At 35.6% G+C, this 57,671-nt stretch carries 45 protein-coding genes, 1 other RNA gene and 1 pseudogene (1 of these 47 running past the window's edge); 19 read left to right on the forward strand and 28 right to left on the reverse strand.

Annotated features, from left to right (window positions below):
* Positions 1-810: 810 nt before the first annotated feature.
* Positions 811-1,833, reverse strand: a complete 1,023-nt coding sequence (galE, locus tag F0460_RS13485; RefSeq protein ID WP_150014119.1) for a UDP-glucose 4-epimerase GalE — start codon at positions 1,831-1,833, stop codon at positions 811-813.
* 544 nt (positions 1,834-2,377) lie between these two features.
* On the opposite strand from galE (F0460_RS13485), the gene F0460_RS13490 reads away from it, so the two are divergent.
* From F0460_RS13490 to F0460_RS13500, 3 genes are all read left to right on the forward strand, one after another.
* Positions 2,378-7,654, forward strand: a complete 5,277-nt coding sequence (locus F0460_RS13490; protein ID WP_150014121.1) for a glycine-rich protein — start codon at positions 2,378-2,380, stop codon at positions 7,652-7,654.
* A 482-nt stretch (positions 7,655-8,136) separates the two neighbouring features.
* Positions 8,137-8,391: a DUF6364 family protein gene (locus F0460_RS13495; protein WP_150014123.1), complete on the forward strand. Its 255-nt coding sequence runs from the start codon at positions 8,137-8,139 to the stop codon at positions 8,389-8,391.
* Position 8,392: 1 nt separating this feature from the next.
* The gene (locus F0460_RS13500) at positions 8,393-8,812 is read left to right on the forward strand and encodes a type II toxin-antitoxin system VapC family toxin (RefSeq protein WP_150014125.1); all 420 of its coding nucleotides are present in this window, start codon (positions 8,393-8,395) and stop codon (positions 8,810-8,812) included.
* Between the two features lie 1,057 nt (positions 8,813-9,869).
* Here F0460_RS13500 and rfbD read toward each other — a convergent pair.
* The 4 genes from rfbD to rfbB all read right to left on the reverse strand — a co-directional run bounded on the left by rfbD (position 9,870) and on the right by rfbB (position 12,939).
* Positions 9,870-10,718 (reverse strand): dTDP-4-dehydrorhamnose reductase, encoded by an 849-nt coding sequence (gene rfbD, locus F0460_RS13505; RefSeq protein ID WP_150014127.1) that lies wholly within the window; start codon positions 10,716-10,718, stop codon positions 9,870-9,872.
* 65 nt (positions 10,719-10,783) lie between these two features.
* Positions 10,784-11,188, reverse strand: a complete 405-nt coding sequence (locus F0460_RS13510; RefSeq protein ID WP_150014129.1) for a four helix bundle protein — start codon at positions 11,186-11,188, stop codon at positions 10,784-10,786.
* A 122-nt stretch (positions 11,189-11,310) separates the two neighbouring features.
* Positions 11,311-11,865, reverse strand: coding sequence for a dTDP-4-dehydrorhamnose 3,5-epimerase (rfbC, locus tag F0460_RS13515; protein WP_150014131.1), 555 nt, complete (start codon positions 11,863-11,865; stop codon positions 11,311-11,313).
* Complete coding sequence (rfbB, locus tag F0460_RS13520; RefSeq protein WP_150014133.1) at positions 11,866-12,939, reverse strand: dTDP-glucose 4,6-dehydratase; 1,074 nt, start codon at positions 12,937-12,939, stop codon at positions 11,866-11,868. It abuts the gene before it with no gap.
* 585 nt (positions 12,940-13,524) lie between these two features.
* On the opposite strand from rfbB, the gene F0460_RS16225 reads away from it, so the two are divergent.
* The gene (locus F0460_RS16225; protein ID WP_190304159.1) at positions 13,525-13,680 is read left to right on the forward strand and encodes a hypothetical protein; all 156 of its coding nucleotides are present in this window, start codon (positions 13,525-13,527) and stop codon (positions 13,678-13,680) included.
* A gap of 435 nt (positions 13,681-14,115) precedes the next feature.
* On the opposite strand, the pseudogene galE (F0460_RS13525) reads toward F0460_RS16225, so the two are convergent.
* The 3 genes and pseudogenes from galE (F0460_RS13525) to F0460_RS13535 all read right to left on the reverse strand — a co-directional run bounded on the left by galE (F0460_RS13525) (position 14,116) and on the right by F0460_RS13535 (position 18,273).
* Positions 14,116-15,122 (reverse strand): annotated as a pseudogene (galE, locus tag F0460_RS13525) (UDP-glucose 4-epimerase GalE).
* A gap of 33 nt (positions 15,123-15,155) precedes the next feature.
* Complete coding sequence (locus F0460_RS13530) at positions 15,156-15,584, reverse strand: adenylyltransferase/cytidyltransferase family protein (protein WP_150014135.1); 429 nt, start codon at positions 15,582-15,584, stop codon at positions 15,156-15,158.
* 319 nt (positions 15,585-15,903) lie between these two features.
* Complete coding sequence (locus F0460_RS13535; protein ID WP_150014137.1) at positions 15,904-18,273, reverse strand: heavy metal translocating P-type ATPase; 2,370 nt, start codon at positions 18,271-18,273, stop codon at positions 15,904-15,906.
* A 97-nt stretch (positions 18,274-18,370) separates the two neighbouring features.
* Between F0460_RS13535 and F0460_RS13540 the strand changes: the two genes are divergently transcribed.
* The 7 genes from F0460_RS13540 (at position 18,371) to F0460_RS16325 (ending at position 25,834) form a co-directional block, all read left to right on the forward strand.
* Entirely contained in the window at positions 18,371-19,051 is a 681-nt protein-coding gene (locus F0460_RS13540; protein ID WP_150014139.1) for a Crp/Fnr family transcriptional regulator, read from the forward strand.
* Positions 19,052-19,099: 48 nt separating this feature from the next.
* Positions 19,100-20,113 carry a DHH family phosphoesterase gene (locus tag F0460_RS13545; RefSeq protein WP_150014245.1) on the forward strand — a complete coding sequence of 338 codons (1,014 nt, stop codon included), beginning with the start codon at positions 19,100-19,102 and terminating at the stop codon, positions 20,111-20,113.
* Position 20,114: 1 nt separating this feature from the next.
* Complete coding sequence (gene gldI / locus F0460_RS13550; protein WP_091522984.1) at positions 20,115-20,651, forward strand: gliding motility-associated peptidyl-prolyl isomerase GldI; 537 nt, start codon at positions 20,115-20,117, stop codon at positions 20,649-20,651.
* A 3-nt stretch (positions 20,652-20,654) separates the two neighbouring features.
* Entirely contained in the window at positions 20,655-21,716 is a 1,062-nt protein-coding gene (locus tag F0460_RS13555) for a peptidylprolyl isomerase (RefSeq protein WP_150014141.1), read from the forward strand.
* Between the two features lie 10 nt (positions 21,717-21,726).
* Entirely contained in the window at positions 21,727-22,806 is a 1,080-nt protein-coding gene (locus F0460_RS13560; RefSeq protein WP_150014143.1) for a peptidylprolyl isomerase, read from the forward strand.
* 62 nt (positions 22,807-22,868) lie between these two features.
* Complete coding sequence (locus F0460_RS13565) at positions 22,869-24,422, forward strand: M28 family peptidase (RefSeq protein ID WP_150014145.1); 1,554 nt, start codon at positions 22,869-22,871, stop codon at positions 24,420-24,422.
* A 95-nt stretch (positions 24,423-24,517) separates the two neighbouring features.
* Positions 24,518-25,834, forward strand: coding sequence for a T9SS type A sorting domain-containing protein (locus tag F0460_RS16325; RefSeq protein ID WP_223810822.1), 1,317 nt, complete (start codon positions 24,518-24,520; stop codon positions 25,832-25,834).
* A gap of 31 nt (positions 25,835-25,865) precedes the next feature.
* Here the strand turns inward: F0460_RS16325 and bshA are convergent, their stop codons facing one another.
* The gene (bshA, locus tag F0460_RS13575; protein WP_150014147.1) at positions 25,866-26,993 is read right to left on the reverse strand and encodes an N-acetyl-alpha-D-glucosaminyl L-malate synthase BshA; all 1,128 of its coding nucleotides are present in this window, start codon (positions 26,991-26,993) and stop codon (positions 25,866-25,868) included.
* Positions 26,994-27,012: 19 nt separating this feature from the next.
* Positions 27,013-29,895 carry a glycoside hydrolase family 3 N-terminal domain-containing protein gene (locus F0460_RS13580; RefSeq protein WP_150014149.1) on the reverse strand — a complete coding sequence of 961 codons (2,883 nt, stop codon included), beginning with the start codon at positions 29,893-29,895 and terminating at the stop codon, positions 27,013-27,015.
* A gap of 107 nt (positions 29,896-30,002) precedes the next feature.
* Here F0460_RS13580 and F0460_RS13585 point away from each other — a divergent pair, with 107 nt between their 5' ends.
* Together F0460_RS13585 and F0460_RS13590 are read left to right on the forward strand one after the other, a co-directional pair.
* Complete coding sequence (locus F0460_RS13585; protein ID WP_150014151.1) at positions 30,003-30,503, forward strand: MepB family protein; 501 nt, start codon at positions 30,003-30,005, stop codon at positions 30,501-30,503.
* A gap of 126 nt (positions 30,504-30,629) precedes the next feature.
* Entirely contained in the window at positions 30,630-32,219 is a 1,590-nt protein-coding gene (locus F0460_RS13590) for an ABC-F family ATP-binding cassette domain-containing protein (RefSeq protein WP_150014153.1), read from the forward strand.
* Positions 32,220-32,286: 67 nt separating this feature from the next.
* On the opposite strand, the gene F0460_RS13595 is transcribed toward F0460_RS13590, so the two are convergent.
* The 7 genes from F0460_RS13595 to F0460_RS13625 form a co-directional block, all read right to left on the reverse strand.
* Positions 32,287-32,769, reverse strand: a complete 483-nt coding sequence (locus tag F0460_RS13595) for an ABC transporter ATPase (protein WP_150014155.1) — start codon at positions 32,767-32,769, stop codon at positions 32,287-32,289.
* Between the two features lies 1 nt (position 32,770).
* Positions 32,771-33,562, reverse strand: coding sequence for a (Fe-S)-binding protein (locus F0460_RS13600; RefSeq protein WP_150014157.1), 792 nt, complete (start codon positions 33,560-33,562; stop codon positions 32,771-32,773).
* A gap of 34 nt (positions 33,563-33,596) precedes the next feature.
* On the reverse strand, positions 33,597-34,937 hold the full coding sequence (locus F0460_RS13605; RefSeq protein WP_150014159.1) for a (Fe-S)-binding protein: 1,341 nt from the start codon (positions 34,935-34,937) through the stop codon (positions 33,597-33,599).
* A 49-nt stretch (positions 34,938-34,986) separates the two neighbouring features.
* On the reverse strand, positions 34,987-35,943 hold the full coding sequence (locus F0460_RS13610; RefSeq protein WP_150014161.1) for an MlaD family protein: 957 nt from the start codon (positions 35,941-35,943) through the stop codon (positions 34,987-34,989).
* 17 nt (positions 35,944-35,960) lie between these two features.
* The gene (locus F0460_RS13615) at positions 35,961-37,127 is read right to left on the reverse strand and encodes an N-acetylmuramoyl-L-alanine amidase family protein (RefSeq protein WP_150014163.1); all 1,167 of its coding nucleotides are present in this window, start codon (positions 37,125-37,127) and stop codon (positions 35,961-35,963) included.
* A 217-nt stretch (positions 37,128-37,344) separates the two neighbouring features.
* Complete coding sequence (locus F0460_RS13620) at positions 37,345-37,752, reverse strand: N-acetylmuramoyl-L-alanine amidase family protein (protein WP_150014165.1); 408 nt, start codon at positions 37,750-37,752, stop codon at positions 37,345-37,347.
* Complete coding sequence (locus tag F0460_RS13625; protein ID WP_150014167.1) at positions 37,739-38,104, reverse strand: N-acetylmuramoyl-L-alanine amidase family protein; 366 nt, start codon at positions 38,102-38,104, stop codon at positions 37,739-37,741. Before F0460_RS13625 ends, F0460_RS13620 begins: the two co-directional genes overlap by 14 nt.
* A gap of 113 nt (positions 38,105-38,217) precedes the next feature.
* Between F0460_RS13625 and F0460_RS13630 the strand changes: the two genes are divergently transcribed.
* On the forward strand, positions 38,218-40,911 hold the full coding sequence (locus F0460_RS13630; RefSeq protein WP_190304160.1) for a putative LPS assembly protein LptD: 2,694 nt from the start codon (positions 38,218-38,220) through the stop codon (positions 40,909-40,911).
* 50 nt (positions 40,912-40,961) lie between these two features.
* The gene (locus F0460_RS13635; protein WP_150014168.1) at positions 40,962-41,342 is read left to right on the forward strand and encodes a Rid family detoxifying hydrolase; all 381 of its coding nucleotides are present in this window, start codon (positions 40,962-40,964) and stop codon (positions 41,340-41,342) included.
* A gap of 30 nt (positions 41,343-41,372) precedes the next feature.
* Here the strand turns inward: F0460_RS13635 and kdsB are convergent, their stop codons facing one another.
* Together kdsB and F0460_RS13645 are read right to left on the reverse strand one after the other, a co-directional pair.
* Positions 41,373-42,110: a 3-deoxy-manno-octulosonate cytidylyltransferase gene (gene kdsB / locus F0460_RS13640; protein WP_150014170.1), complete on the reverse strand. Its 738-nt coding sequence runs from the start codon at positions 42,108-42,110 to the stop codon at positions 41,373-41,375.
* Positions 42,103-43,527, reverse strand: coding sequence for an ATP-dependent DNA helicase (locus tag F0460_RS13645; protein ID WP_150014172.1), 1,425 nt, complete (start codon positions 43,525-43,527; stop codon positions 42,103-42,105). Before F0460_RS13645 ends, kdsB begins: the two co-directional genes overlap by 8 nt.
* Before the next feature lie 56 nt (positions 43,528-43,583).
* Between F0460_RS13645 and F0460_RS13650 the strand changes: the two genes are divergently transcribed.
* The 3 genes from F0460_RS13650 to F0460_RS13660 are packed head-to-tail and all read left to right on the forward strand — an operon-like array spanning position 43,584 to position 45,605.
* The gene (locus F0460_RS13650) at positions 43,584-44,399 is read left to right on the forward strand and encodes a DUF3822 family protein (protein WP_150014174.1); all 816 of its coding nucleotides are present in this window, start codon (positions 43,584-43,586) and stop codon (positions 44,397-44,399) included.
* Positions 44,396-44,998 carry a 16S rRNA (guanine(966)-N(2))-methyltransferase RsmD gene (gene rsmD / locus F0460_RS13655; RefSeq protein ID WP_150014176.1) on the forward strand — a complete coding sequence of 201 codons (603 nt, stop codon included), beginning with the start codon at positions 44,396-44,398 and terminating at the stop codon, positions 44,996-44,998. The genes F0460_RS13650 and rsmD overlap by 4 nt, the downstream gene beginning before the upstream one ends.
* 43 nt (positions 44,999-45,041) lie before the next feature.
* The gene (locus F0460_RS13660) at positions 45,042-45,605 is read left to right on the forward strand and encodes a hypothetical protein (RefSeq protein WP_150014178.1); all 564 of its coding nucleotides are present in this window, start codon (positions 45,042-45,044) and stop codon (positions 45,603-45,605) included.
* A 40-nt stretch (positions 45,606-45,645) separates the two neighbouring features.
* On the opposite strand, the gene acs is transcribed toward F0460_RS13660, so the two are convergent.
* The 8 genes from acs to F0460_RS13705 form a co-directional block, all read right to left on the reverse strand.
* Positions 45,646-47,553, reverse strand: coding sequence for an acetate--CoA ligase (gene acs / locus F0460_RS13665; protein ID WP_150014180.1), 1,908 nt, complete (start codon positions 47,551-47,553; stop codon positions 45,646-45,648).
* A 26-nt stretch (positions 47,554-47,579) separates the two neighbouring features.
* On the reverse strand, positions 47,580-49,463 hold the full coding sequence (locus tag F0460_RS13670; protein ID WP_150014182.1) for an acetate--CoA ligase: 1,884 nt from the start codon (positions 49,461-49,463) through the stop codon (positions 47,580-47,582).
* 150 nt (positions 49,464-49,613) lie between these two features.
* Positions 49,614-49,976, reverse strand: coding sequence for a response regulator transcription factor (locus tag F0460_RS13675; protein ID WP_150014183.1), 363 nt, complete (start codon positions 49,974-49,976; stop codon positions 49,614-49,616).
* The gene (locus F0460_RS13680; protein WP_150014185.1) at positions 49,973-52,657 is read right to left on the reverse strand and encodes an ATP-binding protein; all 2,685 of its coding nucleotides are present in this window, start codon (positions 52,655-52,657) and stop codon (positions 49,973-49,975) included. The genes F0460_RS13675 and F0460_RS13680 overlap by 4 nt, the downstream gene beginning before the upstream one ends.
* Before the next feature lie 311 nt (positions 52,658-52,968).
* Positions 52,969-53,193, reverse strand: a complete 225-nt coding sequence (locus F0460_RS13690; protein WP_150014189.1) for a DUF6814 family protein — start codon at positions 53,191-53,193, stop codon at positions 52,969-52,971.
* Positions 53,194-53,199: 6 nt separating this feature from the next.
* Complete coding sequence (locus tag F0460_RS13695; protein WP_150014191.1) at positions 53,200-54,744, reverse strand: MFS transporter; 1,545 nt, start codon at positions 54,742-54,744, stop codon at positions 53,200-53,202.
* Positions 54,745-54,771: 27 nt separating this feature from the next.
* Entirely contained in the window at positions 54,772-55,989 is a 1,218-nt protein-coding gene (locus F0460_RS13700; protein ID WP_150014193.1) for a hypothetical protein, read from the reverse strand.
* Between the two features lie 105 nt (positions 55,990-56,094).
* Positions 56,095-56,514, reverse strand: a complete 420-nt coding sequence (locus tag F0460_RS13705; protein ID WP_150014195.1) for a transposase-like zinc-binding domain-containing protein — start codon at positions 56,512-56,514, stop codon at positions 56,095-56,097.
* Positions 56,515-56,839: 325 nt separating this feature from the next.
* Between F0460_RS13705 and F0460_RS13710 the strand changes: the two genes are divergently transcribed.
* Entirely contained in the window at positions 56,840-57,526 is a 687-nt protein-coding gene (locus F0460_RS13710) for a dienelactone hydrolase family protein (RefSeq protein WP_223810823.1), read from the forward strand.
* Here F0460_RS13710 and rnpB read toward each other — a convergent pair.
* Positions 57,525-57,671, reverse strand: an RNA gene (rnpB, locus tag F0460_RS13715) — RNase P RNA component class A; it runs 157 nt beyond the window's last position. The two genes, F0460_RS13710 and rnpB, sit on opposite strands and share 2 nt — an antisense overlap.

A 57,671-nucleotide genomic window follows, 5' to 3' on the forward strand; every position in this document is an offset into this window, starting at 1 on the left:
TTTCACCGTCGTATAATGCAACTCCGGCACTGTCGTATCCTCTGTATTCTAAACGCTTTAATCCTTTAATAATGATAGGATAAGCTTCTCTTGGTCCAATATAACCTACAATTCCACACATAAGTTTTTATTTTTGCCAAATATAGTTATTAAAACTATAACTCATAATTTGGAAGGTTAAATTGCTATTATGATTTTAGAAAATTCGAAACTCCTATAAAAGCTGATTCAGTTTCTGATGTCTCATTAACACTTAATTTTGTATGCTTATTTTTTTAAAATTTGCTGATTCTCCTATTCGCTTATCTGCTATATGCGAATTTGCATATGTGCTTATTCGGTGATCCCGATAGCAATTAGGAGAAGTTATGATGTTTAACTTGGGAAAAAGAGAAATGAAAAAAAAGAGATGGAATGGTGATAAGGTGACGAAACAACTCCCTATTTTCTTACCACAGATTCACAGATTATAAAGAATTTATTAAATTTTTTTATTAGTAGGATGTATAAAATTACACGGACGCTGAATGTGGTACATTCAGTGGTTTTGATTGGAAAGATACACGACTTTAGTTTATGATGACATCTCGAAAAACAGCGAAGCTTACACTTCTCCTCTTAATCTCAAATGCTCGAGGTGACAACAAATGCTCGGTATGACAGCTGGTTATTTAGATTTTCAGATTTAATTGACTGGTTTATTTATAATAGTTGCACTTTATTTGTTATAAAATTAAAACCCTGACTACGCATAGGATTATTCGCATGCTTAGTCAGGGTTTGATTTAGTTGTAAAATTTCAAAGATATATTATTCCTTTACCTCTCCTAACTGTTGTTGAAATTTCCAAGCAGTCTGCATAGATGCTTGTAAGGGTGTGGTTGGTTGCCAGCCTAATTCGTTTTTTGCAAAGGAATAATCGGCATAAGCCTGTACGATATCCCCTGCCCTACGTGGTTTTATTTCGTAATTGATCTTTAAATTGTTTGCCTCTTCAAAAGCCGTTACAATTTCCAATACTGTTGAACCGTTACCTGAACCTAGGTTAAAAAACTCCAGATTAGATTTGTTCTTCCCTTCCAATAAACGCTGCATTGCCTTTACGTGCGCATCTGCCAAATCGTTCACATCGATATAATCGCGTACTGCTGTACCGTCTCTGGTTTCGTAATCATTACCAAACACACCCAAACTCTCTCTGATTCCCATAGCAGTTTGTGTAACATATGGAATAAGGTTGTTTGGTATTCCGTTTGGAACTTCCCCAATTGTAGCCGAATTATGCGCACCGACCGGATTAAAATATCGTAACGCAATGGCATTTTTACCCGTAGCGTTTACAAAATCTTCAATGATTTCCTCGCCCATTTTCTTTGTATTGCCATACGGAGATTCCGGACGCTTTAATGGAGTAGATTCGTTGATAGGCATAGCATCTGCCTGACCATACACGGTACATGAAGAGGAAAATATAAAATTATCTACCTTATTTTCTTCCATCGCTTCCAGCACATTCATCAACCCCATTAAATTATTACGGTAATACATTAATGGTTTTTCTACTGATTCGCCCACCGCTTTGTACGCAGCAAAATGGATGATTCCATCTATTTTATGGGATTGGAAAAAGACACTAACTGCATTAAGATCTTTCAGATCGATGTTGTAATACACAGGCTGGATTTTTGTTATAGCTGTTATTTTTTCCCAAACTTCCAATTGTGAATTCGAAAGATCGTCGATTATATATACACTAAAACCTGCTTGTTGTAACGCTACCACTGTATGGGATCCAATATAACCAAGACCGCCTGTTACCAATATATTTTTCATTGCTTTATTTGCTTGTGTTCTTTTTATTGCTCTTGAAACTGCGGTGAAATTTACTACTTTTTTTGGAATTAAAAGATTGTATGCTGCAAAAACTGCCGGATGTCAGGTGCCAGGTGTGTGGTGCCGGATGTTTGGTGTTTTTTACTGTTATATTAGTTAAACAGGTAAATGGTTATACGGGTTAATTAGTGGGAATCATTTAATCTGTGGTTAATATCGATAATTTGGGACAACGTTCATTTAAAGTTGAATTAGCTTCGCTCCCCACATACTCTGCTCCATGTATTCGCAGACTTTGGACTCCGTCCTCGGGTGTTGAATAAATGATCGCGAGGCTATAGAGACAAGTTCTTTTTAGTTGTTGATATGAAGATTTACCTATTCGCTGATCTGCATTTGCGGGCGTCTTAATAATTAGGAATTTTAATACTTCTACCATTAATTTTATTAAATATTTTTCAAAAAGAAATAAAAACTAAACAAAAAAAAACATTTTTTTATTAATTTTTTTTTAAATTTATCTTAAACTAACAATATAATTATTATGAAAAAAACTACACAATCAGCAAGTATTAAAGTAAGATGGTTAGGCTGCCGATCTATAATTCTTTTATTACTTTTCGCCTACCTGCCTTTTTTAAATTTAAATGCGCAAACCTTTAGTTACACAGGAGCTGTACAAACCGTAACACTACCGGCAGGTTCTTATGAAATTGAAATGTGGGGAGCTGACGGAGGTAAAGGTTTTCACACCTCTCAGATAATTAATGAAGGTAAAGGTGGATATTCTAAAGGAATTCTAACGGTAACTTCACCTACTACATATTATATTTATGTTGGAGGCAAAGGAGCCGATGCTGCGGGTAGTGCGGTTGGCGATATTCATTTAGGGGGATGGAATGGCGGAGGCGATTCTGGTCAGAACAATTATTCAACAGCAACTCAATATCGTGCAGGCGGTGGAGGGGGCGGAACCGACATTAGAACAGCACAGAATTCTACTTACGCTAACAGATTAATTGTTGCCGGCGGCGGCGGCGGCGGCGTGTATCTTGCTACTTATCCGGGTGGACATGGTGGTGGAATTACAGGCGGAAATGGAGGTAACACTTACAACGGAAATGGAGGTACACAAACCGCAGGCGGAACAGCAAATGGAAGTACCGGTAATATAGCAGGAACAGCAGGTGCTTTGGGAACAGGCGGAGCTGGAGGTACAGCAAGCACAAAATCTGCAGGCGGAGGCGGAGGCGGAGGCTATTATGGCGGAGGCGGAGGCGCTACTGGTAATACTTCATCATCGCAAGGCGGAGGCGGAGGCGGTTCCTCATATATTGGAGGAATAACTACAGGTGTAACTATAATGTATGGTACAGCGGGCTTTGTTCCTAATCTTGATATTGTTGGAAATGGTAGAGTTATCATTACATCACTGGCACCGTGTACGGGTACGCCAACCTCAGGTATAGCATCAGCTACCACTCGAAATTGCGCCAGTCAACCGTTCACTTTGTCTGTTACCGGTGCAACCAAGGCAGGTGGTATTACTTACCAATGGCAGCGTTCTAACGCAGGAGCTAATACGTTTACCAATATTACAGGTGCAACAAGCGCCTCTTACAATGTAAGCAATCAAACTTCAGATAGTGATTATCGTTTTGTGGTAACATGTGCAAACGGAAACGGTACAAGCACGTCTAATGTAGTTACCGTTACACAGATCCCAACTGGAAATATATCTGAGAATTTTGATACAACGGCTGTTGGCACAACAGCTGTTCCATCGCTCCCTACGTGTTGGAGTTTTATAGATAATGTTGCTACAACTGGATATTTATATACATACGATTTAGCGTCAAGCGCACCTTATTCCGGAGCTAATTACGTTAGATTGTATAGAACAAATTCTACCACTAATGCTTCGCAGGAATTAGTGCTTGTTTCACCTGAAACAGTCAACTTAGGTAACGGAACCAAACAATTACGGTTTTATGTAAAAACATACGGGACAACTGCCGGTACATACGATAATAAACTAGAAGTCTTGTCAATGTCTAATACCACATCTACTTCCGGTGCCACTGTCTTAGCAACTTTTACACCGAATCATGTAGGGTATCAGGAATACATTGTTCCTTTACCGGCAGGTACAAATGATTTTTTTGGTTTTAGATTAGCATATAATGGAACAACAACTGCATCAAGTGTTTCAATAGACGATATTTATTATGAAAATAGAGAAGCCTGCTTTTTCGCAACCAATTTAGCAGTTCCTACATTTGCACAAACCACTGCTACTCTTTCATGGACAACTTCAGTTGATACAACTGTTACCGGTTATGAATATGAAGTACGCTCTAGCGGTGCGCCAGGATCGGGTGCAACAGGCTTAGCAGCATCGGGAACGGTTACCGGTGTAACAACCACTACAGCTAATGTAACAGGTTTAAATCCGTCAACCAGATATTTCGTATATATTAGAAGTATTTGTGGAACAGCAACAGGAAGATGGAATCCTAACTTTGCAGAATTCACTACTTTGTGTGCCGTAAGTAATGGTTTTTATGAAAATTTTGATACTACGGCTGTAGGATCAACTACAACGCCTTCCCTGCCTATATGTTGGAGTTTTATTGATGATGTAGTCACTTCAGGTTACCTTTATACATACGATTTAGCATCCAGTGCACCACAGTCAGGAGCAAATTATATACGTATGTACAGAACTAATTCTACTACAAATGCTGCGCAAGAATTAGTGATGATTTCCCCAGAGACCAATAATTTAGGAAATGGTGCAAAGCAAATACGTTTTTCTGTAAAAACTTATGGAACAAGTGCCACTACCTATGTGAATAAGTTAGAAGTGCTTTCTATGTCAAGTGCAACTTCCACTACTGGTGCAACTGTTTTAGCAACATTTACACCTAATCAAGTTGCTTATCAAGAATACGTAGTGCAATTACCGGCAGGGACTAATGATTATTTTGGTTTTAGGTTAGCGTATAATGGTGTAACCACTGCTTCGTCTGTTTCTATTGACGATGTTTATTACGAAGATATACCGGCACCTACACTAACAACCACCCAAACCAATAATTTATGTTTTGGCGAAGCCAACGGTATGGGATCGGTTGTGGTAAAAGATGGGGTTATGCCATTAACATATTCATGGAGCCCTTCTGGAGGAACAAGTGCCGTAGCAACAGGATTGGCAGCAGGTACGTATACCGTAACAGTAACCGATGCATTAAGTCGTACAGCAACAGCAACCGTTACAATAACAGAACCTGCACAGATATTATCTAATTCGATAATTACCCAAATAAGTTGCAACGGATCAAACAACGGTAGTATTACCATTGCACCAACAGGAGGAACCTTACCATATACTTATTTATGGAGTACAGGCGCTACAACAGGCACCTCATTATCAAACCTTACTCCTGGATCTTATTCTGTAACGATTACCGATGTAAATGGATGTACAGCAACAGAAAACATTACCATAACAGAGCCGGCTGTATTAACAACAACAAACAGCGCACAAACCAATGTTAGCTGGTATGGTGGTAATGACGGATCAGCAACTGTATCGGCAACAGGCGGAACAGCACCATATACTTATTCTTGGAGTAATGGAGCAACGGCAGCAACAGCATCCAATTTAATTGCAGGTACTTATACCGTAATTGTAACCGACGCGAATGGTTGTACAAGCTCGTTAGATTTTATAATAACGCAGCCAATTCCTTTAATGGTTCAGTCGGTATCGCAAACCAACGTAAGTTGTAATGCAGGCACTAACGGTACCGCAGCGATTGTTGCCATGGGCGGTAACGCACCTTATACTTATTTATGGAGTAATGGAGCAACAAGTTCAGCTGTAGCAAACTTAACAGCAGGTACTTATACGGTAACGGTAACCGATTCAACAGGAAATACCATTACCCAAAGCTTTACCATTACAGAGCCTGCAGCTTTAGCAAGCACCATGGTTAAAACCGATATTACCTGTAATTTTGCAAGTAACGGAACAGCAACAGTAAGTGTAACAGGCGGTACGGCACCATACACCTATTTCTGGTCTAACGGAATGACAACTGCAACAGCAAATAATTTAAACGTTGGAAACTACACAGTAGACGTTACCGATGCCAACGGCTGTAAAGCAACTGCAACGGTGTCAATTACCCAGCCTACGGCATTAGTTGCAGCTCTAACCAGCAATAACATATCATGTTACGGACAAGTAGATGGTACAGCGAGTGTAACCGTAAGTGGCGGAACAGCACCTTATACGTATTCATGGTCAAACGGACAAACAGGGACATCGCTTAGCAGTTTAGCAAAAGGTTCTTATACTTTAACGGTAACCGATGCTAACAACTGTACGGTAACCCAAAGTTTCACTATAACCGAACCTGCGTTTGTACACCCACCGGTTGCAGTAAACCAAAGTTTCTGTATAGGTCAGAATGCAACCTTGGCAAATATGGTAATAACAGGAAGCAGTATTAAATGGTACAATGCAGCAAGTGCCGGTACCTTATTACCTGCAACTACGGTATTAACCAATGGAACTACCTATTACGCATCGCAAACAGTAGGCACATGCGAAAGTGCTACCAGAACAGCGGTGCAGGTTACATTAAACCAAGGAATACCATTGACTACCACACAGTTAAATGTTTGTAGCAATACCAGAGTTCAAAACATGACAATTGACGGTTTTAACTTTACTCAGTTAAGATGGTACAGCAGCGCAACAAGTACGGTTGTTTTACCTTCAAGCCAGTTGTTAGCTACAACAACTTATTATGTAAGTTCTGTAGTAGGAACATGTGAATCAACAAGACAAGCAATCCAAGTAACAGTAGCAGCTACAGTACCAACACCAACGGCAACCTCACAGGTAGCCTGCGGTAACAGTACGTTGAATGATTTGGTTGTAACCAAAGATTCATCGGCAACATTACAGTGGTACTCATCTATGCAATCTATGATACCTTTAGTAGGAACAACACAGGTTTCAACAGGAACATATTATGTACAACAAGTTATTGGTACGTGCGAATCGGTACGTATAGCAGTACCTGTACAGGTAATAAATGTAAGCACACCTTCAATGACCTCTATAGCTACATGTGATGGCAATACTATTGCAGATCTACATCCAAGTACAGGAACTTATGTTTGGTATGTAAATAACACCACAACCACAGCTTTACCTGATACTTTTGTAGTAAAATCGGGTACATACTATATTGCACATGAGGTATCGGGATGTATATCACCAAGAACAAATGTATCTGTTAATGTAAATGCACGACCAGGGAATGCAACAGGACAGTCGAATCAATTGTTTGGATTTGCAGCGAAAGTGTCTGATTTACAAATGAACGAACCAAATGTAAGCTGGTTTGCAAGTTTTAGTGATGCCGTTAAGCAAGTCAACCAATTACCAGCAAGTCAACCATTGCAAGATCAAACAACATATTATGGAATATTGACAGGTTCTAATAATTGTGGAAGTGCTATACCTGCAGCAGTAACGGTAACGTTAAATTTAAGCAATGCAGAGTTAGATCTTACCCAATTGAAATACTATCCAAACCCGGTGGATTCTGAATTAAACATCAGCTATATTGAAGAAATCAAGAAAGTTGAAGTATTCACCATAACAGGACAAAGAGTATTTGGTAACGATTACCAAGGCAACGAAGTAAAAGTTGATTTAAGCAGATTAAGTGCAGGAACTTATCTTGTTAAAATAGAAACAGCAAAAGCTTCACAGTTTGTGAAAATCGTTAAGAAATAATGTAATTAAATAAAACAAAAAAGCCGTTCATAATGAACGGCTTTTTTTTATGTGGTATTCACAGATCCCTATAGCTATCGGGACAGGTTGTTTGGTGCGGGGTGTCAAATTGTGTTAGAAGATTAATTCGTGTGGAATCCTTCTAATCTGTATTGCACCAGTTGAAAGTTTAATGTTTAACGTTGGGTGCTGGGTGTTTTTTACTGTTATATTAGTTAAACAGGTAAATGGTTATACGGGTTAATTAGTGGGAATCATTTAATCTGTGGTTAATATCGATAATTTGGGACAACGTTCGTTTAAGGTTGAATTAGATTCGCCCCACATACCCTGCTCCATGTATTCGCAGACTTTGGACTCCGTCCTCGGATGTAGAAGCGTTTAACTGTTTAAAGATAATGAAATGTAGCTGCCTACTTAAAAACAAATTTTGAAAAAAAACGTATAAAAAAACTATATTTGTACGTATAAAATTATAAATTATGGATTCTAAATTAACATTAAAGCTAGATGAAAATGTTATTGAGCGTGCAAAAAAATATGCTGCGGCAAAAAAATTAAGTTTATCGCGATTAATTGAGAATTATCTTGATGCACTAACTAATGATGAACTTAATAATTTGGAAATTTCGCCATTTGTTAAAAGTATAGCTACCGGCAAACAATTGCCTAATGAAATAGACAAGGATAGGTTAAAGGACGATTGCATTGATTATTTATATAGAAAATACAGATAAAATGAAAAATGTTTTTTTAGATACAAACATCATTCTCGATTTTCTCGGCGAGAGAGCCGGCTTTTACGAACCTGCTGCCAGAATTTTAACGCTGGCGGATCTTAAAAAAATCAAAATATATACTTCTGCGGTTTCTATAGCGAATACATATCATCTTTTAACCAAATATGAAAATCATGAAAGTGCCATTGAAAAAATACGGAAATTTAACGTTTTATGTACCATTGCAACTATAGATGATGAAGTACTTGATAAAGCAATAAATTCGAACTTCAAAGATTTTGGAGATTCTATACAATCTTTTAGTGCTATCGCTTCTGGTTGTAACCTTATTATAACAAGAAATGAAAAAGATTTTAAACATGCATTGATACCTGTTATGAATCCGATTGGTTTTTTACAAAGCTTTAAGAATAGTTGATGAATGCTGGGTGAGGGATAATGGTGTTTGGTGATAGGTGTTTTTCTTTTTGAATTGGTGAAGTGATGAATTGCTGTATCCAGTACAGATTAAAATGCATCACACGAATTAATAATACTTGCACTATCATAAATCATCCTAACATCAAAATCTGGACCTCTGTGGTAAAAAAAATTAATCAAAAACCTCTACAAACTGTCACTCTGAACTTGATTCAGAGTCTCCTTCATGAAAAGAGGGATATATCTATTACCTATCACTCGTTTCTTAGGCACTATGCAACCATTTTATTTCCCTTTAAACCATATAACTTTTTAACAAACAAACAACTAACAGATCTTTTCTCAATAACTACCGCAACCGATAACTCGGTCAAGTTTTTGAATTCTAGTTGCAAAACCAACGCAATTCTTTAAAATTTTTAGCTTTTGAAGAAATTAAATAACTTTTACTTTATTTTTACTAAAAATAAACACCAAAAAATAATCAATCGCTACAGCATTTGTAAAAGTAATATTTTAGTTTTTTTGATTAAATTGCCATTTCAAATGAATGGTATCCCTTCTGAAAGATAAAATAGTTTCCCTTCTGCATAGCAAGAAAATTATACATACACTACTAATAGGTTAATCTTTCTTGTGCATCATTAATGCAATATACAACAATATCAATCTAACAATGTATCTTATCAATGCCGCATTAGTGTCGCATCAGTAACGCATGAATGCCGTACTTAAAGCATATAAAGGCTAAGGATCATATATGATTAATCCTTCCAAAGTCGTCATTTGAAGAAGCGGATAAAGTAAGATTAAGGCGTTATTTAGATATAGGCCTATTCTATACAATTTAAAATAGACGTACATTATTGTGAATTCTTTTAATCTTGGTTGAGTGATTTAAAGTATCACATTGGAGGCTAATGCATCAGTTCGGAAACTTGCGTCTGAATCAAGTTCAGAGTGAAAGTTATACCGATTACCGTAAGAATACAATAGAAAACGCTTAACAATCTTTTGAGACCCTGAAACAAGTTCAGGGTGACATTCTGATATAGTTATAATTCACCAAGCATTTCCTGCAGGCTGGTTTTCCAATCCGGAACAGATACTTTGTATACTTCTTTTATTTTTGATTTATCTAACAATGAGAAATTCGGGCGTTTTGCAGGGGTCGGGAATGCATTACTGCCTATGGCATTTATTTTGGTATTAAAACCTTTGATTTCTTTTACCGCGGTTGCAAATTCGTGCCAGCTGATTTTACCTTCGTTGCTGTAATGATAAACTCCCTGTAAAAACTCCGGTGCTTCTATTATCTGCATGATTGCTTTTGCCAGATCGCGTGCGTAGGTTGGCGTACCAATCTGGTCTGCCACTACGCCTATTTCCTCACGCTCGCTCATTAAACGGATCATTGTTTTTACAAAGTTGGCTCCGTAAACCGAATAAACCCAAGCGGTACGTATGATGACATGATTAGCACTTGAAGCACGCAAAGCTTGTTCGCCGTGTAATTTTGTTAAGCCATAAACGTTAATAGGATCGGGAGTATCAGTTTCCTTTAACGGTGTTTCACTGGTACCATCGAACACATAATCGGTTGAGATATGGATTACATTGGCATTATTGTCTGCCGCCCACGCACCTATTGTTTTTACGGCGATATGGTTTACGGCATCGCATAATTCCTGATCGCTTTCGGCTTTATCAACTGCGGTATAAGCACCTGCACTAACAATAATGTTAGGTTTTTGGGTATTTAAAACTTCGATAATCTGATCCGGATTGCTTAAATCCATTTCCTCACGGTCAACAAAAACCATCTGGTATTTTGGATACGCTTCTTTTAAATCGTGTAATTCTGATCCTAACTGACCATGACGGCCGGTGATTAGTATTTTCATGATGTGTGATGATATGTTGAACTGATGAACTGATTATGTATAAATCTGTTGATCTGATTACTTTACTATTTATTTTTTGATTGATCTTTAAGATTCGTTTTTCGATTAATCTGATATTTATACAAACCGTTTAACTTGTTTAAAATCTCATCTATAGACAATCTTAATTTACCGTACTCATCTTCTGCTATATAATTTAACTGAAAGAACAAATTTAAATGATTAATTACTTCAAGACCTGATGCATAAGCCATATTTGTAAAATGAGCTTGATCTAAATTCGAAGATCTGCCTGATCCTTCTGCTAAATTAGAACTAATAGAATCTGTTGCTCTCTTTATTTGTCTTGTCAAATCAAACTGTTCTTCCTTTGGGAAAGATTTAACCAATGTACGAATTTCAATACTTAATGATAAAGCAAGCTGATAAACATCTAACTTTTCAAATGCATAAATATGATACTTTTCCATTAGCTTATCTTTTATGTTGAATTTATGAACTGATGAATCAGTGAACCAATGATTTGGTCAACTGATGAGTAATTTTTTAAATAATCAATTAAACAATTCTTCAAATAATCAATTAAACAATTCTACAATTCAACCTTAAACAATTCATTGAACGTTGGCAAGATGATATCTTTTTCTGAAACGATCTCTGCTCCAGCTTCTATTCCCCAATCGATATTCAATTCGGGGGAATTATATAAGATCCCTTGTTCTGATTCTTTATTATAGAAATTGTCGCATTTATAGAAAAATACGGCTTCTTCACTCAACACCGAAAAACCATGCAAAAATCCGCGTGGTACAAACAACTGTCTGTTGTTTTCTGCTGACAAATGTACTGCCACATGCTGACCGAAGGTTGGGGAATCGGGACGAGCATCAACAGCAACATCGATTACTTCGCCTCTTAACACACGAACCAACTTTGCTTGTGCGTGCGAACCTGCCTGTGCATGTAATCCGCGTATTACTCCTCTTTTGGAATAACTTTGATTATCTTGAACAAAATGAGTGTTTGTCCTAGTTAAATTGTTAAACATTTTTTCATTAAAGCTTTCAAAAAAGTATCCACGCTCGTCTTCGAACTTGCGTGGTTGCAATATAAAGCAGCCTTTTAATTTTGTTTCTGTAGCGTTCATTTACTCTTGATATTGTGTATCGTAATACTTTTGATAATCACCCGATGTTACATTGTTCAACCATTCTTGATTGTCCATAAACCAGTCGATTGTTTTTGCCAACCCTTGTTCAAAGGTTACACTTGGATACCAGCCCAATTCTTTATTAATTTTATTAGCATCAATAGCATAACGCAGATCATGTCCCGGACGGTCTTTTACAAAGGTAATTAATTGTGCCGATGTTCCCGGTTCGCGACCTAATTTAGTATCCAGCTGTTGGCATAATTCTTTAACCAGATCAATGTTCTGCCATTCGTTGAAACCACCTACATTGTAACAATCTCCGTTTTTTCCTTGGTGGAACACCAAGTCGATTGCTTTTGCATGATCGATTACAAACAACCAGTCACGGGTATATTTTCCATCACCATAAATAGGCAGTGGCTTGTTATTGATGATGTTGTGGATACACAACGGAATTAGTTTTTCAGGAAAATGATTGGGACCGTAATTGTTTGAACAATTTGTTAACACCATAGGCATGCCATAGGTATCATGGTACGCACGTACAAAATGATCTGAAGCTGCTTTTGAAGCCGAATAAGGCGAATGCGGATCGTATTTGGTATCTTCGGTAAAAAAGCCCTCGCTACCCAATGCACCAAAAACCTCATCGGTTGATACATGGTGAAAACGCTTACCTTCGTAACCTTTTGCTGAGCCTGTCGAAGCATCATTCCATATTTCTCGAGCAGCATTCAATAGGTTTACCGTACCGATAACGTTGGTCATTACAAATGCCGAAGGATCTGCAATGGAACGATCTACATGCGATTCTGCCGCTAAATGTATTACACCTGTTGGCTGGTGTTTTTTGAACACTTCCAATACCGCCTGTGCGTCACAAATATCTATCTTTTCGAACTTATAGTTTGGTAAATGATCTACATCTTTCAGGTTTTCCAGATTTCCGGCGTAGGTTAACGCATCTAGGTTAACGATGGTATAGTCTGGATATTTTGTTGCGAATTCACGTACCACATGGGATCCGATAAATCCCGCACCTCCGGTAATAATGATAGTCTGCTTCATATTATGTTATGGTTAGCTAATTTTGTTCAAAGATAAATTTTTTTTATTAAGATGAATAGTGAAAATTTTAGATGTTAGGTGTGGGGTGCTGGATGATTTTTACTGTATAATGTATTGATGTATACTGTAGTGTTGGAGGATTTAATCCCGATGGTCGGGACAGGATGTTTAATGTTATTATGAACTTGTTGAACTGTTGAGTTGTTAAATTGTTGAATCGTTTAGTTATTGGATGTTTGGAAATGGTGATAAATTAGTTTCAAATTACCATCATTTCAGTTTTTTCTTAAATTTTTACATTATATTTACATACACTTATGCACAATAAAATTAGCTATTGACATAGTCATTATTTTAATTATGCAGAAAAATGAAACTACCCTTTTTTAATACGAACACCAATGCCTCTGAATTTTCAGAAACGTATAAAAACAATTTGCAAGATCAAGTTTCTGAGCGTTTACAACACCAGGTTCAAACATCATCCAGTGAGATAATTATTAATTTCATATTCACCAGTGATCATGGTAGAAATGGAGATAGATTTTCTGCAATACTGAAGATGGTTGCTTTGTAAATTATTTTATGAATACCGAAAAAAAATACCAGATTACAGGTAAAACACACGAATTAAAACTTAACAAAGAAGAAATAAAAGATTGGCTTTTATCTATAGCTGAAAAAGGAATTAAATTTAACTGTATTTTAAGCGAATGGAATATTGTTTCTATTACTGATTAAAAACGCACAGGTCGGAATTGGAAAAAAGTGGCGGGGAAATTTGGAGAATGGGGAAATATTTTTTTGTGTTTGGTGCTGGGTGTTGGCTGACAGAGTAAGTAGATTAAATTCGTGAAAACATTCCATCTTTGGTGAATTATCATATTTCAGTACAAGTTTGATTGAATCTTTAAAACGTGGAAATAATACATAAATTCGTGTAAATTATAGAATCTGTGGTTAATCCGGTAGCCGGGACAAGATCTGTTTAGTGGTTTTATCTATTAAAAAGTTATATGTTAAAGGGTACTGATATGTTGACAAGGTTTTGATTAATTACATTTAATAATGCAGAAAATAATTTTGATGTTTTATAATTGAAACCCTGAATCATATTGCTGATTATTCACTGCCAATAAATTCAGGATTTCATTTGAATTATATTTCTAAAAAGTATTAATCTGCTGATGATCCCAACTGCTGCTGGAATTTCCATGCCGTTTGAATTGATATCTGCAACGGAGTTATAGTATTCCAGTCTAATTCTATTTTTGCCAACGAATAATCGGCATAAGCTCCCACTATACCACCAGCCCTACGGGGTTTTATTTCGTAATTAATCTTTATATTATTTGCTTTTTCAAAAGAATTAACAATTTCCAAAACGGTTGATCCTTTGCTTGAGCCTAAATTAAAGAATTCCAGCTTAGATTTGTTCTTTTCTTCCAAAAGCCGTTGCATCGCTTTTACATGGGCATCTGCCAGATCGTTTACATTTATATAATCGCGTACTGCGGTACTGTCACGGGTTTAGTAATCGTTACCAAAAACACCTAAATGTTCCCTAATGCCCATTGCTGTCTGTGTAATATAGAGAATACCATTTGGCACTTCACCAATTGCAGAAGAATTATGGGCATCCAACTGGATTAAAATATCTTAAAAGAATAGCGTTTTTACCAGTTGCGTTAACATAATCTTCAATGATTTCCTCTCCCATTTTTTTGGTATTTCCGTAAGGTGACTGAGGCTTTTTCAAAGGAGTAGCCTCATTGATTGGCATTTTTTCTGCCTGACCATATACTTTGCAACAAGAGGAAAAAAAAGAAATTATCAACCTGATTTTCTTCCATTGCTTGTAGTACATTTATTAGTACTATTAAATTATTGTGGTAATACATCAATGGTTTTGCTACTGATTCGCCCACCGCTTTATAAGCTGAAAATGAATAACACCATCTATTGCATGCGATTGAAAAAAATACTTACCGCACTAAAATCTTTTAAGTCAATATTATAATAAACTGGCTTAATGCCAGTTATTGCTGTTATCTTTTCCCAAACATACAATTGTGAATTGGAAAGATCATCAATAATGAATACGTTATAATCTGCTTGCTGCAATGCTACTACGGTATGTGAGCCACATATATCCCAACGCCGGTTACCAACATATTTTTCATCCTTTTTATTGCTAATGTGCAGATTTGCTGATATTATTTTGCAAGCTTTATTATTTCTTTTTCAGATACTGTTTTGCGCAGACCTGAACTTGAAAAACGATGATCGCGCTGGTTATAGTATAATTCTATGCCTTTTTCTTCGCAATAAGTTCTACCTGTAAAATTCTTGTCTTTATACTCTTCGCCTAAAATACGCACATCGATCTTGAACGAACGTAAAATATCTTCCAAATCCTGTTCTGTGGCATAAGGTACTATTTCATCTACGTGCACACATCCCTTTAACTGTATGTAACGCTCTACCACGCTTTGAACTGGACGGTTTTTTTCCGGACGATCCAACGTAGGATCGGTTTGTAAACCGCAAATAAGGTAATCGCACTGCCGCTTCGCATCTTCCAGCATTTTTATATGTCCTGCGTGCAATAAATCGAATGCACTGAATGTTATTCCTATCTTCATTCTTTTTTGGTTTATCTTAATTGACCCACATCTGTCCTAATATCTTTATTAAAATCGTGGGAAATTTACTGTTTTTTTTTTGATTTCGAAAATTAGCGATAGAAAATAATGATTTGGTTATGATTAATTTACTCAATAAGCTGGTGATTATATTAACATACTTTTATTTGAATTCATAAAGATATCTTATTGTTACTAAAACTTTAAGTAGAAAGTAAAAAAATTAATACTTTCATTCATTTTTTTTTAAATTTAGTAATTATTTTTTTTGAAATCTTTCAGTTAAGTTGCTTCAAAAAAATCTATAATTTACTAAAAATCAGCTTTTCCTAGCAAAATAATTACTCATAATTGTTACAAAACTTATAATTGTTGCAGTACTTACAGGCATAATAATCGCAGCGACCAAGGGCGATAAATTGTTTGATAATGCAAAGCTTAATCCCACAATATTATAAGTAATTGCCAAGCAATAACTCATTTTAATGGTTTTCATGGCATTTTTAGCAAAATTTAAAAAGTAAGGTAATTTAGTAAAAACCGATGCATCAATAATAGCGTCGCTGGCTGGTGTAAAAACGTTTACATTTTCAGAAATCGATATACCAATATCACTTTGAGCCAACGCACCGGCGTCGTTCAAGCCGTCGCCAATCATTAAAACATTATGGTTTGTAAGCTGTAAATTTTTAATAAAATTCAATTTATCATCAGGTTTTTGGTTAAAAATCAATCGGGTATTTTCAGGAACCAATCGTTCCAGCATACGCTGTTCGCCATTGTTATCCCCCGAAAGCACGTATAAGTTGTAATTTCTGTTTTTCAGAGTATCAAACAATTCCTTAATACCATCGCGGTATTCGTTTTCGAACACATAAAAACCTTTGACTTTATTATTTATACTGATATAAACTTTGGTTTGATTGATTTCTGAAGCATCGGTCGCTCCTACCCAACTTGCCGAACCAATTTTTAAAGTTTGATTCTTAAACGATCCTTGGATACCTTTTCCGGCAACTTCCTGATAACGCATCGGTTTTTCGATAGATGTTTCGGGCAAAATCAGATACAATCGTCGGCTTAACGGATGGTTTGATCCACGCACGATATTTTTCACAGCTTTTAAATCATCTTTTGAAAGCGGATCGCCCACGTATTTAATCTGCTGATTGGTGTTTGATGTCAGCGTACCCGTTTTATCAAAAACAACCGTGTCAACCTTTGAAAGCTGTTCAATTACGGCGGTATTCTTCAAATAAAACTTTCGTTTACCCATTAATCTAATCACATTTCCCCAAGTATAAGGCGCGGTTAACGCCAATGCACACGGACATGCAACAATTAAAACGGCAGTTAAAATATTAAAAGCATCGTTAAAACTTGTAAAACTCCATGCAATAAATCCAACAATAGCAATGGTTAACAAAGCCGGCGTAAAAATATGGCTGGCTTTATCGGTAATAGTTTGTATTTTTTGAGAAACTTTTTTCTGAAAAACCTCGTTGCTCCACAACTGCGTCAGGTAACTTTGCGAAACCGTATTTATGGCCTCAACAGTCACGGCGTTACCTACCTGTTTTCCGCCTGCATAAATTTTATCACCCGATTTTTTCTCAACCGGAACAGCCTCTCCCGTCACAAAACTATAATCGATAAAAGCAGTATCAGATAGTAGAATGGCATCAACAGGAATTAATTCTTCATTGCGGATCAATAATTGATTTCCTTTTTCGATCTCATAAACCTGAATGGGAACTTCTTTCTGCTGATTTATTTTTGTTACTGCAATTGGGAAATACGATTTATAATCTCGTTCAAACGATAAAAAATTATAGGTTGTCTGCTGGATTAATTTTCCCGAAAGCATAAAAAAGACCAATCCGCACATACTGTCTAAAAATCCGGCTCCGTCTTGAAAAAAGATATCGACCAAACTGCGTACAAACATGACGATTATTCCCAACGCCATAGGAATATCAATATTATACGCCTTGGTTTTTATGCTGTGATACGCCGATTTATAGTAGGGTGTTGCCGAATAAAGAAAAACGGGCAATGCCAAAAGTATGTTGAAATATCTGAAAAAATCTCGGTATTGGTGCATCCAAACATCTTCCACATTAAAATATTCGGGAAATGAAAGCAACATAATGTTTCCAAAACCAAAAAACGCTACACCTATTTTATACAGCAAACTACGATCGATTAACTTTGGTTTTGCATCGTATTGTTCCAAGCTAATGTAAGGTTCGTAACCGATTGACGCCAAAAGTAACACCAAATTTTTTAATGAAATATTTTCACTGTTGTAGGTAATGCTCACTTTTTTTTGCGAAAACACAACCTGCGAATGAGTTACGGCAGCGTTTAAAGTGTTCAGATTTTCTAAAATCCATATACATGAACTGCAATGAATATGCGGAATGTACAAACGGACAATCTGCGTAGATCCTTCTTTAAAATCGAGCAGTTTGTCTGCAATATCTGCATTATCCAGATAATTATATTTGGAAGCAACATCTTTTGGTGCGGCTCCCGGATTTTTTTCAAAATCGTAATATGTGCCTAAACCGTTTTCCGAAAATAAATCGTAAACCGTTTGGCAGCCCTTGCAGCAGAAATCCTTATCGTTAAAAACAATCACCTCATTTTTAACAATATTATTTCCGCAATGATAACAATTCAACATTTCTTTTTGCTTTATACCTTGTACAAAATTCCGAAGCACGAGCGGTAAATAAAATGATAATTGTCATAATAATCGTATATTTGTAAAAACTAATTTAATGGGCAAGTGTGAGCAGTGCATCGTTAGAGAATTGAGTTCGTTAAAGGCTTTGTCTAAAGACGAATTGATTCATTTAGCGAAGTGTAAAGACAGTTTTCTTATAAAAAAGGGCGACGTTATTTTTAGCGAAGGCGATGTAATGAACGGCGTTTACTGCATTAAACAAGGCACATGCAAATTGGTTAAAATGAATTCTAGCGGAAAAGATACTATTCTGAAACTGATTACGAAAGGTGATTTGTTAGGACAAACATCGATCTTAACCGAAGGAAAAGCTACTTTAAGTGCAGTTGCAGTTGAAGACATGCAGGTTTGTTTTATTCCGAAAAATGAAGTCTTGGGTTTTATTGGCAACAACAAAAATTTTTCGTTTGAAGTTACAAAAGACGTTTGCCAAAACCTTAACTACGCAACCGATTTTGCCATAAATCACACTCATAAAACCGTAAAAGAACGTTTAGCTCTTGCTTTGCTCGATGTTTTAGATTCTGCCGGAACTGATGCCGAAGGTTTTTTAAGTCTGCAATTAAGCAGAGAGGAAATTGCAAGTATGGTTGGAACTGCCACAGAAAGTTGCATAAGACTGCTTGCTGAATTAAAAAAACTGGGAATTATAGATTTAAAAGCAAAAAGAATAAAAATTTTAAAGCTGAACGAATTAAAAAGTTTAGCACAATAATTTTATAAAGCCTTTTAAAGTAAATGCTAATTTGTGTATTTTCGCATTATGATGAATACAAACGATACAGCATTTTTAACCGATTTTTTAAAAACGCCCAAACAAATAACAATTGTTCCGCACCGCAACCCCGATGGTGATGCATTAGGTTCGTGTTTAGGCCTTTACCACGTTTTAATACAGCTTAACCATACCGTAAAAGTAATTTCACCTAACGAATTTCCCGAGTTTATTTCGTGGCTTCCTGCTTCTGAAGAAGTTTTGGTTTTCGAAAAAAACTTCGATGCCTGCAAAACTTTTTTACAAGGAAGTGATCTGGTTTTTACTTTAGATTTTAATGCGTTGCACCGTGCAGGCGATCAAATGGGATCGTATTTGGAGAAACTGCGCAAACCGTTTGTAATGATCGATCATCACCAAATGCCCGATGCGTATGCAAAAATCACAGTTTCCGATACTTCTTTTGGATCAACCTGCGAATTATTGTATCGTTTTCTGGAAGAATTAAACCTTACACAATATATCAATAAAGATGCGGCAACTTGTATTTACACGGGAATTGTAACCGATTCTGGTTCGTTCAAATTTGTAAAAACAACGGGCGATACACACCGCGTAGTTGCAGATTTGATTGATTTAGGTGTTGATAATCCAAAAGTTCACAATTCGCTTTTCAGCACGGCATCGTTCAATCAGTTGCAATTATTGGGCAGAGCGTTACAGCATTTAAAGGTAATGCCCGAAAAAAGCACGGCTTACACGTTTCTTTCTCAAGACGATTTAAACGAATTCGATTATCAAAAAGGAGATACCGAAGGAATTGTAAATTACGGATTATCATTAAAAGGAATTAATCTGGCAGCAATATTCATCGAAAATAAAGAAGAAGGAATGATTAAGATTTCTTTTAGATCTGAAGGCGATTTTGATGTAAATGAATTTGCTCGAAGTTATTTCAATGGTGGCGGACACATTAATGCAGCCGGCGGAAAATCGTTCGATACCTTGGAACAAACCGTTCTAAACTTTGAAACCATTTTAAACAATATTAACAAACAGTAATATGAAAAAAATAATTGCATGTTTTGCCTTAACCGGCTTATTGTTTGCATGTAAACAGCCCGAGCCTCGCAAACCGGTGAGTTACAGTTCAGGAACTTTTATAAAGGAATCTGTTCAGCGAAACAAAAATATTGTTCAAGACGAAGAAAAGCTGATCCAAAACGTCATTAAAAAAGATTCGGCTCATCATTATTATCAATCTACTTTAGGATTTTGGTACAAGTACGATGTTGCTGTAACAACTGATAGTTTGCTACCTAAAAAAGGTGATATCGTTAAACTGGATTTTGAAATTTACGACATCAACAGCAATTTAATTTATACAAAAGCCGAAACAACGCCAAAAGTTTATGCTGTAGACAAGCAGGAAATTATGGTTGGTTTGCGCCACGCCGTGAAATTAATGCACAAAGGCGAAACTGTTTCGTTTATATTTCCATCGCACATGGCATACGGCTATTTGGGCGATAAAGAAAAAATTGGAACCAACGTTCCGCTAATCTGTAAAGTAACCCTTAACGATATTAAACCAGAATAAAAAATGAAAAAACTATTATTTGTTTTTGCGTTAATTAGCACGCAGGCTTTTGCACAAACCAAGTTAGCCGACGGCATGTACGCAAATTTTGTTACCAAAAAAGGTACCATTACTACTCAATTATATTACAATGAAACGCCGTTAACCGTAGCAAATTTTGTTGCTTTGGCAGAAGGAACGCATCCGCAGGTTAAATCAGAATACAAAGGAAAACCTTTCTATAACGGATTGAAATTTCACCGCGTTATTGCCAATTTTATGATTCAGGGAGGCGATCCTAAAGGCGATGGCTCTGGAGAACCAGGTTACTTATTTGGAGATGAAATTGTTCCGACGTTAAAACATGATGGTCCTGGAGTTTTATCTATGGCAAATCGCGGACCGGCAACAAACGGATCGCAATTTTTTATTACACACGTTGCTACGCCTCATTTAGATGGTCGTCACACTGTTTTCGGAAAAGTAGTTACCGGTCTTGATATCGTTAACGCTATTGAACAAAACGATGTTATTGAAAAAGTAGAAATCGTTCGTGTAGGTAAAGATGCTAAAAAATTCAATGCTATAAAAACGTTTACTGAAACTTTAGAAAAAGCTAAAAAAGAAGAAGAACTTAAAAAGAAACAGGCAGAGAGTTTAAAAATCGAATCAAAAAAAATGTTCGATGATTATCTAACAAAAGCAACGGCATATCCATCAGGAATTAAAATGTATGTTGTTGAAAAAGGTGCAGGTATCAAACCAGCCGAAGGCGAAGACATTCATTTTGATTATGCAGGATATTTAGCAGACGGAACTTTGTTTGATACAGGTATTGAAGCTTTGGCAGAAAAACACGGAATTTTAAATCCGCAAAGAAAAAATGCAAACGCTTATAAACCATTAGATTACACTTTTGGAAACAAAGGCGGATTTATCGAAGGAATGACAGAAGGTTTATTACAATTGAACAAAGGCGATAAAGCATACATCTTTATTCCATCGAATTTAGGATATGGCGAACGCGCTATGGGACCAATTCCGGCAAATTCAAACCTAGTTTTTTACGTAGACATCAAACCTTAATTACTATAAAATGAAGAAAATTTTAGCATTAGCTGTATTAACGGCAACCTTATTTACAGCGTGTAAAAAAGAAGAAGAAAGCAATTTACCAGAAGGCTTATACGCCGAAATTACCACTAACAAAGGTACTATCACTGCTCAATTAGAGTATGAAAAAGCTCCGTTAACTGTAGCTAACTTTGTAAGTTTGGCAGAAGGTAAAAACCCGTTTGTAGAAGCAAAGTTTAAAGACAAGCCTTTTTATGATGGCTTGACTTTTCACCGCGTTATTGCAGATTTCATGATTCAGGGTGGTGACCCAACAGGAACAGGTGAAGGTGGACCAGGTTATGTTTTTGCCGATGAATTTCACCCAGATTTAAAACATGACAAACCGGGCGTTTTATCTATGGCAAATGCCGGACCAACAACTAACGGTTCGCAATTTTTCATTACACACGTTCCTACTCCACATTTAGACGGTATGCACAGTGTTTTTGGTCATGTTATTGAAGGACAAGAAATTGTAAACACTATTGCACAAGGCGATAAAATAGAAAATATAAAAATTATTCGTTCGGGCGATAAAGCAAAAGCTTTTGATGCTGCAAAAGTTTTCAAAGAAAAACAAGACGAAAACCAGAAGAAAGAACAAGAAGCAAACAAAGCTATTGAAAGTACTTTAAACGAAATGAAAACTACGTTTGCCGATGCTAAATCAAAAGCAACTACAACTGCAAGCGGTTTATCTTACTTTGTTTTTGAAAAAGGAAACGGTGGCAAACCAAAACAAGGCGATAAAATTAATGTAGCTTATGCTGGATATTTTGAAGATGCTCGTTTGTTTGATACAAGTTTAGAAAACGTTGCAGCGAAATACAACAAATTAGATGAACAACGTAAGGCAGCAAATCAATACATTCCAATTCCGTTTGAATATGGTCAGAAAACAGGTATGATTCCAGGTTTTATCGAAGGTATCGAACAATTGAATATCGGTGACAAAGCGTACATCTTTATTCCATCGCATTTGGGTTATGGTGAACAAGGTTATCCTGGTGCTATCCCACCAAACACTAATTTAATTTTTGAATTGCATATTTCAAAATAATATAAAAAGAGGCTTTTGCCTCTTTTGCTTTTAAATTCCTAATCTATCCTTATAAATCAACAATGAACAAAAACTATTTAAAATCATCCTTTTTACTTTCGTTTTCTGTGTTAGGTCTGGCAGTTTCTGCTCAAAATAACTTTCAGCAAAACAAACAATCTATTTATAACGAAATCATCAACGAAGTTGAAAACAAAAGTCAGTTAGAACATTTGGCATTTGAACTTTTAGATGAAATTGGTCCGCGTTTGGTTGGATCTCCCGAAATGCAACAGGCTCATAGTTGGGTTGTTGACACATACAAAAAATGGAATATTTCGGCTGAAAATGTCGCGTACGGCGAATGGAAATCGTGGCAGCGAGGAACAACACAAATTGAAATGACGCATCCGAGAATTAAATCAATCGACGGAATGCAGCTTGCTTGGAATGCCAATACTAAAAAAGCAATTGAAGCAGAAGTTGTTGCAATGCCGATTTTTCAATCGAAAGCTGAATTTGAAACATGGACTAATTCGGTTAAAGGAAAAATCGTTTTAATATCTCAATATCAAAAATCAGGTCGACCAGAAAATCAGTGGAAAGAGCACGCAACCGAAGAAGATTTTACATCGTTCAAAAAAGAAAAAAGCGATGATTTATCAGCTTGGAACAACAGCATTAAAGCTACCGGAAAAACCACACGCGAAATTGTAGAATATTTAGAAACCAAAGGTGCTGTTGGTTTTGTACAATCGTTTTACACAGGAACAATGGGTAGTAACCGTATTTTTTACAGTTTTTCTAAAAACACACCAATGGTCGATGTTAGTTTAGAAGATTATGGTTTGCTTCATCGTTTGGCGATTAATGGAAAAGCTCCGAAATTAAAGATCAATACGCAATCTAAAAATTTAGGAACAGCTAAAACCTTTAATACGATTGCGACGATTCCCGGAAAAACTAAACCAAACGAATATGTTATGCTTTCGGCACATTTAGATTCTTGGGATGGTGCGCAAGGTGCTACCGATAACGGTACCGGAACAATTTTAATGATGGAAGTTGCCCGTTTAATTCAGAAATATGCTCCGAATAACGACCGAACCATTGTAATTGGTCATTGGGGAAGCGAAGAGCAAGGCTTAAACGGATCACGTGCATATATTATGGACAACCCAACCGAAGTTCAAAAAATCAAAGTGCTTTTTAATCAAGACAGCGGCACAGGTCGTATCAATTACATTGGCGGACAAGGATTTACGCAAGCTTACAATTATTTAGGCACTTGGTTACAAAATGTACCAGAAAACAATAGAAAACACATTAAAACCGATTATCCAGGAATGCCGCAAGGTGGTGGAACAGATAATGCATCATTCATTGCAGCGGGTGTTCCGGCTTTTAATTTAGGAACTCAAAACTGGGATTATGGGCAATACACATGGCACACAAACCGAGATACGTATGATAAAATTGTTTTTGAAGAATTAGAGCGAAACGTAATTACAACCACAATTCTAACTTTAGAAGCGGCAAACGATCAAAATGAAATTTCAAACGAAAAAAGAGTTATACCAACAAATACCGAATGGCCAACGGTAAAAGAGCCAAAACGAAATTCTAAAGATTATTAAAAAAAGCTGTTCAAATGAACAGCTTTTTTTGTTATTTACCGTTATTTTTAACCAATTAAATTACATATATTTGACAATTAACAAAATATTCATTTATGAAATTAAAACTACTTTTCGCATTGCTATTTGTAACCATAAGTAATGCACAAACACAAATTGGGCAGGATATATCCTTAAACGCAAATTATTTAGATGCGGTTGCACTGTCTGAAAATGGAAATGTACTAGCTGTAAGCAGTGGTTCTGTTACACATGTGTACTCTAAAGTTTCTGGAAATTGGACACAGTTAGGACAAGACATTCCGCAATACGGTTATAGAATTATGCTTTCCAATGATGGTTCTGTATTAGCTGTTACTAGTCATGGTCCTTTAGTTAAAGTTTACAAAAATGTTAATAGTAATTGGGTTCAAATAGGACAGGATATTCTAGATGGCGGTCATGACATAGCGCTCTCTGGTGATGGATCGATTATAGCAGTTGCACCTGAAACTATGCCTGGTATTAATATTTATAAAAACATTTCAGGTACGTGGACAAATATAGGGCAGATTAACTCTTTTGGATTTAGTATTTGCCTATCAGAAAATGGGGATACCATTGCCACTGCACCACATCCAGGTACAACAATAAATGTTTTTAAAAATGTGAATAATAAATGGATACCAGTTGGAAACACAATTAATGCAAATCCAAATGATGGCTCAACAGGATACAGAATGGATATGTCAAGTGACGGAAATACTATTGCTGTTACGACTGGTAGTAAACAACCACAAAATATTGGTTCTATAAATGTTTATAAATACGTTAATAACAATTGGTCACAATTAGGAAATCCAATAGTTAGTCAGGCACAAAATGAACGTTTTGGATCCAATGTAGCTATATCTGGTTCAGGAAATGTTGTTGTAGTGGGTTCTTATGAAAATGGTAATACTGGTAATGGAAGAGTAGATATTTTTGAATATCTTCAAGGTAATTGGGTGAAAAAGGGAGATGTAATTGACAAAAACGGTAACAATATCGATTGGGCAATTGCACTTTCAAGAGACGGTAGCAGTTTAGCTCTAAGAAGCAATGGAAAAATTGGTCCGAAACCGGCTGGTAGTAATGAAGGTAAAGGTCCTTCTTCTGGAGCACGAGTTTATGATATTTCAGGCATTTTATCATCTGATATCTTTGTATTAGACAACTTCAATATTTACCCTAACCCTACTACCGATATTTTAAATATTGAATTGAAAGAAAACTTAACTTTAGAAAAAGTGTTGATCTACAATACAAGTGGTCAATTGGTAAAAGAAACTTCTAACAAAACAATTAATGTAAGTGGTTTTGCAAAAGGTATTTACAATGTTCAGGTTTTAACAAATCAAGGTAAAGCTACTAAAAAGGTAATTGTTAAGTAATCAACAATTAGTATATAACAAAAAAACACGCTTAAACAAGCGTGTTTTTTAATGCTTTATTGTAAATAGCTTCATATAGCGGGACAATTCTATCTACACTAAAGTTTTTTGAATGGGTATACGCCTGCTCTTTAAATTCTTGCAGCGTATCATCATCCTTTAAAATTTCGATAGCGTGTTGAACCATTCCATTTATATCGCCGATGTTGTCCATAAAACCGGAAACACCTTGAACATTTACTTCTGGTAATCCGCCGGTGTTTGATGAAATCACAGGGACTTTATTTGCCATGGCTTCTAATGCTGCCAAACCAAAACTTTCGGTTTCAGACGGAAGCAAAAACAAATCGGAATATTTCAAAATACTGTCGATTTCTGATGAATTCCCAAAGAAAATCACCTTGTTTTCAATACCCAATTCTTTCACTAATTCTTCGGCCCCTAATCGTTCCGGACCATCGCCCACCATCATCAGTTTTGCAGGCATTTCTTTCTGAATTCCGTCAAAAACCTTCACAACATCCAAAATACGCTTTACTTTTCTAAAGTTACTTACGTGTGTAACAATCCGTTCACCATCTTCGGCAAACAAATTTCGTTTACATTGTACATGTGTAATATTTTTATCTTCGATAAAATTCGGAATAACGTGTATTTCTTTCGTGGTATCGAACAATTCATAGGTCGATTTTTTCAAATCTGCCGAAACCGACGTTACATAATCAGATTGGTTAATACTGAAACTTACTGCGGTTTTGTAAAACGGATGATTACCCACCAAAGTAATATCGGTACCGTGCAAAGTGGTTACCATAGGCAGCGAAATGCCTTGTTCTGCCAGCATTTGCTTTGCCATATAACCGGCAAACGCGTGTGGAATGGCGTAATGCACATGCAAAAGATCGATACCGTATTCTTTAACTGTATCTACAATTTTGCTTGACAAAGCCAACTCGTAAGGCTGATAGTGAAACAAAGGATATTCTGGCACCACAACTTCGTGGTAATGAATATTTTTATTTAAAAGTGCCAAACGAACTGGCTGACTGTAGGTTATAAAATGTACTTCGTGATTGCGTTTTGTTAATTCAATACCTAATTCTGTTGCTACTACTCCACTTCCTCCGAAGGTTGGATAGCAAACTATGGCTATTTTCATATTAAATGTGGAAAATTAATTATTTTAAAGCATCGTAAATTACCTGCTGTATATCTTCTCTTGTATTTGCTTTTGAAAGCTTGTTGTCATCGGCATTCGGGAAGGTTCTGTTCGATAGAAAAACGTAAATTAAATCGTTTTCCGGATCAGCCCAAGCCATTGTACCCGTAAATCCTGTGTGTCCAAAACTTTTTGATGAAGCGCAACCACACGTTGGTCCGCTTTTACCCAATTGTGGTTTATCAAAACCGGCTCCTCGCCTATTTCCTTCCTTGCAATAATAGCACGTATTAAAATCGTTTATGGTTTTTTGCGATATAATTTCTTCGCCGTTAAACTTACCGCCGTCTAAAAAAAGCTGCATCATTTTAGATACATCCAGAGCATTCCCGAACAATCCTGCATGACCAGCAACACCACCAAACATTGCAGCTCCCATATCGTGCACATAACCTTGAACGGTTGTGTAACGATAATAATTATCGATTTCAGTCGGAGCAATTTGTGATAAATCGAACTTTGTCTGCGGAAGATACGTTAAGGTTTTAGCTCCGATTTTCTCGTAAAAATATTCATTTACCAATTCATTTAAAGGCTTTTTGTAGGATCTTTCTACAATTTCGGACAATAAAATGAAATTTAAATCGCTGTATTTGTATTCTTTCTTTCCTAATTTTGATTCTGCAATGGTTTCAATGATATTCTTTTTGTAATCTGATTTTAAAAACAGATTATCGTTTATCTGCAAATTAAAATCCTTTGAAAATGTTGGCTGATACAAATCGGCTTTCGGTTTTCCGTTACCGTCTAACGTTTCTTTGTAAAACGGAATCCAAGCTACTAAACCTGAATTATGCGTCAACAGTTCTTTAACGGTTATGTTTGCTTTGTCGGTCTTTTTGAATTCAGGCAGTAAATCGCCTAATTTCTGATCGAAACGCAACTTTCCATCATCGTACATTTTCATAACCATTGGCAACGTTCCCAACATTTTAGAAAGCGATGCCAGATCGTAAATTGTTTGATTGGTAACATCAACATTGTCATTATACGTCATTTTTCCAAACGATTTATTATAGACAATCTTACCATTTCTCGCTACTAAAACCTGTGCGCCCGGTGTGTATTTATTTTTAATTGCTGTGTTTACCAGCACATCAATTTCTTTCAACTTGGTTTCATTAAATCCTTCTTCACTAGCACGACCATAACGGATGTTTTTATTCGCTTTTAAATCGATACCATCGCCTTCTTTGAAAAATTTACCGATAGAAACCGGAAGTTTCCCTGTTGCAGGCTGCATTCCGAAAAGAACATCGGTAACTTTTCTGTGCGCAATAATGTTATTCTGATATCCCAAAACAATCGCTTCAAATTTCGAAAAATCTTTAACAGCACTTAACGCGTAAGGTTTTACAAACGATACAAAAATCGTTTTATTAGTATTTGCAATGCTATCAAGAAGTGAAACCTCATTCCCTGTCATATCGTGCTTTTTCCAAACTCCGTCTGCTTTATGATAACCTACAATTACCAAATCGAATGCTTTTAAATCTTCCAAATGATCTTCGATCTGATAATGATTAAAAACCGTAACCGGCTGGTTTGCCTGCAGCGCATCAATAAAAGTATCATTTACATCGTCGCCCAATTTTACATAAGCAATATTCTGCTGTTTGGTGCTGTTAAAAGGCAACGTGTTCTTATTGTTTTTTACAACGGTAACAATGTTTTCATACAGTTTATAGCTTAAATCGGTGTATTCCGGTTTGTTCAAATCCTGATACAGATTTTTGGTATCAATTGGTTTGTAATTGTTTAAACCAGCTTTGTATTTGTAAAGTAAAATCTTTTTAACCGAATGTGCCAAACGATCCTCGGTAAACTCGCCTTTAGCAAACGAATCATTAAATTTCTGTATTGCCAACGGAACATTTTCTGCAAAAAGCAACACATCATTTCCTGCCAAAAATGCCGCCAGATCCACTTCTCCTGGTGATTTAAAATTCGCTACCCCTTTCATATTTAAGGCATCGGTAAAGATCAATCCTTTAAAATTTAAATCGTCTTTTAAAAGATTGGTGATGGTATTGTATGATAATGATGTTGGAACATCTTTTTTAGGCTCTAGCGCAGGAACCGACAAATGTGCCACCATTACTGATGCCAAGCCTTCTTTTATCAGTTTTTTGTAAGGATATAGTTCGATATTATCTAATCTTTTTTTATCGAAATCGATGTTTGGAAGTGCGTGATGCGAATCGGTTGCAGTATCGCCATGCCCAGGAAAATGTTTTGCTGTTGCAAACACTTGATTTTCCTGCATTCCGCGCATCAATGCCACTGCTTTATCGGCAACATTTTCTTTAGATTCCCCAAAAGATCTGTTTCCGATGATAGGATTTAGTGGATTAATATTAACATCTACAACGGGTGCAAACATAAAATGAATACCCATACGTTTAGATTGTGCCGCCATCTGTGTGCCCATTTGTTGGATCAAATCGTTTTTCTGAACCGCGCCCAACGTCATATTCCACGGATAAACATAGGTAGAATCTAACCTCATACCTAATCCCCATTCTGCATCAATTCCAACAAACAATGGTAATTTTGATGCTTGCTGTAATCTATTGGTCATATTTGCCTGACGCCCCGGACCACCTTGAAAGAAAATGACACCTCCGATATTTTTAGATTTCACCAAATCTAAAAGCTCTTGAATATGTTTTTCATCGCGGTTGGAATAAGCTGCCACCATGAAAAGTTGTCCCACTTTTTCATCGAACGACATTTGATTGTAAACACTATCGACCCACTTTTGTGCGGGCTGAAATTTTTGTTTGGGTTGTGCAAATATTGTTAAGGGAATATATAAAAACGCTAACCAGATTTTTTTCATAACTGTTAAAAATAAAACATCCTCAAAAATAAACTTTTGAAGATGAAATTAATAATATAAATTCGGAATTTTCCGTTAAAAAACTTTACGATACATTTACAAGAAAAATGACAAACGATTTCCAACAGATACAGCTACAACTTTCACAGTTAACCAATAAAAAAATCACCGATTTTGTTACAGATGATGAATGTTTGGAATATTTGGGATGCAGTTTTAAATTGGATGACCTAAAAATAAAATTTCGGCAAGCAAAGGTCACTCCGAAAAAAGTTGGTTTGTTTGTAACTCTTTGGAAACGAAACATTGAAAATAAAACCGAACCTTTCAATGTAAACGATCGGTTTGATTTTTATATTATCGCCGCAAAACAAGAAGATTATTTCGGTTTTTTCGTTTTTTCGAAAAATATTTTAAGTGAGAAAAACATACTGACAAGCAGTAAAAAAGAAGGAAAAAGAGGTTTTAGAGTTTATCCAGATTGGACAGAAACTACAAACAATCAAGCAGCAAAAACCAAAGCATGGCAGACTAATTATTTTATCAATTGTAGCGAAAACGACCATGTATTAATTGAAAGAGCAACTATTTTGTTGAATAAATCATAAAAAACACTAACTTTGTACAACAAAAAATAAGCAGTAAAATGTAAAAAACAATTTCTTTCAGACTTTTCAAAAGCGGTAAACCACAAAATGGTGTGCTGTATTGTTACATCTTTAACGAAAGAAATCATGCTTATTATTCAAAACTTATCCTATACACATCCAAACAAAGATTTACTTTTCGGCAATATAAATCTTACAGTAAATTCAGGCGAAAAAATCGCACTAATCGGCAACAACGGTTCCGGAAAATCAACTTTGCTAAAAATCATGGCAGGTTTGCTGCAACCCTTAAACGGCTCTGTTAATATCAATTCAAAACCTTATTATATTCCACAGATTTTTGGTCAATATAATGATTTTACTATTGCAGAAGCTTTAGGAATCGATAAAAAATTGACTGCATTACATGAAATTTTAAAGGGAAATATTTCAGAAGAAAACTACGAAACACTCAACGATGATTGGACTATTGAAGACCGTTGCAACGAAGTATTGAAGCACTGGCAGCTAAATGATCTGGATTTATCGCAAAAAATGGAAACGTTGAGCGGTGGGCAAAAAACAAAGGTGTTTTTAGCTGGAATTTCGATTCATAAACCCGAATTGATCTTATTGGATGAACCCAGCAATCATTTAGATTTTGAAAGTCGGGAACTTTTGTATGATTTTATCAGATCGACCAAAAGCACCCTGATTGTCGTAAGTCACGACAGAAAACTATTGAATATTCTGAACAAAGTTTGTGAATTAACCAAAAACGGAGTTACTGTTTACGGAGGAAATTTCGATTTTTATAGCGAACAGAAACAGATCGAACAAAATGCGCTTGCCCAAGATATTCACAGCAAAGAAAAAGCACTGAAGAAAGCTCGTGAAATAGAACGCGAAACCATTGAACGACAGCAAAAATTAGACAGCAGAGGAAAAGGCAAGCAGGAAAAATCGGGTGTTGCCAAAATAATGATGAATACGTTGCGGAATAATGCAGAAAACAGTACGGCGAAACTAAAAAGCGTTCACACAGAAAAAATAGGAAACATTAGAGAGGAACTACAGGATTTGCGATCTTCAGTTGTAGCAACCGAACAAATGAAATTCGGTTTTAACAGTTCTTTACTTCACAAAGGAAAAGTGCTTTTTACCGCAGAAAACATAAATTTCAAATACGCAAACAGTGATTTTATTTGGAAGAATAATTTAAATCTGCAGATTTTAAGTGGATCGCGTATTGCTGTTAAAGGTTCTAACGGATCCGGAAAAACTACTTTTATAAAAATCCTTTTAGGAAATCTGGAACCACAACACGGAACTGTTTTTCGTAAAGAAAGTAAATCGGTTTACATTGATCAAGATTATTCTTTAATAAGGAATCATTTAAAAGTGTATGAACAAGCGCAACAGTTTAATACGTTCAATTTGGAGGAACATGAAGTAAAAATCAGACTGAATCGTTTTCTTTTTCCTCAAAACACATGGGACAAACCTTGCAGCGCATTAAGCGGAGGCGAACGTATGCGGTTAATGTTATGCTGTTTGAGTATTGGAAGTGAATCGCCGGATATCATTATTTTAGACGAACCAACCAACAATCTGGATATTCAAAACATAGAAATACTTACAAACGCAATCAACGATTATCAAGGCACTTTACTAGTAATTTCGCACGATGAAACTTTTTTAGATCAAATCAATATTAATCAAACAATAAACTTGTAAAATGTTATTCAACAAAAAATCCTCTTTAAAAATATAAAGAGGATTCTTTTTATAATTGAAATTCTTATTAAAAAAAGCGACTATGCCAGCTTTCGCCTGCAGGAACTTCCCAAAATTCTTCGAACTCTTCAATAGTATTTACCAAATTATTAAAGACAATGGTATTTGCGTTTACAGCTTTTTCTTTCGCCATTTTCTTGAAATCGATTAACGATTTATGTGCAATAAACTCTCCTGTTTTATAGGTTACATTCATTTTATCTAATAGATCAATTCCGAATTTTTGTTCTAAATCTTGAATGATTCTCACAGAAGCATCAATAGAACAACCAGACGCTGCATGATATTCATGATCTACTGCCAAAATAATAAAACGGCTGTATTTTATTTGATAAGATGCTTTTAATGGTGTGCTGTGCGCTGTCCAATTTTCAACAAAATCGGTTAACAGTTCGTTTGCAGTTGCAACTTCTTCATCGGTCATTTTTCTGTTTGCCTGATAAATCCAGATTTTAGCTGATTTCGGCATTTCTTCAAAAGGTACAAACATACTATAAGTCTTGTGCGTTAGCAATTAATTCGGCAATATCTAACACCTGAATTTCGTTTTCTTTATGGCTAAACTTTACCCCATCGGTTAACATTGTATTGCAATAAGGGCAGCCCGTTGCTATAATATTTGGGTTGGTTTCCATGGCGTCTTTGGTGCGCAACACATTAATATCCATATCGCCTTTTTCAGGTTCTTTAAACATTTGTGCACCACCGGCACCACAGCACAAAGCGGTACTTTTATGGCGTTTCATTTCTACAATGGTGGCAGTTGTTTTTTGCAACACTTCGCGCGGGGCATTATAAATTTTATTGGCGCGACCTAAATAACAAGGATCATGAAAAGTAATGCGTTTGCCTTTATAAGTATTTTCGCTAAATTTTAATTTTCCTTCGTTTATTAATTCATTTATAAACTGTGTGTGGTGTATTACTTCGTAATTGCCACCTAAACCCGGATATTCGTTTTTTAAGCAATTAAACGAATGTGGATCGCAGGTTACTATTTTTTTAATTTCGTAAGCATTTAGAATTTCAATATTCATCATAGCCTGCATTTGAAACAAAAATTCGTTTCCGGCACGTTTTGCTACATCGCCGGTGGCACTTTCTTCTGTTCCTAAAACAGCAAAATCAACTTGGGCGGCATTTAAAATTTTAACAAATGCACGCGTTATTTTTTTTGCTCTATCATCATAACTTCCGGCCGAACCTACCCAGAACAATATTTCGGGCTGTTTGCCTTGCGCCATCATTTCGGCCATTGTAGGTACTACTAAACTTTCTGACATTTTCTCTTTATTTTTAGTTGATGATATGGATAGGTTAATTTTCGTCTTTCCAATTTAAACGATCCATCTGACTGTACTGCCAAGGTGCCCCATTGTTTTCAATGTTGGTCATCATGGTGTTTAATTCCATTGGTGCAGCACTTTGTTCCATAACCAAAAAACGACGCATATCCATAATGATAGATAACGGACTGATGTCTATTGGACAAGCTTCAACACAGGCATTACAGGTGGTACAAGCCCACAATTCTTCGGGTGTAATATAATCATTCAACAATGTTTTACCATCGTCTACAAAAGTTCCTTTATTGGTATCGATATTTTTACCAACTTCTTCTAAACGATCACGCGTTTTCATCATTATTAAACGTGGCGATAGTTTTTTACCGGTTAAATTTGCCGGACACGATGATGTACAACGACCACATTCGGTACACGAATAGGCATTTAACAACTGAACCCAGTTTAGATCCTGAACATCTTGCGCACCGAATTTTGCTGGTGTTGCATTTTCATCAGGAGCGGGTGCTGCAAACGGATCGGCATTAGGATCCATCATTAATTTTACTTCATTGGTAACTGCCTGTAAATTATCAAATTTACCAAGCGGTTCTATATGTGCAAAATACGTATTCGGGAATGCCAAAATAATGTGCAAGTGTTTAGAATAGTACAGATAATTAAGGAAAGACAACACCATAATAAAGTGTCCCCACCAACCTACACGCTCTAAAACATGCAAAGTACCTTCGCTAAAAGATCCAAAAACTGCCGGACCAATGAATTGAGAAATGGTAAAATTAAAAGATCCCTGACCTGCGAAATGCGATTTACCCATGTTGTACAAAACCTCATCGGTTCCGTTCATGGTAAAAATGCATAATACCAGAATAATTTCCATCATTAAAATTAAATTGGCATCTTTTTTAGGCCATCCCATTAATTCTTTCATGTTTAAACGTGGAAGTTTTAACAGGTTTCTTCGTGATAAAAAGATAATTGTTGCGGTTAATGCTGCAACCGATAATATTTCGATTAAACTAATCATGAAGGTATAAAAACCGCCAAGAGCTTCTTTAAAAATACGGTGTGTTCCAAAAATTCCGTCGATAAAAATCTCAATCAGTTCAATCTGGGTAATCATAAAGGCTGCATAAATGGCAAAATGCAAAAGTGCCGGAATGGGTCTGGCAAACATTTTCTTTTGTCCAAAAGCAACCAAAAGCATGTTTTTCCAACGATCTGCAGAACGGTCGGTTCTGTCTACAGACTGACCCAGCTTTATGTTTCGGTAGATTTTCTTTGCATTTACTGCAAAAAAACCAAAGCCTGCAACGGTTAAAGCTATAAATAAAATACTGCTTAAAATGTGCATTATTGTAATGTATTAATTATTGTTTTTGTTGTATTTAGTTTTTGTATGATTATTGTTTTACTGGTTCTGCATAAGGCTGTGCTTTTTTACCGAAAACCGAAATATTTATGTAACGGCGTGGGTTTAGTTTAACGTCTTCTAACAAATTGTTTAATTCTTTTGTTGCTGATTCTAAGTTATTGTACAGCTGCTCTTCTTTCATTAACTTACCTATGTTTCCTTTGCCGCTGTTTGCATCGCTCATCATTTTATCAAGGCTTGATGCTGCACTATCGAATTTATTTAAGATATCCTGTAATTTCTGTAATTGAATCTTATCTAAATCGTTAGAAAAAGCCGAAAGGTTTTTAGATGTGGTGTTGAAATCTGAAACAATGTTGTTTATTTTAGATTCGTTGCTCGATACAATTCTATCAAACTTACCGGTAATAGCGTTTGCGTTTGTCATTGTAGCATTCAATTGTGCCAAAGCATCCTGAAGATTCTTTTGTGCAGCTGGATCTAACGTTTTGTTGATCGTTTGTACCAAAATGTTTACGTTGTAAAGAACAGAATCAAGCTTTTTTGCGATAGGATCTACTCTTTGACCTAAATCATCAATTAAACCTGCAAGTTGTCCAGACTGTAAATAATCGCCGCTTTTTGCCAAGGTAGGATCGTCATAATTAATTTGAAGTGCAATTTGTTTCCCTCCAATTAAATCGGGTGAATAAATTACGGCTTTAGATGAGATCGGAATATCAACTTTATCTGTCATAACTAATTCTACCAGCAGTTTGCCTTGCCCTTTTAACGAAATATGATGTACCTTACCTACTACCATTCCGTTTATTGTTACAGATGATGCGGTTGAAAGACCTTCTACATTTTCGTATTCCACAAAAAATGTTCTTGAACTGCTAAAGATGTTTTTACCGTTTAAAAAGGTATATCCCCAAATTAACATTCCTATAGATAATAACACTAGTACAGCGGTTTTTACCTCTTTTGATATAGCTATTTTCAATTTTCTTCTTTTTTTAGTTACTTGTTAATTGCTTCTTTAATGCTTACTTTTTTACCGTTTTTATAGGCAACCAAAAACGCAGAATTGTATCCTTTGTTTTTAGCGACTTCTAAAGCCTTACGAGCATGATCGTAATCGGTAGTTTCATTATAAAAATACTTAAACATATTGCCTTCTTTAGTCACAGAAATATTGTTTAAACCGTTGAAGTTACTTGGCGTTAAGGCAACATCTTTACTACTGGCAGAAATTTGAACTTTAAAAGAAACACCGGTTTTTGTAACTGTTGCAGGTTTAGATGCATCTACAGATGATGTTTGTGCAGGCTCTACTACTTTTTGTTTAACAGTATCAACTTTTTTAGGTTCTTCTTCTCTTACAGGAGTTTCTCTAGGTTTCTGGGTTGAAATATTTTCGCTTGCAGAATGATACTGCTTTTTATAATCGATGATTGCGTTGGCAATACCGCGAGCCAACTCGTTCTTACCTTCTTCGCTATTAAGGTATGCGCCTTCTTCACTGTTCGATAAAAATCCTAATTCAACCAAAACACTTGGCATGAATGCAGTGTATAAAACTACGAAAGGCGCCTGTTTAACCCCACGGTTTTTTCTTTCGGCATCGTTCGTAAAACGGGTTTGAACTTTTGATGCCAGTTCAATACTTTGCGTTACAAATTGTTCCTGTATTAAGGTCAATCCAATTAATGATTCAGGTTTGCTTGGATCGTATCCAGAATAAGATGTTTCATAATTATCCTCTAAAGTAATAACGGCATTCTCTTTTTTAGCAATTTCTAAATTCGATGCGTTTTTACTTGTACCCATTATAAAGGTTTCGGTTCCTGTAGCGCTTGGTGCGTTAGAAGCTGCGTTTGCGTGAATTGAAACAAAAATATCTGCTTTTTCACGATTGGCAATTTCGGTACGCTCTCTCAACTCTAAAAAAACATCAGATTTACGAGTATAGATAACACTTATTCCTTTATCTCTTTTCAACAAGTCGCCTACTTTTTCGGCAACATCTAAAACAATTTTCTTTTCTACATAATTTCCGCGCACAGCACCAAAATCTTTACCTCCGTGTCCGGGATCTAAAACCACTTTGAAATTCTGGGCATAAACCGTTGATCCAACACACATTAAAAAGGCACCGACAACAACTTTAAAGTTATCTATAAACATAGCATATTTATATTTTCGTTTCTTATTATAAAGTCTAAATTAAAAAATAACGGTTAAGATTTCTGAATAAAACAGAATCCCATTCCAATTTACAAAAATAGTATATAAAACTTGCATACAAAAGTAATATATCTCGTTTTTAACTCGATTTTACCTACAACACGTTATTAAGAATTAAAACTAATAACCTAATTCCCCCCTAACAACATATCTTTTATTAGTTTGAATTGCTTTTTTTATATTCTCTAATTGCTCTTGCAATTGCTTTCGCCATCTCGTTTTTACCTTCTTCGGAATTAAGATACTCGCCTTCGTCTTTATTAGAAATAAAACCCAATTCTACTAATATACTCGGCATAAGTGCACTGTGCAATACCCAAAACGGACCTTGCCTTACACCTCTGTCGTTTCGTAGAACATCGTCTTTAAATCGAACCTGAATTTTCGATGCCAGATCAATACTCTGCTTGATAAATTGTTCCTGCATCAAAGTCAATCCTATCAAAGATTCCGGACGGTTTGGATCGTATCCTTCATAATGTTTTTCATAATTATCTTCTAAAGTAATAACAGCATTCTCTCGTTTTGCGACATCTAAATTAGCTTCGTTTTTACTGATACCCATTATATAGGTTCTGCACCATAAGCAGCAGTGTTTTTGCCGCGTTTACGTGAATAGACACAAAAACATCGGCTTTTTCTCGGTTTGCTATTTTGGTACGTTCTTGAACTTCTATAAAAACATCTGTTTTGCGGGTAAAAATCACTTTAATATCTTTATCAAGCTTTAGTAGTTCGCCAACCTTTAAAGCAACATCTAAAACAATTTTCTTTTCTACATAATTTCCGCGCATGGCACCGGGATCTTTCCCTCCGTGACCGGGATCTAAAACTACTTTAAAATTTTGTGCATAAACCGTTGATCCAACACACATTAAAAAGGCAGCACAAGCAACTTTAACCTTATTTACAAACATGATTTATTTTATATTTTGGTTTCTTATTTAAAAGTCTAAAAGTAAAAAAAAATATTAGTAAGTTTGAAGTCTAAAAAACACACCTACCAATTTTACAAAATAGCTTTAAAAAGTTGCATAAAAAAGTAATATATATCGTTTTTAATTTGATCTTGATTCCGGGCGCACTGTCAAAGGTTTCGGCACAAGAATTCCCTCATGTAAACAAGCGCTTAAATATTGAAAGTAAGAAAGATACACTTCCAAAAACACCTATTACGACTGCAACTTTAGATACCGTAAACCCTGTTAAAAACGACAGTATTAAACCTAAACAAGGGCAAAAATTAGAAGCACCAATGTTTAGAACTGCCAAAGATTACGAAAAGCTAGATCAGAAAAATAAAAAGGTTACGTTGTACAATCAGGCAGTTTTTAAGTATCAGGATTACGAACTTACGGCAGGAATCATTATTTATGATTATGAAAAGGAAGAAGTTTATGCCGGCAGAATTAAAGATTCGTTAGGTAATTTAACACAGCATCCCGTTTTTAAACAAGGAACGCAAATCGTTGAACCAGATTCTATTCGTTTCAACACAAAAACAAAAAAAGCGATTGTTTGGAACACCCGAACAAAATATCAGGATTTTAATGTTAAGGCTGCAAAAACCAAAAAAGTAAACGATTCGGTTTACTTTATGAAAGATGTAATTTTTACAACTGCAGAAGATATTGAGAATCCGGAATACTATTTCCGAACATCGAATGCTAAATTTGTTCCTAACAAAAAAATTGTAACCGGAGTTACCAATTTGGTTATCGAAGATGTACCAACACCTATTGGTTTGCCGTTTGCTTTTTTTCCTTTATCGCAAGGATCAGTTTCCGGTTTCATTATTCCATCATTTGGTGATACCAATTTACGCGGTTACTATTTACAGAACGGTGGTTATTATTTTGCGTTTAACGACATGGTTGATTTAACCTTATTGGGCGATGTTTACCAAAACGGAAGTAATGCTTTAAATGCGCAATCGCAATATCGTAAAAGATACAAATACAGCGGAAATCTTAATTTAAGATACGAAACATTAATTGACGGCGAGCGTGGTTTTGATAATTATCAGAAAGCTAAAATCTATAACATCCAGTGGAGTCATTCGCAAGATGCAAAGGCAAACCCAACATCACGTTTTTCTGCATCGGTTAACTTGGGTAGTAGTAACTATTTCCGTAACTCGTTAAACACGCAGAACATCGGATCAAACATGAATAACACCTTATCATCATCGATAAGTTATTCAAAAACAATACAATCTGTTCCGCAGGTAAATTATACGGTTTCTGCAAATCATACCCAAAACACCAATACGCAGCAAATTACCATGTCTTTGCCAAATGTGCAGGCAAGTGTTGATCGTGTGTATCCTTTTGCTCCAAAAAACGGTTCTAAAAAAGGATTTATTCAAAATTTAAACCTACAATATAATTTAAGTGGTAGAAATCAAATTCAAACCACAGATTCATTGTTCTTTAAATCGGCAATGTTTAATGAAATGGATGCCGGAATTCAACATACCATTCCATTAGCTACCAACTTTAAAGTATTAAAATACCTGTCGGTTACCATGACGGGAAGTTATAACGAAACTTGGGTTTTAAATACGTTTGACCGTTTTTACAGTAACGAAACCAATCAGGTTGAGACAGTAAGAAATAATGGTTTTGATAGTTACCGTACTTATAATTTTGGAGCAAATGTTGGAACTACCTTGTATGGAACATTTAATTTCAACAAAAACTCTAAAATTCAGGCAATTCGCCACGTAATTCGTCCGGCGGTTTCTTATAACTACACACCGAGTTTCAATCAATATTACGACACGTATGCTATTGATGCATTGGGAACTACCATGGAAGAATATTCGCGTTTTCAGGGAACTTTGTTCGGCGAACCTAACAGAACTATGTCTAACATGGTAGGTTTATCGGTAGGAAATAATTTTGAAGCAAAAGTTCGTGACGATGAATCTGCAACGGGCGAACCTAAAAAAGTAATGCTTTTAAATTCACTGAATTTTGGTACATCGTACAATTTCACTGCCGATTCGTTAAAGCTGGCACCACTTAGAATGAGTGCTAACACCAATTTACTGAAAGATAAATTACAACTGAATTTTGGTACAACTTTAGATCCGCTGGCTATTGATAATGCTGGCAACAGAATTGATAAATTTAACATTGCAAACGGCGGAAGTTTGTTGCGCCTTACAAGTGCCAATATTACCGTAAATTATTCTTTAGCAAGTACCGATCCTTTGTTTGGCGGAAGCCCTAATCCTGAAGACGAAGTAGATCAAAATGTACAAAACGGTGGTCGTGGAGATGATTTGTTCGGGCAATCGGTTGATTTAGCAGACAGACAAAAATCGATGTTTGATGATAAAAAACGTGAAAAAACAAAAACATCTTTTTACAATACTGAAATTCCTTGGGATTTAACCTTAGCATGGAGTTTAACCTACAACAATGCACGCCGTACATCAGAAATTACAAATAATTCGCTGATGGTTTCCGGAAATGTAACACTGTCACCGGGTTGGTTGGCCGGTTTTTCTACGGGATACGATTTTAAAAATAAAGGTATTACTTATACGCAATTGCGTTTTGAGCGTGATTTAAAATCATGGCGAATGGATTTTTCTTGGATTCCGAACGGATACTACAAACAGTGGAACTTTTTCATCGGAATTAAATCGTCGATCCTACAAGATATCAAATACGAAAAAAGAAATGCTGCCGAACGCCGTTTCAGAAACAGATAATTTCATAACTTTAAGCTATTCGTTTTTAGTTCTAACTTAATATACATCAAATGAAAAAAATAATCAACTCATCAAAAGCACCTGCTCCAATTGGTCCGTACAATCATTCGGTTATGGTAGGCGATTTACTTTTTATATCGGGACAAATTCCTTTTAACCAAGCAACTGAAAATTTGGTAACAACGGGAATTCAAGACGAGACCAAACAAGTAATGCAAAATCTTTACTATATTATTGAAGAAGCCGGACTGACTTTTGACCATGTTGTAAAAGCAACTATTTTTATTAGAAACATGGATCATTTCAGTATGATTAACGAAATATACGGAAGTTTCTTTTCTGCCGAAACAGCTCCAGCTCGTGAATGTGTTCAAGTTGAAAAACTACCACGAAACGTAAATATTGAAATTTCTATGATTTTGCATAAATAAAAAAACGTCGAACTTAATGTTCGTCGTTTTTTACTTCCAAAGCAATCGTGCTTTATCTAAATCTTCTTTAGTGTCAATACCTACCCCTGTGTGGTTTGTTAATACCATTTGTATAGTTCTGCCGTATTCTAAATAACGTAATTGTTCTAGTTTTTCAGTGGCTTCCAAACCTTTCATTTCCCATTTGGTAAAATCTAAAAGGGCATTTTTTCGGTAAGCATAAACGCCTATGTGCTGATAATACGGAACGTAACTTTTACCATCTCGCGGAAAAGGAATAGCAGCTCGAGAAAAATACAATGCTTTTAAGTTTTGATCTACTACAACTTTTACGTTGTTCGGATTATTGATTGTTTCCAAATCATTAATTTCAAACATTAAAGATGCCAGATCGATTTTTTGTTCGATATCTTTCTTAAAAATACCGATTAAACTTTCCAGATTTTCTTTGTTTACAAAAGGCTCATCACCCTGAACATTTACTACAATATCACAATTTATATTTTCGATCACTTCTGCAATACGGTCGCTTCCGCTTTCATGAGAATCGCTGCTCATTACCACATTTACGTTGTGCTGTTTTAGTAAATCGAAAATAATTGGGTGATCTGTTGCAACCAAAACCTCATCGAACAACTGCGTTGCAACTGTTGCCACATATGTTTGAACTACAACGGGTTTTCCGCCTAAATCTTGAACCAATTTGGCAGGAAATCTTGTAGATGCATACCTTGCCGGAATTACTGCTATTATTTTTAAATTATTCATTGAAAAAATCGTCGTTAAATCCTATTAAATAAACTTTTTCTTTTGCTCGTGTTAGTGCTGTGTACAACCAACGCATATAATCTTTACTGATACCGTCTGGCAAATAAGGCTGCTCTATAAAAACAGTATCCCATTGTCCACCCTGCGATTTATGACAGGTTACCGCATAAGCAAACTTAATCTGTAAGGCATTAAAATATTCGTTATTCTTAACTTTTTGCATTCTGCGGAACGCCGTTATTTCGTCTTGATAGTCTAACAAAACTTCCTGATACAGTTTGTTAGATTGTTCGTACGTTAAACTTGCCGATTCGGAATGCAACGTATCCAACAAAACAATGGTATCAAACGCAGGCATATCGGGATAATCAATCATGCGGACTTTTACCGATGCAAACCTGAAACCGTACAATTCATGATGTTTGTAAATCTGCATAACCTCCATAACATCGCCATTGGCAATAAAATCGGTTACTTTTGAATCTTTCAGCCAAAAATAATTATTTTTTACAACCATTATGTAATCGCCCGCACTAATTTCGCTTTCGTTGTCTAAAACTCGAGTTCTAATTTGCTGATTGTACTGATTGGCGCGTTTGTTAGATCGAACAATAAAAATAGTTTCTTCGGATCCTTTTTTTGAAAAAGCATCGGTAATGGCATCAAGCGTTTCGTATCCGTCTTGTAATCGAATAATATCTTTAAAAGGTTTTATATCAAACTCAAAATAATCGTAAAATTCTTGTTGTAGCTGCTCGCGTAATTCGGTTGCATTGTACAAAATTCCTGAATCTTCTTCCTGACGCATTACTTCGGTCAATTCAATAAAATCGACTTTCATGTGATAATTCAATGCCAGTTTACTTTCGTTCAAAGCCGGGCTTTCGTTCATTCCCACAGGTGGTAACTGCGCGGTATCGCCCACAATAATCAGTTTGCAATTTTGACCAGAATAGACGTAATACAGCAAATCATCTAGCAACGAACCGTGCGTATACATGGTGGCATCGGTCACATTATCTGAAATCATAGATGATTCATCGACAATAAAAATGGTATTTTTATGTTTGTTTGCCTGCATGGTAAACGCCATGCCCAGATTTTTATCTTTTTTAGGATAATAAATTTTTTTGTGAATGGTAAATGCCGGCTGTTTTGCGTAATTTGAAATGACTTTTGCAGCTCTACCTGTTGGTGCCAGCATTACGTACTTTTTATTTACATGCGGCAACTGATTTACCAAAACCGACAATAACGTGGTTTTACCGGTACCGGCATATCCTTTTAAAACAAAAATTTCGTCTTGATTATCGTTTAAAACAAACTGCGAAATCTTTTTTAAAAAGGCATCTTGTTTTAAGGTAACATCAAACGGAAAGCTGTTTTTTAGCTGCAGATAAAATTCGGTAATCGTCATTTTTATAAAACGGGGTTTTCACAAAGATACTATTAATCAACAAAAAAATTGTACTTTTGAACCTTATACATTTGATGATTATGTTGAACGAATCGTTTCAAAAATTATACATACAGGTATCGTTACAAAATTTTAGTTACTGCGTTAAAAATCAGGTAAACAATCAGGTTATTCAGCTTAAATCGTTTGCTTTGGACCCTTACAAAACCATTGAACAGCAGTTAGATGTTTTTTTTGATAAGGAAGAAGCGTTGCAAGCAGGTTTTCAGGATGTTTTGGTTTTGCACGACAATAACTTAAACACGTTTGTGCCTACGGCTTTGTTCGATGAAACTTCGTTAGGAAGCTATTTGCAGTATAACACAAAGGTTTTCCCAACAGATTATTTCGATTTTGATTCGCTAACGCAACAACAAATGGAAAACATTTATGTGCCGTATGTTGCTTTTAACAATTACTTTTTAGATGTATTTGGCAGTTTTAATTTTCAGCACCTAAACACCAGTTTGGTTCATCATTTTACAGGAAAATCTGCCAATAACAATTCGGTTGAATTTTTTGTTCATGTTGACGAAAATCATTTTGAAATAGTATTGCTTCAAAACAAAAAACTGTTGCTTTTTAACAGTTACGAATATCAAACCAAAGAAGATTTTATCTACTATATTTTATTTGTATTTGAACAGTTACAGCTTAACACGCAAACTCAAATTGTAAAATTATACGGCAATATTACGCCCGAAAGCGATTTGTACCAGATTGTGTATAAATTTATACGCAACGTAGAAGTTGCTAATTTACAAACCATTGCTCAAACACTTTCTGTAACCACCGAACAATTACAACAACATTACATTTTACTGCACGCATGAGAATAGTTTCCGGAAAATTTAAAGGTCGACGCATAACGGCTCCCAAAAATCTGCCCGTTCGTCCTACTACCGATTTAAGTAAAGAGGCACTTTTTAACATATTAAACCACCAATTTTCGTTTCACGAATTAAAGGTTTTAGATTTATTTGCCGGAACGGGCAACATTAGTTACGAGTTTGCATCGCGCGGTGCCGAACCTATTACCTGTGTTGATACCGATCTGGGCTGTGTGAATTTTATTAAGAAAACATCGCAGGAATTTGGAATGGATATTACCGCGATTAAAAGCGATGTTTACAAGTTTTTAGAACGCAGTAAAGTTAAATACGATATTATTTTTGCTGATCCGCCTTACGATTTTTCCCAAGAACAGTTTGATAAGATTTATCAGTTGATTTTTGAAAACGATTTACTGCAAGAAGACGGTTTGCTGATTATTGAACATTCTGCCGGACAAACAAAAATGGAACATTTGGAACATTTTAACAACAGTAGAAAATACGGTGGATCTGTTTTTTCGTTTTTTGAATACGAACAAGTAGAATCCGATGATGATGATCATTTTGACGACGATGAGTACGATAACGAAGAGGAATAGATTTCCTCTTTTTTTGTATATTTAATTCTGAAAAAATCCAATTATGAATTTAAAAAAGTCTATTCTCAACATACATTTAGTGGCTGTCTGCTTTTTATTCTTAAATTTCATTCTGTACATAGAAATTGATTATTCTATAAACTATTACATTAAAATTATTTTAAAGGGAATACTTATATTAACTGGTGCTTCATTAATTTTTTTATACAAGAAAAAAACAGTTCTACTTTATTTGTATTCTATAATTTATATGTTCTTTAGCATCTTAGTGATATTAAACTATTCGTTTTTTAAAAGATTCGATATTTTAAATATTTTAAACGAAAGAAATTATAACGAAAATGGATTAGCTCTTTACAGACAATTCACTTATTATAAATTAGAATGTTTCTATTTTTTGGTATACAAGAAAGAATACTTTCTTCTTGAGAAAAAGTTAGGCTACATAAATACCGCTGAAAAAATTTCGAATGATACACATGAATTAAAATTGGTTGGTAGTAAAATAGTTATAAAATCAGATGGAACTTATTATAATGAATCAAAAGATAGTATCGAAAATGCTGATTTAATATTACATTATCAAATTACACAAGATCCTTTTTAAAAATAAACCCCTCACTTTAAAAGTGAGGGGTTCTACTTATTTACAACACATCATTAATAATACTGTCAACAATTTCTGGGTTTAAAAGCGTACTTGTATCGCCTAAATTAGAAAGGTCGTTATTGGCGATTTTTCTTAATATTCTTCGCATAATTTTGCCTGATCGTGTTTTTGGTAATCCTTCTACAAACTGAATTTTATCTAATTTTGCAATTGGTCCAATTTTATCGGAAATCTGCTGGTTAATTTCTTTTCGTAAATTATCTTGATTACGGTATTCGCCTGTTTCCTTCAACATCACAAAACCGTAAAGCGCGTTTCCTTTAATATTGTGTTCAAAACCAACAATAGCCGATTCTGCCACCGCCGGATGTTCGTTAATCGCATCTTCAATCGGAGCCGTAGTAAGGTTGTGCCCCGATACAATAATTACATCATCAACCCTACCCGTGATTCGGTAATAACCAACCTCATCTCTAAAAGCGCCATCGCCGGTAAAATATTTGCCTTTGTATGTAGAAAAATAGGTTTCCTTGTAACGCTCATGATCGCCCCAAATAGTTCGGGCAATTCCAGGCCACGGAAATTTAATGCAGAGCTTACCATCTACCTGATTTCCTTTAAGTTCATTCCCTTCATCGTCCATCAAAGCAGGTTGAACACCAATAAACGGCAACGTTGCGTAGGTTGGTTTTGTTGGCGTTACAAACGGAATTGGAGAAATTAGAATTCCACCGGTTTCTGTCTGCCACCAAGTATCAACAATCGGACTGTGTTTTTTACCGATATTGTCGTTATACCAGTGCCACGCTTCTTCGTTGATAGGTTCACCAACAGATCCCAAAACTTTTAATGACGAAAGATCGTACTTTTCAACATATTCCAAACTTTCTTTTGCTAATGATCGAATGGCAGTTGGAGCCGTGTAAAAAATGGAAACTTTATGTTTTTCAATTGTTTCCCAAAAACGACCAAAATCGGGATAACTCGGCACACCCTCAAACAAAACCGTTGTAGCACCGTTTGCCAGCGGACCATAAACAATGTAACTGTGTCCGGTAATCCAGCCAATATCGGCGGTACACCAGAAAATATCATTTTCTTTATATTGAAAAATATTTTTAAAAGTATAAGCTGTGTAAACCATGTAACCTGCCGATGTATGTACCATTCCTTTTGGTTTACCGGTTGATCCTGAAGTATATAGAATAAACAACGGATCTTCGGCATCCATAATTTCAATAGGGCAATCGGCTTCGGCTTCATCCAACAAAGGCTGCAACCATAAATCTCTTCCCTGTTGCATTTCAACCTGTCCATCGACACGCTGTACAACTAAAACTTTTTCTACAGAATCGCATTTTTTCAAAGCATCATCAACAATTTCCTTAATATTTATTGTTTTTGAACCACGGTACGATTTATCTGAAGTGATGACAATTTTACTAGAAGAATCATTGATACGAGCTTCTAAAGCCGATGATGAAAAGCCTGCAAACACTACGGAATGTATCGCACCAATTCGGGCACAAGCCAATAAAGAAACAGCCAATTCTGGAATCATTGGCAGATAAATACACACACGATCGCCTTTTTTAATGCCTTGCTGTTTTAAAACGTTTGCCATTTTACAAACCCTGTTGTACAATTCCTGATAAGTAATGTGCTGTACCGGTTCGTTTGGATCATTCGGTTCAAACAAAATTGCGGTTTTATTGGCACGCGTTCTTAAATGACGGTCGATACAGTTTTCTGCAACATTCAGTTTTGCACCTTCAAACCATTTCACTTCCGGAGTTTCAAAATTCCAACTTAAAATATTATCCCATTTTTTGTGCCATACAAAATGTTCTTCTGCCAATTCTTCCCAAAAACCTTCCGGATTATTGATCGATTTTCTATAGATATGATAATACTCTTCGAAGTGTTTGATATGATAATTACTCATGATTTAATTTTTTTGATGTGATTAATTTAGATTTTATGTTGTTTGTAAACTTGTATAATTTCGTTTATGATTTCAGGATCATCAATGGTTGACGGTATCGTATATTCTTTTTTGTCGGCTATATCGCGTAATAATTTCCGAAGAATTTTTCCTGATCTTGTTTTTGGCAATCGATCTACAACAATTACCCGCTTTAAGGTTGCTATGGTTCCAATGTTCGATCTTATTTTAGCAATTACTTCTTGTTCAATAACCGATTCTGCAACATCGTTACCCGCTTTTGTAACAACTAATGCTAAAGGAGTTTGACCTTTAATTTCATCATGAATTCCAAAAACAGCGCATTCTGCGACCATGTTGTGCGATGATATGACTTCTTCCATTTCTGCTGTTGACAATCGATGCCCCGCTACATTAATAACATCGTCAACCCTTCCCGTAATGTAGAGGTATCCTTCAGAATCTTTAAAACCGCCATCGCCTGTAAAATAATATCCGTTAATTTGTTCCAGATAGCCCGAAAAGAATCGTTCTTCATTGTTCCAAATTCCCATTAAAGTCCCAGGTGGCAGTGGTAATTTTACTACTACAAATCCTTCTTTATCATCAGGAAGCTGGTTTCCTTCTTCATCAACAATCTGAATATCAAATCCGCAGACAGGTTTTGCAACCGATCCGTATTTTATCTTTACATCATCAATTTTTGTCATGATAGATGCCATTGGCCAACCCGATTCTGTTTGCCACCAATGATCAATAACCGGTCGGTTTATTTTCTGCGTAAGCCATTCTACAGTAGCGGTATCACTGCGTTCGCCAGCCAAAAAGAAGTAATTTAAAGAAGACAGATCGAAATTTTCTAGCATCAATCCATCGGGATCTTCCTTACGAATTGCCCGAATTGCAGTAGGTGCAGCAAAAACAGATTTTACGTTGTATTCACTGATTATTCGCCAAAAAGCAGATGCATCGGGTGTTTTAACGGGTTTTCCTTCAAAAAGTACCGTCGTATTTCTGTTAAGTAAAGGTCCGTAAACAATAAAACTGTGCCCTACAACCCAGCCAACATCGCTTGCTGCCCAAAAAACTTCGCCTGGTTTTACATTGTAAATATATCCCATGCTGAATTTTAAGGCAGTTGCATAACCGCCGGTATCGCGCACAATACCTTTAGGTTTGCCGGTAGTGCCCGAAGTATGTAAGACATACAGCGGATGATTCGCCTCTACAATCACTGGATCAATTTCACTGGAAGCAGTTACCAGAGATTTGTAATCTATATCGTATTCTTTATCAGGTACAACAGCGCCTAAAAGTCTTTTAAAAAGAATAACGTATTGTGGTTTGTGCGTTGCAAGTTCAATGGCACTGTCAACAAAAGGTTTATAAGGAAGAATACGGTCAACCTCAACTCCGCTTGATGCCGTTAAGATAACCTTTGGTTTGCAGTCATCAATACGCACAGCCAGCTCGTTAGGCGCAAATCCACCGAAAACAACGGTGTGTGTAACGCCTAACCTTGCACAGGCAAGCATTGAAAAAACTGCTTGAGGTATCATAGGCATGTAAATTAATACGGTGTCGCCTTTTTGCACGCCCATTTTATGTAATCCGCCAGCCAAACGAGCAACTTCAGAATGCAGTTCGTTGTAGGTAATAGTGCGTTTACGGTTTGTAACAGGCGAATCGTAAATAACGGCAATTTCTTCCCCGTAACCGTCTTCAATATGCTTATCAATACATAGATAGCTCATATTAAGCTTGCCGTCTGCAAACCATTGCGGATAATTCTGCTTGTTTGATAAAATAGTTTTGGGAAACTGATGCCAAGAAATTTTCTGCGCTTGTTCTTGCCAAAAAGCTTTTGGATTTTCGATACTTTTTTTATAAAAATCGCGATATACTTCCATACAAATAGAGTAAAAAAGTTACTATTTAACGATAAAATTTAGATAAGAAAATCTAATGCTAAAGAGTTTTAGCACTACAAAGAGAATTTTTTATCTGAATATCATATCATTAGTTAATTAAACGTGTTTTATTTTGCACACAAAACAAACTTAATTAAGCAATTCATTGATTTCAGTAATCATTTTTTTAAGCGAAAAAGGCTTGGTTACATAACCTACAGCACCCAATTGTAATCCTTTTTCAATATCTGCGGGTTTATTTTTAGCCGAAAGAAAAAGCACTTTAACAGATGCTAATTTTTCGTTTTCTTTAATTTTTTGCAATGTTTCGTATCCGTCAACATTCGGCATCATAATATCTAACAAAACCAAATCGGGAACTTTCTTTTTTAAAATATCCAAAGCTTCCTGACCGTCTCTGGCTACAAATACTTCAAATCCGTTTTTTTGAAGTGCATACTCCAACGACATTATGATATTTGGTTCGTCATCAACAATTAAAATCTTTTTCATTTTGGTAATTTTACAAGGAAACGTACGCCTTTACTTTTTTGTTCTGCCCAAATAGAACCTTTATGACTTTCCACAATATGTTTGCAAATCGATAATCCGAAACCACTGCCAACAGGCTTTTTTGTGGTTTGATTTTTAGACTGATAGAACTTATCAAAGATAAACTCAAAATCTTCTTCGGGAATACCTTTTCCGTTGTCTTCTACCGAAATTAAAACGAAATCATCTTGTTCTGATAAATTGATTTCGATATGACCATTAACCGGTTCTACAAACTTTATTGCATTTGTAAGCAAGTTACTAAAAACTTGTAAAATACGATCGTCATCATAAACGAAAAACAAAGATTTAACATTATTTTGTATTGTGATTTGCTTGTCTGTTATCGACTGATCTACAAAATGAATGGCTTTTAAAACGGTTTCAAGAATATTATTGTTTGAAAGATCAAGTTCTTCACGACCATTCGCCAGTTTTTCTAAATCTAAAATATTGTTTATCAGCTTTGTAAGTCGGTTGGTATCATCAACAATATTGTTCAGGAATTTCTGTTTTAAATCTGCAGGCATTTCATCATCGAACATCAATACTTCTGCCGATGCTTTAATTGCAGTGATCGGCGTTTTTAATTCGTGTGCAACAGTATCCAGGAAATCATCTTTCTGTTGATCTTTAACGACCAATTCTTCATTTACCGATTTTAATTCTTGCGTAAGTTGTGTTAACTGATCAGATTTTTCTTTAAGAAACTTATTGGTACTTATGGTTTCTTTACTTTCTTCTAAAATCTTTAAAATTTCGGTTAAACTTACAGGTTGTTCTTTTATTACATTACTAATCAGTATTTTAGATGATGTACTACCAATGATTCCTGTAAGTAGTTTTTCTGAAAAGTTGATGAATTTAGCATCTGCCTTTACGGTATTTTTCGGAATTTTATTCTTGGCAAAAAACAAGTTTATGGCTCGGTTTGTTTTCTCAATTCCTAAAAATTTTTCTAAAACATTACGAATATCAGCCACATACGCTTCGCCTTTCCAAACGTAAGCTGTTTCTGAAAACAGCGCAAAATCGTTGGAGTTCGACACAAAAAGTTCGGCATAATTTCGTTCACGGTAACTGCCTTTTACATACATAGATCCAACCAAATACATCACAACATTCACCGTCATACTCCAGAAAAAAGCGTTGGTTGTGGGTGTTAAAAAGTTCAATCCGAATAAATTATAAGGTTTTAAAAGTGCGATACCAAACGGTCCGTTTTCTGTAAAATGATAATTGTTAAAAATGGCATCGCAAATAAATGGAACAATCAATGTATAAACCACGGTAAGAAATCCGAAGCAAATCCCTAAAATAGCCCCTACCGAATTACCTTTTGTCCAGAACATTCCAATAAAAAACGATGGAGCCAATTGTGCAATTATAACGAAAGAAATGTATCCGATGGAAAATAAAGTAATTTCGATTGAAAAATTAAAATAGAAGATATATGCCAGAATAATCAGCGTGAAAATTGAAAACCGACGTATGTTTTTGATGTATTTGGTATTTTCTTCGGGATTGTTTTTGTTGAATGTTTCCAAAAATCCGTACGGAATAATCAGCGAGTTACTAACCATGTTCGATAGTGCCACTGTTGAAACCACAACCATTGAAATTACTGCCGATAATCCGCCAATAAAAACCAATAATGCCAGCCAAAAAGAATCGTATTTTAAGGGTAACAAAAGCGTGTAATAATCAGGGTTTACTGCTGATGAATCGAAATTAAGATTTCCTGCCCACGCAATATAAATCACAAACAAATTAAACAACAAAAGATACAATGGAAATAACCAGATAGCTGTTTTTAAATGATATTCCCGATCGTTTGAAACCACACTCATTTGAAACTGGCGCGGCAACAGAAAAATAGCAATAAACGAAATAGCGATCATGTAAAACATGTTCACGCCTTCTGTTAAACTGCTTATGGTGCTTAATTTGTAAACATCGAACGAGGCGTTTGCCTGTTGAAACAAATCGGTTGTTCCATCGTAAATAAAAAAAGTTGCGTAAACGCCAATTACGATGAAAATCAATAATTTAACTAATGATTCTATTGCAACTATGAAAACAATTCCACGGCGTTTATCGGTTGTATCGGTAGTTTGAGTTCCGAAAAAAGTAGCGAAAAGTGCAATTAAAACTGCGATGTAAAAAGTGGTATCTTCAAAAAGAAAAATCCTTTTAACATTAGTTTCGTTGGTAATAATCTGAAAGGTTTCTGATATCGCTTTTAGCTGTAACGATATATACGGAATAATTCCCAACAAACAGATTACGGTTACCAATGCACCTATAAACCGGTGATTTCCGTAACGAAGCGCAATAAAATCGGCAATTGACGATATTTTTTGATACTTTACAATTCGCAGGATCTTTCGTAAAACATAAACCCACAAAGGCGCTGCAATTACAGGTCCCAAATAAGTTGTAAGAAAGCTAATGCCGCTTGTTGCTGCAATGCCCACACTTCCATAGTACGTCCACGCAGAACAATAAACGCCTAACGAAAGACTGTAAACATACGGGTTGTTTACCCATTTGCTGTTAACATTTTTATCGGACCATAAGGCAATTAAAAATAAAACGCCAAAATAAACCAATATGATTATGACCAGTAAATAGTTACTCATAATATTTTTTTAGCGTGTAATAAGACCATACAATTACCAATAACCAAATAGCAAAGATGGCTAAATAAAAGACAGGAATTCCTAAAACGGCTGCTTTGTGATTAAACATAAAAATCATTGGCACGTTAAGTACCATAAGCAGAAACAGTGAAATTAAAAGGAATTTTTGTTTGTGTCTTTTTTTCATGGAACTAAATATAAAACAATTTACAATTCAATTCAAGCAGATAAGATCATTTTATAAACATAAAGAAAGAACAGTACAAATGCACTGTTCTTCTTATCCAAAAAATTAAAATAAATAATAACGTTTACAGCTTTTTATCGCTGTATTCGTTGCACAAGGCGTAATATCCAAAAACAATTAAACCTAATGTAATCAAAGGCATTAACACGAACAGAATAATGATTCCAAAAACAACTCCGTCTTGCGTACCCGATATTAAACGCGGATAACCAAACTGAATCATAAGATACGCTGTTACAACGCCTAATAATATCCAGACAATTCCTAATATTCTTTTTATTGCTTCCATAATATTCTATTTATCAGTGTATTTAGTAACTTTTTTATTGATGTAGATGAATCCGATAATGAAACTTATTGCTCCAACAATTATCGGATACCATAATCCTTCGAGGAAAAATTCCGCATTACCTGTTTTTTGCGCATTTGCCACGAAATAGGTTGATATTGCCGGAAGTAATCCTCCGAAAATTCCGTTTCCAATGTGATAAGGTAATGACATGGAAGTATATCGAATTTTAACCGGGAACATTTCAACCAAAAATGCTGCAATGGGACCGTAAACCATTGTTACAAAGAATACTTGAATGAATACTAAAAATACGAGTTTCCATTTGATTGAACTTGTAATTAAAACCGATTTTTTAACTTGTTTGTCAACATCGCCGCTTTCTGTTAGTTTTGCTACACCATCTTTTAAATGAACCGTTGTAGTTTCGCTGTATTCTGTTCCATCAGTATAAAACTTTTTCACTTTATAGATTGAATCTGAAACTGCGTTTGTAGTTTTAATTTCTGCTGATGCAATACGTTTGTCAACCATTTCGGTTTTAATATTGGTATCGGTACTTGCATACATTGCCCGATAAATTGGTCGGTACGATAAAATTGCGATCAACATACCGGCTAATAATATAGGTTTTCGTCCTATTTTATCACTCAACCATCCAAAGAAAACAAAGAAAGGTGTTCCCAAGAGCAGTGCAATACCGAGCAATCCATCTACCTGATTAGAATCGACAAACATCACCGTTTTTATATAACTCATGGCGTAAAACTGACCCGTGTACCAAATTACACCCTGACCCATTGTTGCCCCAAAAAGTGCCAACAATACAAATTTTAAGTTGTATCGGTTTCCAAAACTTTCTTTTAACGGATTGGTACTTGTTTTTCCTTCTTTTTTCGCTTTAGCAAATTCCGGAGATTCGCTCATGTTTTTACGGATCAGATATGAAACATAAACCATTACGATTGATAACCAGAAAGGTACGCGCCATCCCCAAAGATCAAATTGTTCTTCGCTCATTAACGAACGAGTGATTAAAATTACGATTAACGAAATAAATAAACCCACCGTTGCAGTTGTTTGGATCCATGATGTCCAAAAACCACGTTGTCCTTTTGGTGCGTGCTCTGCCACATAAGTTGCTGCACCTCCATATTCGCCACCAAGTGCCAAACCTTGTAACAATCGCATGATCAATACAATAACTGGCGCAATAAAACCAATAGATTCATAACTTGGTACACAACCAATTACAAATGTTGCACCGCCCATTAGCATTAAAGTAACCATGAAGGTATATTTTCTTCCGATCAAATCTCCCAATCGTCCAAAAAACAAGGCACCGAACGGACGTACTACGAATCCTGCTGCAAAAGTTGCCAATGTTGATAAAAATGCCGCTGTAGGATTTTCTGATGGAAAGAATTTTGTTGACAACACAATTGCCAAACTTCCAAAGATGTAAAAGTCGTACCATTCTATTAATGTTCCCATAGATGAAGCCATAATTACACTCCAAATACTACTTTTCTTAGTTTCGGTATTATTCATATTTTATAGTTTTAGTTTGTTGATTTTTTATAGATAGATCATTGCCTGAAGTGTTACAATGTCTCTTTTTACTGCACCAAAGTCTTCGTGCGAATATTCTAAAGTAAGTTTTGAATTGTTGCCCTTTAAGTAGATGTTTGTTCCAACATTAAAAATATTTCGGTTGTCATCTATAGCATCGTAACTGTTTAAAGATACCGATGTGTACGGCTGTAATTTTGTCTTTTTACCAATGGTTGCCGGAATTAAATATCCAACATGACCATACGTCATACTACCCGTTCCGTAAGCGTTGTACAGATAATTTGTGCCGTAATCGTTATTCTGATACGTGGCATAAGCCGTTAAAGCCGCACCGTTTTCGCCTATCGGAGCATCGTAAAAAGCATCAACAGCAAATATGTTTACGTTCTCTCCTTTTACCTCATTGTTTTCAAGGATTGCAGCTCCCGAAGGATGTGTAAAAAATCCGGCACCTACATTAAATACTTTTTTTGCTCCAAGATATGTTCCTACCTTATAAGGCAAAAAGTTCGACTCCATATCCAAGAAATTATATTCGAAATATCCTGCGTATGTTTTACCTGCGTCTTTAGATCCTAATAATTTTCTTCCACCATAAACAGCTTGATTTGCAACAGCTTCGCGGGCATCTAAACTATTGGTAATGGCATCGTTAACCGAAACTCGGTAATGAAATTTACCAAATTCACCCTTTGCATAAAATCCCAAATGACGTGCAAACTGATCAGACAATCCAAGCGTAGCCCAAGACTGTCGGTTATTATCCATCGTCAAAAAGTTTAAAGTTCCCTGATTGTTTAAGCGCGAAATCCCGTTGTAGTAATGCAATCCGCCACCTAAATGATGCGTTTTAGCGATTTTATATTGTGCCGTTACATCGTGTAAAAAGAATTGAGAAGCTTCTCCCGTTCCTGTCGGTGTAAGATTATTGGCGTTTAAACTGTTTAACCCCAAATGTGTAAGAATTAAAAAATCGTCGCTAATTTGAGCATATAAAATAAGCCTGGCTCTGCGCAAATTAAAGTTTGTTTTGCTTTGATCTTCGGCAACACTGTTATTATGCGATGCTTGAACCTGCGCCCAAGTTATCAGCCTGAAATAGCTGCTTCCCTCCTCGTTAAGTTTCACTTTTAAACCGCCGTTGTAATCAGGAGCCGCTTGTGAATACATTTGAGAAGAAAACAGCGCTAGGGCAATTCCTAATAAAATCTTTCTTTTCATAATAAAAAGTTTATACTGTTTTAAGTTTGATTTGTGTGCAGTACGAACTTCTTATTTTTTTTAGTTTTGATAAAAAATAGTATACATATCTGTTAAATTTATATATTAATCCTTAAAACGCTCCCATTTTATCAGCATAAACTTGTCACCTAACTCAGTCACAATAACACCAGATCCTTTCACATTTTTAGGATCACTGAAATACTTACTCAATTCACTAGCATTAAGTATTTTATACGTTGGATGATACTCCGAATTATACGGTCGTTTTATGTTGTATTTCTTTACCCAGTTCATGATTGTAACGTGCGAAATACCTAAAATACGTTCTATTTCTCGATACGTTAAACCTTCTAAATAAAGTTGTAATGATTTGTTTACATAATAGTCATCAATCTGTTTTCCCAGCTTGTTTACCGTAAAAAAATAATTACATTTTTTGCACTTAAACCGCTGACGTTCGTTAACAATACCAGCCTTTACAAAGGTATTTGAACCACAATTTGGACATGAATTTTGTTTCATATATATTATTTTAGCATAAATACATTAATTTAGCACAATATACAAAATACAAATAATAAAAATTAAATAAAAAGAAATAAAAAAAACATATACTATAAATTTTTAAATGATATTTTACATTTATATCAATAAAAAACACACTTTAATTAATTGATATAAAATATATATTGTATATATAATCAGTTCTATTATCAAAAAGCCATATTACTCTTTGTATTTTTTGTAAATTAGTACTTCGCTTAAAAATTCAATTTCCTTTTAATGTAAAAAGATTATGAGAAACCACCTGTTAATTATATCACTTATAGCATCAACCTTTAGTAGCATGGCACAAGAATTAAAAAAAATAAGATATACAGATGAATTAGCAACTCATGAAGCTGAAGTTAGTATTCAAAAGCAAAATGCTCCATCGGTTTTAATACTTCCAGCTTGGATGGGAATTGATGATGAAGCCCGTACCGCAGCTAAAGATTTAGCAAAAGAAGGTTACAATGTATTTATTACTGATGTTTATGGAAATACCGATACGCCAAAAGACATGGAAGCCGCAAAGAAAATATCGAGTTTTTATAAGGAAAACCCAGATAAATATCGACATAAAATTGAAATAGCAGTTAATGAGTTTATAAAATTAGGTGCTAATAAAAATAATACAGCAGTTATTGGCTACTGTTTTGGTGGAACCGGATCTTTAGAAGCTGCTCGTGGAAATATGAATTTTAAAGGTGTTGTATCAATTCACGGTAGCTTAAAAAAAGTTGATGCAACTTACAACACTATAAAACCTAAAGTATTGGTAATTCATCCCGCAGAAGATGCGTCGGTTTCCAAGCAAGACATTGATTTGTTTATGGATGAAATGCGAAAAGGCAAAGCCGACTGGCAGTTTTTCTATTACGGAAACAGTAAACATACCTTCACAAATCCACAATCTAAAGATTATAATGCGCTAATGACCGAACGTGCTTGGAAACATGTGAAATTATTTTTAGATGAAGTTTTAAAGTAAAAAAAGTAGACCTATAAGCCGGGTTCTGTACATCGCCAAAGGCGTGTCCTTATCATTTATCTATGTGCACGGTTACCTGTACACTTTATCTGCCTACCCTCCAACTTGCGCGAGCAGCACTTAGCGTTGGTTTACATGGCATTTC

The organism is Paenimyroides baculatum (assembly GCF_008629655.1).
Lineage (GTDB): Bacteria > Bacteroidota > Bacteroidia > Flavobacteriales > Flavobacteriaceae > Flavobacterium > Flavobacterium baculatum.

Excerpts from the sequence above, each read along its gene's own strand:
- rfbD (WP_150014127.1), bottom strand. The coding sequence starts at position 10,718 with ATGAAAATACTAATCACCGGCCGTCATGGTCAGTTAGGATCAGAATTA.
- rsmD (WP_150014176.1), top strand. The coding sequence starts at position 44,396 with ATGAGAATAGTTTCCGGAAAATTTAAAGGTCGACGCATAACGGCTCCC.
- F0460_RS13605 (WP_150014159.1), bottom strand. The coding sequence starts at position 34,937 with ATGCACATTTTAAGCAGTATTTTATTTATAGCTTTAACCGTTGCAGGC.
- F0460_RS13705 (WP_150014195.1), bottom strand. The coding sequence starts at position 56,514 with ATGAAACAAAATTCATGTCCAAATTGTGGTTCAAATACCTTTGTAAAG.
- F0460_RS13695 (WP_150014191.1), bottom strand. The coding sequence starts at position 54,744 with ATGAATAATACCGAAACTAAGAAAAGTAGTATTTGGAGTGTAATTATG.
- F0460_RS13555 (WP_150014141.1), top strand. The coding sequence starts at position 20,655 with ATGAAAAAACTATTATTTGTTTTTGCGTTAATTAGCACGCAGGCTTTT.
- gldI (WP_091522984.1), top strand. The coding sequence starts at position 20,115 with ATGAAAAAAATAATTGCATGTTTTGCCTTAACCGGCTTATTGTTTGCA.
- F0460_RS13675 (WP_150014183.1), bottom strand. The coding sequence starts at position 49,976 with ATGAAAAAGATTTTAATTGTTGATGACGAACCAAATATCATAATGTCG.
- F0460_RS13645 (WP_150014172.1), bottom strand. The coding sequence starts at position 43,527 with ATGACGATTACCGAATTTTATCTGCAGCTAAAAAACAGCTTTCCGTTT.
- F0460_RS13560 (WP_150014143.1), top strand. The coding sequence starts at position 21,727 with ATGAAGAAAATTTTAGCATTAGCTGTATTAACGGCAACCTTATTTACA.
- F0460_RS13600 (WP_150014157.1), bottom strand. The coding sequence starts at position 33,562 with ATGTCAGAAAGTTTAGTAGTACCTACAATGGCCGAAATGATGGCGCAA.
- F0460_RS13625 (WP_150014167.1), bottom strand. The coding sequence starts at position 38,104 with ATGTTTGTAAATAAGGTTAAAGTTGCTTGTGCTGCCTTTTTAATGTGT.
- F0460_RS13660 (WP_150014178.1), top strand. The coding sequence starts at position 45,042 with ATGAATTTAAAAAAGTCTATTCTCAACATACATTTAGTGGCTGTCTGC.
- F0460_RS13635 (WP_150014168.1), top strand. The coding sequence starts at position 40,962 with ATGAAAAAAATAATCAACTCATCAAAAGCACCTGCTCCAATTGGTCCG.
- F0460_RS16325 (WP_223810822.1), top strand. The coding sequence starts at position 24,518 with ATGAAATTAAAACTACTTTTCGCATTGCTATTTGTAACCATAAGTAAT.
- F0460_RS13710 (WP_223810823.1), top strand. The coding sequence starts at position 56,840 with ATGGCACAAGAATTAAAAAAAATAAGATATACAGATGAATTAGCAACT.
- F0460_RS13680 (WP_150014185.1), bottom strand. The coding sequence starts at position 52,657 with ATGAGTAACTATTTACTGGTCATAATCATATTGGTTTATTTTGGCGTT.
- F0460_RS13580 (WP_150014149.1), bottom strand. The coding sequence starts at position 29,895 with ATGAAAAAAATCTGGTTAGCGTTTTTATATATTCCCTTAACAATATTT.
- F0460_RS13495 (WP_150014123.1), top strand. The coding sequence starts at position 8,137 with ATGGATTCTAAATTAACATTAAAGCTAGATGAAAATGTTATTGAGCGT.
- F0460_RS13690 (WP_150014189.1), bottom strand. The coding sequence starts at position 53,193 with ATGGAAGCAATAAAAAGAATATTAGGAATTGTCTGGATATTATTAGGC.
- F0460_RS13620 (WP_150014165.1), bottom strand. The coding sequence starts at position 37,752 with ATGGGTATCAGTAAAAACGAAGCTAATTTAGATGTCGCAAAACGAGAG.
- F0460_RS13595 (WP_150014155.1), bottom strand. The coding sequence starts at position 32,769 with ATGTTTGTACCTTTTGAAGAAATGCCGAAATCAGCTAAAATCTGGATT.
- F0460_RS13545 (WP_150014245.1), top strand. The coding sequence starts at position 19,100 with ATGATGAATACAAACGATACAGCATTTTTAACCGATTTTTTAAAAACG.
- F0460_RS13530 (WP_150014135.1), bottom strand. The coding sequence starts at position 15,584 with ATGAAGATAGGAATAACATTCAGTGCATTCGATTTATTGCACGCAGGA.
- F0460_RS13700 (WP_150014193.1), bottom strand. The coding sequence starts at position 55,989 with ATGAAAAGAAAGATTTTATTAGGAATTGCCCTAGCGCTGTTTTCTTCT.
- F0460_RS13540 (WP_150014139.1), top strand. The coding sequence starts at position 18,371 with ATGGGCAAGTGTGAGCAGTGCATCGTTAGAGAATTGAGTTCGTTAAAG.
- acs (WP_150014180.1), bottom strand. The coding sequence starts at position 47,553 with ATGAGTAATTATCATATCAAACACTTCGAAGAGTATTATCATATCTAT.
- F0460_RS13615 (WP_150014163.1), bottom strand. The coding sequence starts at position 37,127 with ATGTTTATAGATAACTTTAAAGTTGTTGTCGGTGCCTTTTTAATGTGT.
- F0460_RS13565 (WP_150014145.1), top strand. The coding sequence starts at position 22,869 with ATGAACAAAAACTATTTAAAATCATCCTTTTTACTTTCGTTTTCTGTG.
- rfbB (WP_150014133.1), bottom strand. The coding sequence starts at position 12,939 with ATGAAGCAGACTATCATTATTACCGGAGGTGCGGGATTTATCGGATCC.
- galE (WP_150014119.1), bottom strand. The coding sequence starts at position 1,833 with ATGAAAAATATATTGGTAACAGGCGGTCTTGGTTATATTGGATCCCAT.
- F0460_RS13670 (WP_150014182.1), bottom strand. The coding sequence starts at position 49,463 with ATGGAAGTATATCGCGATTTTTATAAAAAAAGTATCGAAAATCCAAAA.
- kdsB (WP_150014170.1), bottom strand. The coding sequence starts at position 42,110 with ATGAATAATTTAAAAATAATAGCAGTAATTCCGGCAAGGTATGCATCT.
- F0460_RS13535 (WP_150014137.1), bottom strand. The coding sequence starts at position 18,273 with ATGTTGAATTGTTATCATTGCGGAAATAATATTGTTAAAAATGAGGTG.
- F0460_RS13510 (WP_150014129.1), bottom strand. The coding sequence starts at position 11,188 with ATGGAAAAGTATCATATTTATGCATTTGAAAAGTTAGATGTTTATCAG.
- F0460_RS13585 (WP_150014151.1), top strand. The coding sequence starts at position 30,003 with ATGACAAACGATTTCCAACAGATACAGCTACAACTTTCACAGTTAACC.
- F0460_RS13490 (WP_150014121.1), top strand. The coding sequence starts at position 2,378 with ATGAAAAAAACTACACAATCAGCAAGTATTAAAGTAAGATGGTTAGGC.
- F0460_RS13590 (WP_150014153.1), top strand. The coding sequence starts at position 30,630 with ATGCTTATTATTCAAAACTTATCCTATACACATCCAAACAAAGATTTA.
- rfbC (WP_150014131.1), bottom strand. The coding sequence starts at position 11,865 with ATGAACGCTACAGAAACAAAATTAAAAGGCTGCTTTATATTGCAACCA.
- F0460_RS13500 (WP_150014125.1), top strand. The coding sequence starts at position 8,393 with ATGAAAAATGTTTTTTTAGATACAAACATCATTCTCGATTTTCTCGGC.
- F0460_RS16225 (WP_190304159.1), top strand. The coding sequence starts at position 13,525 with ATGAATACCGAAAAAAAATACCAGATTACAGGTAAAACACACGAATTA.
- bshA (WP_150014147.1), bottom strand. The coding sequence starts at position 26,993 with ATGAAAATAGCCATAGTTTGCTATCCAACCTTCGGAGGAAGTGGAGTA.